Source organism: Hymenobacter piscis (assembly GCF_018760735.1).
Classification (GTDB): domain Bacteria; phylum Bacteroidota; class Bacteroidia; order Cytophagales; family Hymenobacteraceae; genus Hymenobacter; species Hymenobacter piscis.
Genome location: NZ_JAHHZN010000013.1, coordinates 57,672 through 110,460 on the forward strand (window position 1 = coordinate 57,672; position 52,789 = coordinate 110,460).

A 52,789-nucleotide genomic window follows, 5' to 3' on the forward strand; every position below is an offset into this window, starting at 1 on the left:
CGCCCCGAAACCCCGGCTCTTGCCCCACCCCCCTACCAGGAAGTGCCGGCGGCGGGTTTTGCGCTCCCGTCCTGGTGGCCGGCGCTGGTGGTGGGGCTGGTGATAATCGGGCTGAGCTGGTGGGGCCTGGGGCGGAAGCCGGCACCTGAGGTGGCGGCCAAAAAGGAGCCGACGGGCCCCATTGTACTGGAAGCCGTGCGCACCCGGCAGCTGCCCAGTTTCGAGCAGGAAACCGCCGTGCAGGTAGCCCGCACCCGCCGCCTGCTGCCCGCCGCCGACCGGGCCGATACCACCGCCGCCGGCCGCTACGCCCGCATGGCCCGCCGCTACTGGCTGGCCGAAAATGCAGCTCAGTATCTCACCGCCCAGGCCCGGGGCGACTCGGCCAGCGGCGTGTTTGCGGAGCAGATTGACCTGACGCTGGAGCGCATCAGCTGGTTTATGAAGGCCCGGGCCTACAACCAGTCGTTGACGCCCGTGATGGAGGAGCGCCTCACCGAAATGCAGCAGGGCCTGCAGCGGCGCCGCAACTCTTTGCAGGTGCTGCGCTCGGCCTACGCCAATGGCGCGGAGCTGCCCGAGGCCAAGGCGGCGTACGCCGAGGCCGATGAAGCCGCCGATATCGGGCGGGTCCTGCGGGGGCTGCCGTCGCGTAAAGCCCCCATTGCCGGTAATCTGGCCAGCTTGGGCTCTCCCGAAACCCGCCCGGCTACTCCCGCCGGCTACACCATCGTGCGGACCTTGCCCCAGACGCGCCGCAACCTTAACCCGCTCTACGTGCTCGATGGGGAGTTGCTGCCCAGTGACCCGGATACCGGCGAGGCCCCGGCCCCCGTGCATGCCCTGCCGCCCGATTCCATTGCCCAGATTACCGTCATCAAGAAAAAGCAGGCCCTGGCAGCCTTCGGGCCGCGGGCTCACTCCGGAGCGGTGGTCGTGGTGACGAAGGCGGCCGCCCGGGCCGCCCGGCAGGGCGAAAGGTAACTCTGTCAGGTGTTGGGGGCTGGCAGGGTTTGTGAAGCGGCCCCCACACCCGCTGCCGCGGCCTGCCTAGGCCGCAACGGCTCTTTCCCACCGCCCATGGCTGCCCTCCCCGATTCTGACCCCGCGACTGCCCCCGCCGCCCTGTTCGCCGCCAAAACCGACGCCGAGCTGCTCTACCTGGCCCGCCACGCCGCCGAGTACCCGCCGGCCGTGGGCCAGGCCGCCGTGCGGGAGTTGCAGCGGCGGGGGCTGGTGCCCGAGCTGACGGAGCCGCCCGCTCCGCCGGTGCATCCCGTGGCGGCCGGACCAGCGGCCCCGGCGGGCGGGGGCCTGCAGCGGACCCTGGAGGGCGTGTTTGGGTTTCGGGCGGGGTACCGGGCCACGCCGGCGCTGCTGTGGCTGAACCTTGTGGGGTTCCTGGGGCTGGGGCTGGGCGGGGCCAACCTCTGGCAGCCAGCCGCCGCCGACCTCATCCGCTGGGGCTCCAACTTTTCGCCCCTCACCCTGCCGGGCCAGCCCTGGCGGCTGCTGACCAGCACGTTTCTGCACGGGGGCGTGGGCCATTTGCTGCTGAACATGGCCTCCCTCGTGTTTCTGGGTCTGCTCACGGAGCGCCTGACCGGTTCGCGGCGGCTGCTGGGAGTGTACTTAATGTGCGGGGTGACGGGTAGCCTGGCCAGTCTGTGGTGGCATAGCCAGGGCGTGAATTCGGTGGGGGCCTCAGGGGCTATTTTCGGGCTGTACGGGCTGCTGCTGGCCTCCCTGGTGCGACGGCCGGGCGCGTTTTCGCGCTCGGAGCGCTACACGGTGCTGCTGTTCGTGCTCTACCTGATGGTGGGCAGCCTGGTGGGCGGCCTTCAGGCCCACACAACGGACAACGCCGCCCACGTAGGCGGGCTGCTCACCGGGGCAGCCCTCGGGGCGGTGCTGCCTCCCCCGGCCGGCTCTTCTCCGTCACCCGCCGGCTAGGAGCGGGCTTTGAGCCGGCCCATTTCTTTGCGGGCCGTTGAAGCCGTATCTTTTGCCCATCTGCCCACTGCCGGCCGCCGCCGGTTTCTTGCCGCTTCTCCGTGACCGAGCCCCAAGACCCCGCCCTCGATTCATCCGCCCCCGATCCGGCGGCGCCCTCCCGCTGGCAGCGCTTCGGGCGGGCCGTGGGCCGGGTGGCCCGCGCCCCCTTCGACGGGGCCGGCCTGCTTTACCGCGTGGGGCAGGATAACCTGCATTTCACGCTGCCGGTGCTCAACGGGGCCTTCGGCGACCAGCTGGCCGCCCGCCACGACCGGCGGGCCATTCAGTTCAGCTTCCGCCGCCACGGGGCCGATGTGCCGGTGGCCGACCTGCGACTGACCGCGGACCCCAGCGGCCGGCCGCGCAAAACGGTGGTGTTTCTGCACGGGCTCATGGGCGACGAAATCATCTGGCAGACTGGTTCCGGCGCCGACGACCTACGCTTCGGCCCCCTGCTGCAGCGCGATGCCGACGCATGCTGCCTCTACGTGCGCTATAACACCGGCCTGCACATCTCCGAAAACGGCCGCCAGCTCCACCAGCTTCTCACGCAGCTCGTCAACACCTTCCCCGAGGCCGTGGGCGAGCTGGTACTCGTGGGCCACAGCATGGGCGGGCTGGTTATCCGCTCGGCGGGCTATTATGGAGGTGATGGGGTGACAGGTGAGGAGGTGACAGGTGATGGGGTGACAAGTGATGGGGTGACAGGTGAGGAGGTGGCTACTAACCCAACACCCGCAACCAACAACCACCAACCAACAACCACCAACCAACAACCGACAACCGACAACCGACAACCGACAACCACCAACCAACAACCAAAAACCAACAACCAACAACCAAACTGGCTCAGCCGGCTGCGGGACGTCTTTCTGCTGGGCGTGCCCAACGACGGGTCGTTTCTGGAGCAGAACAGCCACCTGACCAGCCTCGTACTGCGCAAAATCAACCTTTGGCCCACCCGCGCCATCAGCGGCCTGCTTGACCAGCGCAGCAACGGCATCAAGGACCTGCGCCACGCCCGCCTGGTGGACGCCGACTGGCAGAGTGAGCACGCCGACGACCTGTTTCCGCCCCGTACCGTGGTGCCGCCCCTGCCCGGGGTCCGCTACCATATCCTGGTGGGCTCCCTGCTCAAATCCGCCACCTCAGCCCTGCACGACTACTTCGGCGACGGGCTGGTGGGCGCGGGCAGCGCCGCCGGCCGCATCTTCCAGGACCCGGCCGCCCCCCCGGATCTGCTCGTCAGCACCCACGTCTACCCCAAGCTCCACCACGGCACCCTGCTCAGCAACCCCGAGGTGTACCAGTACCTGCGCGACCGGGTGCGGGAGTGAGAAGTGAGAAGTGAGAAGTGAGAAAAGAAGCGGAGGCGGCGCGGCACCACTGGTGACCGGGCCGCATTTTTTTAGCGGCCTGCTGCCCCCCGACGCCGTTGTGCGTGTGTTTTGGAGACGAGCGTCAGGGCACTGACGGGTTTCTGGAAAAGGAGAAAGCCAAAATTATGTATTGAATTCAGCGGGGAGACAGTTGACATAAGGGTGGAAATCCGGTTTAATATTTAATATTTCCGATATTAAGCTATACTTATCCCTGAGCAGCTGCCACTTACCCTGGCCTGGCTGGGTGTTGCGGGAGTGGATTGTTGTTGTTTTGCGGGTCTGTTTCCCGTTTGCACGTCGGCGCAGACAGGTGTTCCGCTCCTTTCTTCTGCTCTGTTTTATGCAACCAAAACCCTGGCTCCTGGCGCTGCTCAGCGGCGCCTGCTCGCTCCTGCTTCCCCTGGTTCCGGCCCGGGCCCAGCCTACGCCGGCCCTTTGGCAACCCGCGCCCGCGCCAGCCCAGCGGGGCCCCGCCGCAGGGCCGCCCGCCCGCTGGTTCCGCCTCGATACCGTGCAGCTGGCCGCCCGTTTGGCCCGGGTGCCGGCCCAGAGCCCGCCGGCCGCCGTCCCGGTGCTGGAACTACCCCACCCCGATGGCACCCTGCACCGCTATGCCCTCACGCCGGTGTCGGTGATGGCCCCGGCCCTGGCCGCCCGCTACCCCCGCATTCACACGTTTGCGGGCCGCGCCCTCGATGACCCGGCCGCCACCGTGCGCCTGGAATGGACGCCCACCGGCCTGCACGCCCAGCTGCTCACGGCGGCCGGCGCCGTCATCAACATCGACCGGGCCGAAACTGCTGCTACTGAAACGCTCTACCGGGTCAGCCCGGAAGCAACAGCCCCGTTCGACTGCCAGGCCCTGCTGCCCCCGGGTACTGCCCCGGAACGCCCGGCGGGCGGCACGCCCCCGTTCCCCCCCGCCCCCTACGGCAGCCAGCTGCGCACCCTGCGCGTAGCCATTGCCACCACCGGCGAATACACCCAGCAGCTCGGGGGCGGTACCGTGGCGGGCACTATGGACAAACTGAATAGCCTCGTGAACTCCCTGAACGGGGTGTACGAGCGGGAATTCGCGCTCCGGCTGCAACTGGTGGGTAACAACGATAAGCTCATCTTTCTGGACGCCGCCACCGACCCCTACAATAACGCCTCGCCCTCGGCCCTGCTGGACGCCAACGCGGCCGTTCTCAACAATGCTATTGGGCTGGCCAACTACGATCTGGGCCACGTGCTGGGCCGTTCCGGCGGCGGTTACTCGGGCGTGGCCTACGTGGGGGTGGTCTGCTCAGCCTCCACCCAGAAGTGGGGCAAGGGCGGCGGGGCCTCCACGGCCAGCTCCGACGGGCTGATGAATACCGTAGTTCGCCACGAAATCGGCCACCAGCTGGGCTCCGGCCACACCTTCAACGGCGACCAGGGCAACTGCAGCGGAGGCAACCGCAGCGACTTGCTGGCTTACGAGCCGGGGGCCGGCAACACCGTCATGTCGTATGACCAGCGCTGCGCGCCCGACAACGTGGGCGACGGTATCATCTTTTTCCACGCTGGCAGTCTGAGCGCCATTATGCCGAAGCTTACCTGCGGCACGCTCACCAGCACCGGCAACCAGCCGCCCACCCTGAGCGTGCCGCCCCGCACCTATACCATTCCGCTGGGCACCCCTTTCAGCCTCTCCGGCAGCGGCTCCGACCCCAACGGCGACGCCCTGACTTACAGCTGGGAGCAGCTGGACCTGGGCAACCCCAGCGGTCTGGCGGGCGCGGCCACCGACCCCACCGGCCCGCCGCTGTTCCGCAGCTTTGCGCCCGTGGCCAGTGCCTCCCGCACGTTTCCGCAGCTGAGCGCCATCCTGAGCAATACCAGCTCCCTGGGAGAAATGCTGCCCCTGGTGCCCCGCGCGCTCAACTTCCGCCTTACCGCCCGCGACAACCGGGGCGGCGTAGCCGGGGCCAACGTGGCCCTGACCGTGGCCAACGCCGGCCCGTTTCGGGTAACGGCGCCGGCCACGGCCGCTACAGTCCGGCCCGGCAGCCTCTACAATGTCACCTGGGACGTGCTCGGTACCGACCAGGCCCCGGTGAGCTGCGCCAACGTGCAGATCCTGTTTTCCAGCGACGGGGGCCAGACTTTCCCGACCACCCTGCTGGCCAGCACGCCCAACGACGGCGCGGCCGAAATTCGCCTGCCCGCCACCACCACCACCCAGGGCCGCCTCAAGGTGCAGGCCGTGGATAACGTCTTCTTCGCCATCAGTCCGGCGGCCCTTACCTTGTCTGGTCAGCCGCTGCCGGTTACCCTGGTGAGCTTCAGGGCCGAAGTCCGGGGCACCAGCGCCCGCCTGAACTGGCGCACGGCCACTGAGCTGCGCAACGCCGGTTTCGTGGTGGAAGTCTCCACCGACGGGGCCGCGTTCCGGCAGCTGGCCTGGGTGCCCGGCCAGGGACAAGCGGCTACCTACGAGTTTACCGACTCCCGACTCCTGACCCACGGCGGCCCGCTGGCTTACTACCGCCTCCGCCAGCGCGACGACGACGGCACTGAATCCTTCTCCCAGGTGCAAACCGTGGCCGTACCCGCCCCGCGCACCGAATTCCAACTCTGGCCCAACCCCACCCACGCACAGGTCATGGTAGCCGGCCTGCCCGCCGGCCACCTCGTCCAGCTGCTGGACCTGACCGGCCGCGTACTGCTAACGGCCACCATGCCGCCCGCCGGCCCGCTCAGTCTGGCGCTGCCGGCGGGCCTCGGCCCCGGCGTGTACCTGGTCCGCGGCGGTGCCCGCACGCTCCGGTTGGTGGTGGAGTGAGTGTTGGTTTTTGGTTTTTGGTTTTTAGCGCAGGCAACGTCTGGTTTGAATCAGGGGTTGGAAAAGAAGCGCGGCCATCCTGCCTCAGGATGGCCGCGCTTCTTTTCCATAAACCAAAAACCACCCACCAAAAACCAACGAATCAGCTACCCAATTACCAGCTCGGTGAAGGCGGAGCCGACCAGGACGGCGGGGCAGGTGAGGCCGGTTTCGGTGGTGACTTCCAGGCCCTGGGCCGGCTGGCCGTCGGTGCTGAAGGCGGTGGCCTGGAAGGGCAGGCCGTGCAGCACTACGCGGTAGGTAGGCCAGGTGGGCTGGTAGTCGCCCTCGGTTTGCTGCTGGAGCAGCAGGCCCTGGGCTGAGCCCGTGACGCGGAAGCGGCGGGTGGTGCTCTGGCCCTGCTCGTAGCCGTAGCCTTCGCCCCCGTCGTCGTAGAGCACGCTGGATTCCTCGCCTTCCTTGTAGTACACGTGCAGGGTCAGCTCTTCCACCACCTGCTCGCCCACGTACTGCAGGAGCGGGTACATGGGCACCACGGCACCGGCCTTGATGAAGAGCGGAATCCGGCTCAGGTCGGCGGCGGCCCACACTTCGGCCCCGCCGCTGCGGGCTTCGTCGGTCCAGTAGTAGAACCAGTCGCCGCGGGGCAGGTACATCCAGCGGCCCTCGGCCCCGGGCGTGGTGATGGGGCACACCAGCAGGTGGTCGCCGAGGCTGAACTCGGCCATGCGCAGGTAGGTATCGGTATCGGTCTGGTCGAGGAAGGCCAGGGGGCGCAGCATGGGCGTGGCCTGCTGCACGTGCTGCCAGAACGTGGTGTACATGTAGGGCAGCAGGCGGTAGCGCAGCTCGATGAAGCTGCGGGCCAAGTCGGTGTATTGCTCGCCGAAGCTCCAGGGCTCCTGGTCGCCGTGGTCGCCGGAGCTGTGGGTGCGGAAGAAGGGGTGGAAGGCCCCCAGCGCCACCCAGCGCACGTACAGCTCGCCGTCGGGCGTATCAATAAAGCCGCCAATATCGGAGCCGATGAAGCTGAAGCCCGAGATGCTCAGGCGCTGGCACTGGATGTTGGCCAGCCACAAATGCTCCCAGCTGGCCACGTTGTCGCCGGTCCAGCCGGAGGAGTAGCGCTGCCCGCCCGAATACGTGCTGCGCGTGATGGTGAAGGGCCGGTTGGGGTAGGCAAAGCGCTTGACGCCCTCGTTGGTGGCGCGGGCCATCTGCATGCCGTAGATGTTGTGGGCCTTTTTGTGGGAGGCCGGGTGGCCGTCGTAGCCGAAGCGCACGTCGTCGGGGAAGGTGCCCTTCTCGAACACGGCCGGCTCGTTCATGTCGTTCCAGACGCCCTTCACGCCGGTTTCCTCAATCAGGCCCTTGAACAAACCGGCCCACCACGCGCGCACGTCGGGGCGGGTGTAGTCGGGGAAGTGGCAGAGGCCGGGCCACACCGAGCCCTTCATCAGCGGGCCGTCGGCGCGGCGGCAGAAATAGTCGTTGCGCAGGCCCTCGCGGTGCACCCAGTAGTCGGGGTCAATCTTGATGCCGGGGTCGATGATGACGATGGTCTTGAACCCGTCCTGGGCCAGCTCGCGCACCAGGCGGGCGGGCTCGGGGAAGTGGGTGGGGCTCCAGGTAAAGCACCGGTAGCCGTCCATGTAGTCGATGTCGAGGTAGAGCGCGTCGCAGGGGATTTTCCGGTCGCGGAAGCCCTGGGCAATACTTTTCACCTGGCTCTCGGGGAAGTAGCTCCACTTGCACTGGTGGTAGCCCAGGGCCCAGAGCGGGGGCAGCTCGGGCGGGCCGGTGAGGCGGGTGTACTCCTGGCTGACTTCGAGCAGCGTAGGGCCGTAGAGGAAGTAGTAGTTCATCTCCCCGCCCTGGGCCCAGAACGAGGCCACGTCGGCCCGCTCGGCCGCAAAATCGAAGCTGGCCTTGAAGGAGTTATCGAAGAAAATGCCGTGGGCCAGCTGCTGGTGCAGGGCCAGGAAAAACGGAATGTTCTTGTAGAGCGGGTCGGAGCCCTTCTGGTAGCCGTAGGTGTCGGTGCCCCAGTTGGTAAACTGCTTGCCCCGCAGGTTCATGTTGTCGGGCTTGTCGCCGAGGCCGTAGTAGTGGGCCCCGCTCTGCACCCGCTTGCTCATCTTCACAATGTCGTTGCCCGACTCGTAATCGTACTCCCAGTGGAAGCCCTTCTCGTCCTCGCTCAGCACCAGGCCCGAGCGGTTGAGCACCCGGGTTTTGAGGTCGGCCTTGGCCACGGTGCAGATGAGCCGGTCGGTGGTGATGCGGTAGTGGTCGGGCTTTTCCTTGAACTCCAGGAACTCCAGGTCCTGGCGGCGGGGCGTGCCCTCGGGGAAGGCGTAGCTGAAATCGGGCGGGAAGATGCCCTCGGTGATGTAGCGGAAGCGCAGGATTTTATCGGTAATTACCTGCAGGCTGAGCCGCACGCCGTTTTCGCAGCTGAAAATGAAGTCGGTGCCCTGCCGCTCGCCCGCCACGACCCGCCCGGGGTACTGTTCCTGCTTGGCGGTGGCGGCCAGGTCATTGACCATGTAATTGTTTTCCTGGATACTATCGGCCATGCAAAAGGAACGTCGGAATGGAAGGTGAAGAAAGCCGGAAACGAGAGGACCAGCCGGGCCGGTTCGGCCCGTAGGGCCCACTAAAGCGCCAAAGATAACCAAGCCGGCGGCTCGGGCGGAGCGCACCGCCGGAGTTTTCGACGGACGGCCCCTGTGGCGCTGCGGGTACCTTTTTTCTCTACCTTGCCGTATCCTTTGGTATGCCTCCCGCCTGTTCTGCTATCCGCTTATGACCCCTGCTGCCTTCCGTGTTCTGTTGCTTGGCTGGAATGAAGTCCCTCGGGCCGGGGAGCCCGATGTGCCGTCCATTCGCCCGCTGGTGCAGGAGCTGGCCCCGCTGGCACCCCTCTCGGTGATGCTGCCCCACCTGCCGGATTCGCCCCTTACCAACTCGGCCGGTGCCCGCGTGACGGGCCTGGCGGATCTGGCGCTGACCGACGCGCTGGCTTCCCGCCCCCGTCCGGACCAGCGCCCCGGCGCCTGGCGCCCCCCGGCCGCCCCCTACGTCGGAGCCGCGGAAGCCGACCGGCCCGGCGGCTCCGCCGGTACCTGGAACGCGCCCGCCGCCCCCTACCTGGGTGCCACACCCGGCGCCGCACCCGCCGCTACGCTGGCCCTTACGCTCAGCCCCGCGGGCACCAGCCAGGCCGCCGCCCCCGCGCCCACTGAGCAGGTTGCCCCGGCGGAAGCGGCGGCCCCGAACCCCGACCACGACCAGCTGCTCAACCTCGACGAGTTTGCCCGCGACGGGGCCGAGCCCGAGGCCGGCGAGGCCAATGCCCTGGACCAGCCCGCCAACGACCTTGCCCCCGATGAGTTGTCCGCCGACGAGCTGGCACCGCCCCCACCGCCCCGGGTGCAGGCCACCCTCTCGGAGGCCCTGGCCGCCCTCGGCGTGGATTTGCCCGCCACCGCCGACCTCAATTTTCAGGTGATTCAGTACGCCCGTTTTGCTACCCGGCGCGCCTTACTGGAAGAATTTGCCGTGATTTACGCCGTGGACTGGCCCACGTGGCTGGCAGCCATGGAAATTCGCCAGCAAACGGGCCGCCCCCTGGTACTGCACGTGCACGATCTGGCCCTGGAGCGGGCCGGCCCCGAGGAACGGGGCTGGGTGCTGGCCCTGGAACGCCTGGCTCTGCGCCGCGCCGACCTCGTGCTGGCCGCCTCCGACGAGGTAGCCCACCGCCTGCACGAACGGTACCAGCTGCCCCCCGAACGCCTGCGCACGATTGCGCCCTCCGATACGGAGGCCGTTAATACCATTCTTCACCAGCTCGAACACAGCTTACCGGGCCGCCCCGTCGTGGCTCCGCTTTTTCCGCCAACTGCATGACTTCCCCCGACTCCTCGCCCCGCCGCCACGAATTTGAAGCCCCCCTGGAAATGGACGGAGGCGATAATGGCGTGTTTGTGGTCGTGCCCTTCAGCGTAGCCGACGAATACGGCACCAAGGGCCCGCTGCCCGTGCAGGGCACCGTTGATGGCTTCCCCATCCGCCTGAACCTGGTGCCCCTGGAGGGCGGCGACCAGCAGCTCCGCCACATGTTCAGCGTGCGCAAGGAAGTGCGCAACGCCATCGGCAAAACCTGGTCCGACACGGTGCGCGTGGTGCTCCAGCACGATACCGACCCCACCGGCCTCGACCTGCCCGAGGACCTGGCCCGTGCCCTGGAGCGCGCCGCCCTGCGCCCTAAGTTTGATGCCCTGCCCTTCACCCAGCGCAAGCAGCTGGCCCAGTGGATTGAGCGCGCCAAAAAGCCCGAAGCCCGCGCCCAGCGCATCACCGACGCCCTGGAGCAGGCCGAATCCGGCCGCAAAACGCGGCATTAAAACTTCTTTTGAGCTGATGGCTGCTGCTGATAGCTTTTGATTGGGAGGAAGCCAGCAGCCAACACCCACCAGCCTAAAAAAAACTACTGCCGCTCCAGCACCAGCGCGGTGCGGTTGGTGACGTAGAGGCTGAGCTTGTTGACGCCGTCCTCCTCGAACGTTTCGTACACATACTCGTCGTCCACGCGGTTAAAGCCGCCGAACTGGGCATCGTCGGAGTTGAGCACGATGCGGTAGCGGCCGACGGCGGGCACGAAGAAGCGGTAATCGGGCACGCTGCGGTCTACGTGGAAGCTGAAGACGAACAGGCGGCGGCCGCGCTCGAACACCAGGACCTGGTTCTCAGAGTCGAGGTGGAGCTGGCGGGTGGGGCCGGCAGCCAGCAGGCGGGCGGATTTGGCCATCGTCAGCATGGCCGCGTCGAACTGCTGGAGGAACCGGAATTTGAGGTCGGGGTTGTCGGCCAGGTTCCACTGGCGGCGGGCGAAGTGGTGGCTCCAGCCGTTGCCTTCCCGCGGGAAATCGACCCATTCGGGGTGGCCGAACTCGTTGCCGATGAAGTTCAGGTAGGCCTCCCCGCCCAGGCTGAGCGTGGCCAGGCGGATGAGCTTGTGCAGGGCCACGCCCCGGGCCGCCACGGGATCGGGGTCGTCCTGGTGCATGTGCTCGTAAATGGCCTGATCAAAAAGCCAGTGGGCCAGAGTTTTGTCGCCTACCAGGGCCTGGTCGTGGCTTTCGGCGTAGGCTACGGTTTTCTCGCCGGCGCGGCGGTTGGTGAGCACGTGCCAGAGGTCGTGGAGGTTCCAGTTTTCGTCGCGGGTGTGCTTGAGCAGCTTGATCCAGTAATCCGGGATGCCCATGGCCAGGCGGTAATCGAAGCCGATGCCGCCTTCCTCAAGGGGCCGGCACAGGCCGGGCATGCCGCTCATGTCCTCGGCAATGAGCAGGGCGCTGCGCTTGATTTCGCGGGTGAGCGTGGCTGCCAGCTGCAGGTACAGAATAGCATCCTCGTCTACCTCGGGGCCGAAGTAGGCCTCGTAGCCCCCGAAGCTCACGCCCTCGCCGTGGTGGTGGTAGAGCATGCTGGTGATGCCATCGAAGCGGAAGCCGTCGAAGTGGAATTCCTCCAGCCAGTAGCGCACGTTGCTGAGCAGAAACTGCTGCACCTCGGGTTTGGCGTAGTCGAAGAGCTTGGAATCCCAGCCCGGATGGTTGCCGCGGGCGCCCGCGTGGAAGTACTGGTGGCCCGAGCCGTCGAAGTTGGCCAAGCCCTCGGCCTCGTTTTTCACGGCGTGGGAATGCACCACGTCGAGCAGCACGGCGATACCCCGGCGGTGGGCTTCATTGATGAGGTGCTTGAGCTCCTCGGGCGTGCCGAAGCGCGAGGAAACGGCGAAGAAATTGGCCACGTGGTAGCCGAAGGACCCGTAATACGGGTGCTCCATGATGGCCATCAGCTGGAGGCAGTTATAGCCCGCGGCCTGAATGCGGGGCAGAATCTGGTCGGCGAATTCGAGGTAGGAACCCACCTTGCCTTCTTCCAAAGCCATGCCCACGTGGGCCTCGTAAATGAAGGGCTCCCGCACCGCGTTGGGCACCCGGAACTTCTGGTCGGTCCAGACGAAGGGCTGCGCCGGCTTCCAGACCTGGCCGGCGAAGTCCTTGGTGTCGGGGTGCTGCACGGCCCGGCGCAGGGTGGCCGGCAGACGGTCCTGCGCCCCGCGCCCCGACACCACGTGCACCTTGTAGAGGGAGTAGTGGGTGAGGCGGTCCTGGTACTCCTTATCGGGCAGAAAAACTTCCCACACGCCGTCGGCGGTGCGGGTGAGCGGGGTGGCCTGCCGGTCCCAGCCGTTGAAGTCGCCGATGAGCGACACGGCCTGGGCGGCGGGGGCCCACTCCCGGAACCAGTAGCCCCGGCGGCGCCCGTCGTAGTTGAGGCCCAGGCGCTGGTGAGCGGAGGCAAACTTGCTTAGGGAGCCGTATTCGGCCCGAATGTCGGCCAGCCGCTGCTCCAGCCGCGCCTGGCGCCGGAGCAACACCGGCTCGTAGGGGGCCAGCCAGGGGTCGTGCTGCACGAGGGGCAGGCGGGCCGGGGATTCTTCGGAGGCAACGGGGGCTAACGGTTCGGAAGTCATAGCACGGGCATGGTCAGATTCAGGCCAAAGCTACGCGGATTACCGGGTCGGGGTTGATTGCCGGTTAGCCGGTACTGGTTGCCCGTTGGCTTCTTCGCCCCGCTTCCGGCCTGGTTTGCCGGCCGGAACCGGGGTGGCCGGCACGGTTACGGGCTCCGGTCCGGCGGGGGCCGCCCGCCCGGCGGGGGCCCGTATCTTTACTCCCGATGAACCGCTCCGCCTTCCTGCTGCTGCTGGCCGCCCTGGCTGCCTGCACCACTTCGCCCCCTGCGTCCTCCTCCCGCCCAACCGGCACCGCCGCGGCTACGCTGGCTGCCCCCGTTCCGGCGGCCACGCCCGTCGTGGCCGAGCACGCGCTGGTGGTATCGGCCCACCCCGAAGCCACGCGCATCGGGGTGGAGATGCTGCAGCGGGGCGGCAATGCCTACGACGCGGCCGTGGCCGTGCAGTTTGCCCTGGCCGTGGCCCTGCCGGCGGCCGGCAACCTCGGGGGCGGGGGCTTTCTGCTCTACCGCGGGGCCGATGGGCAGGAAGGGGCCCTGGATTTCCGCGAAACCGCCCCCGCCGCCGCTTCCCGGGATATGTACCTCGACAAGGCCGGCAACGTCATTCCCGACCTGAGCACCCTGGGCCACCGCGCCGCCGGCGTGCCGGGCACCGTGGCCGGCATGTGGGAGCTGCACCAGAAGCGGGGCCAACTGCCCTGGCGCGACGTGGTGGAACCGGCCGTGCAGCTGGCCATGCAGGGCCTGAAGCTGACGGAAAAGGAAGCGGCCGGCCTCAACCGCACCCGCGCCGACTTCGCCCGCTTCACTCCCGCCAGCGCCTACCTGAAAGCCAGCTCCTGGCAGGCGGGGGAAACCATTTACCACCCTGACCTGGCCCGCACCCTGGCATACATCCGCGACCAGGGCCGCAACGGCTTCTACACCGGCCCCGTGGCCCGGCTCATCGTGGCCGAGATGCAGCGCGGCCAGGGGCTGATAACGGCGGCGGATCTGGCGGGCTACCGGCCCCAGTGGCGCACGCCCCTGCACGGCCGCTACCGGGGCTACGAGGTGCTCACGTTTCCGCCGCCCAGCTCCGGGGGCGTGGCCCTGCTGCAACTGCTGCAAATGCTGGAGCCTTATAACCTGCGCGCCGCCGGCTGGCACTCGCCCCAGGCCACGCACTGGCTAACCGAGGCCCAGCGCCGCGTGTACGCCGACCGCGCCACCTACCTCGGCGACCCCGATTTCGGGCGGGTGCCGGTGGCTCAACTGCTCGAACCTGCCTACAACCAGCGGCGCATGGCCTCCACCCTGCCCTACCGGGCCACGCCCAGCGCCCAGGTAGCAGCCGGCCCCGGCCTGCCCGCCTACGAATCGGACCAGACGACCCACTACAACATCGTGGATGCCCGGGGCAATGCCGTGAGCTGCACTACCACCCTCAACGGGGCCTACGGCAGCAAAGTGGTGGTGGCCGGGGCGGGCTTCCTCCTGAATAACGAGATGGACGATTTCAGCAGCAAGCCCGGCACGCCCAACGCCTACGGGCTGGTGGGCGGCACGGCCAACGCCATTGCTCCCGGCAAGCGGATGCTCTCCTCGATGACGCCCGCCATCCTGACCCGGGATAAGAAGCTGGCCCTGGTGGTGGGCACGCCCGGCGGCAGCACCATCATCACCAGCGTCCTGCAGGCCATCCTGAACGTGGTGGATTACGGCCAGAACGCCCAGCAGGCTGTGTCCGCGCCCCGCCTGCACCACCAGTGGCTCCCCGATCAGCTCGACGTGGAAGCCGGCGCCCTGCTGCCCGCCGCCCAGGACACCCTCCGCGCCCGCGGCTACCAGCTCAACTCGCGCAATGCCTGGGGCCGGGTAGAAGTAATCCAGGTGCTGCCCAATGGCCAGTTGGAAGGCGGTGCCGACCCCCGCGGCGACGATACCGCAGCGGGGTATTGAGGAGTGAGGAGTGAAAGAACGTCATTCCGAGCGGAGCCGAGGAATCTCGCGTGCTGACGGTTGCAGTAGTAACTCAACGTCAGCACGCGAGATTCCTCGGCTCCGCTCGGAATGACGTTCTGGTTAAAATAACGTTCTGGCTAAGACGACGGGCTATTTAGACTGACGTTCTGCTTCACTCGCTCCTACTGACAACTCAACGAAACCGGTAAAATCAACCGCGCCGCTACTTCCCGAAGAAAGTAGCGGCGCGGTTCATCGCAGTGAATTAGACTCGGCCGGTTGGCTTACGACATTTTCAGGTTGCCGGCGGCCGTTACCAGGGTCTGGCCGAGGTGGCGGAGCTGGTCGCCGGTGCCGTCGGTGAAGCTGTGCAGGTCGTGGGCGATGCGGGCAGTTTCCTGGCCCAGCAGCTGGAGGCTGGCGGCCATGGCGGGGCGGTCGTCGCGCTCCACGTGGGCGCGCAGGTTGCGCAGCTCGGTTTGCAGACCGGTGAGGGCCGAGCCGCCGAGGCCGTCGAGGGCCTGAATCCAGCCATCGATATAGCCCAGACCGGCATCGACGGGATGCTGACGGGGGTTGTCAAACGTGTCGTAGATACCCTGAATAGTTTGTTCGATGCGGGCGGCGTTATCCATGAGCTGGCAGGTTAAGGAGAGGAATCGGTTACCTGCCACCATACGCCGCCCGGGCCACCGGTGTTGCCTGGCACTGACGGCGCGCCACAGGGAACGGGCTCTTCTGCTCCTCCGTGCCGCCGACTTCGGCGGGTTGCCTATTTTTACCTGCCCCGGCAGCCGACATCACACCCGGGCGTTGCCACCGCCAGCCTTTTGCCCATGCCCCTGCCCGTTCTCACGCTCGAATCGTTTCCGCAGGGGCCCGCCCGGCGCGCCTGGTACCTGGAGCGGCTTAGCAGGCACGTGGCCAACTTCCCCGGCATCAGTCGCCCCCACGCCCACGACTTTTACCTGCTGCTCTACGTCACGGCCGGCCAGGGAAGCCACACCATCGACCTGGTGACCTACGAGCTGGGGCCGGGCAGCGTGTTTTTCATGACGCCCGGCCAGGTCCACCACTGGCAGCTTTCGGCCGATGCCCAGGGCTACGTGGTGCTCTTCGAGGCCGACTTCTACCTCTTCCGCTACCCCGGTTCGCGCCTCTTCAACTACCCCTTTTTCGACCACCGCCACGCCCCGGTGTTGCAGCTCGGGGCCACCGAAGCGGCGCTCCGCCCCCTGCTGGAGCGCATGTGGGCCGAGCAAACCCGGCCCGCGCCCCAGCAGGATGAGGTGGTGCGCTCCTACCTGCACATCTGCCTGGAGCTGGCCGCCCGCCACTACCCGGCCACCGCCCCGGCCCCGAGTCCCGGCGAGCCCCGCCACGCCCAGCAGCAGCTGCGCGAGTTCGGCAACCTGCTCAACCAGCACTTCCGCCGCCAGCGCGCCGTGCAGCACTACGCCGATTTACTTCACCTCTCGCCCAACCACCTCAACGCCCTCTGCCGCCGCCACCTGGGCAAAACGGCCAGCGCCCTGGTGCAGGAGCGGGTGCTGCTGGAGGCCCGCCGCCTGCTGCGCCACTCGGCCGCCACCGTGGCCCAGGTAGCCGACGCGCTGGGCTTCGAGGATGCGTCCTACTTCGGGCGCTACTTCCGCAAGCACACCGGCCAGTCGCCGGAAGCCTTCCGGCAGGCCGGCTGAGCCCTCGGGCGGTGCGTTGATTTGTCCCGGATTCGCCCGCACCTGCCCCTTTCGGGAGGGCCGGCGCGGCCCTAGCTTTGTGCACCGCTTTTCGCTTCCTGCTTCCTGCTTATGCCCGCCGCTCCAGATTCCACCATCCTGGCCATTATGCAGCAACGCTGCCCGCGCTGCCACCAGGGCCCGCTTTTCAGTGCCTCCGCCCTGAATGTTACCCGTTTCGCGGATATGCCCGCCCATTGCCCCGTCTGCGGGCAGGCCTACGAGCCCGAGCCGGGCTTCTACTGGGGCGCCATGTACATCAGCTTTGTGTTTTCCACCGCCATCATGCTGGTCGTGGGCATGGCCGTGTATTTTCTCCTCCACGACCCCGATACGTGGGTGTACGTGGCGGCCGTGGCCCTAGCGGCTACCCTGCTCACGCCCCTGAGCCTGCGCTACTCCCGTACCCTGATGCTCTACCTGTTCGGCGGCATCCGCTACGCCCCCGAACGGGCCCGCCCCGGCCGTTCCGACGAGTAGGCAGTCTGTGCCGGCTGGCTGGCCTCACCCAATTCAACTGCCTGCATACCATAACTTTGCCTTCCACCAGTTGCCAGGCAGCACTACCAGCGGCTGCGCCGAAAAGGTGGAAGAATGGTGTGTCAATCAGCCTGTTGTCCCGGCGCGGAGGACCCGGAATTTTAAACCGGAAGGCTGAATCAGAAGTTACTGTCCCTGACCTGTTATCCATCTTCCTTCGTATGTCAGGCATTCGCTCTATTGCTCCTTCCGTCCCCACCGCTGCTCCTATGCCCCACCCCGACGCCCACCGGTTTCAGGTCGTCCATCCCGAATGGGCCGCCCAGGCGACCATCTACGAAGTCAACATCCGCCAGTACACGCCCGAGGGCACGTTTCGGGCGTTTGAGGCCCACCTGCCCCGCCTGGCCGCCATGGGCGTGAGCATTATCTGGCTGATGCCCGTGCACCCCATCGGGGAAGTGGCCCGCAAGGGCCGCCTGGGCAGCCAGTACGCCGTGCGCGACTATTTCGGCGTGAACCCCGAATTCGGAACCCTGGCCGATCTGCGCCACCTCGTGGAAACGGCCCACGCCCTGGGGTTGCGCGTATTGCTCGACTGGGTGGCCAACCACACCAGCTGGGACAACCCGCTGGTTACGGAACACCCCGACTGGTACCAGCACGACGCCCAGGGCCGGCTGATGTCGCCCGTGGCCGACTGGCACGATGTGGTGACGCTCAACTACCAGAGCCCCGACCTGCGCCGCTACATGACCGAGGCCCTGGCCTACTGGCTGCGCGAGGCCGACATCGACGGCTACCGCTGCGACGTGGCAGCCCTGGTGCCCACCGATTTCTGGGACGAGGCCCGGCCGGTGCTCGAAGCCATCAAGCCGGTATTCATGCTGGCCGAGTGGGATGAGCTCTACCCTTCCGGCGGCCTGACGTGGGAGGAATTCAACTCCGATACCCACCTGCTGGAGCGGGCTTTCGACATGACGTTCGGGCTGCGCCTGCACTACCTGCTCGATACCATTGCCGAGGGCAAGGCCCCGCTCAGCGCCATCGATGAGTACCTGGCCGCCGAGCGGGCCAAATACCCGCCCTCGGTGTACCTGATGCACTTTACCAGCAACCACGACGTGAACACCTGGGACGGCACCGAGTACGAGCGTCTGGGGCCCAACGCCCTGCCCTTCGCCGTGCTTACGGCCCTGCTGCCGGGCATGCCGCTGGTGTACTCGGGCCAGGAAAGTGCCCTCCGTAAGCGGCTGGCCTTCTTCGACAAGGATACCATCGACTGGCAGGACTTCCCGCTCCAGGATTTCTACACCCGCCTGCTCCGGCTCCGGCGCCGCCATCCGGCCCTGCTCAACGGCGACGCGGCCAGCCACCTGCACCGCCTGCCCGGGCCGGAGCCGGTGTACGCCTTCGTGCGCGCCACAGGAGCGGCCGCCGTGCTGTGCGTCATCAACATCGGCCCTGCAACGCAGCATCTGCCCCTGCCCGCCGCCACGGCCGGCACCTGGCAGGACGTGTTCAGCCAGGACCAGCTCCTGTTCCGCGAAGCCGACACCCTGCCCGTGCCGGCCCACGGCTGGCGGGTGCTGGAACGGGTATAACGGCGCCGGGCCGGTGACAATGTGGCAATTGTCACCCGCGCCCTCGGCTTATTCCAGCCATCCTAGCTCCCTGAGAAGGGCCTCGGTAATCAGGCGGCGGCTGCCACTGAACCGGTCGTCGGCGGGCTGGTCCCCCGTAGGCTTCACGTGAAGGGCGAAAAAGGCCCTGCGGCCGGCGGGGCGTTCAATCCAGCCTACCAGCCAGCCACTGTCGGCGTTGCGGGCGGAGCGGAAACGCCAGCCGCTTTTGCCGTAGAGCGTGTACCGAGGCGTTTTTTTCAGGATCAGCAGCTGCTTTACGGCCCGCTGGTGCGCCTTCGCAACGGGCAGCTCTTCGGCCTGAAGACGGCGCAGGAAATCGATTTGCTCAAACTGCGTGATGCGCGACCGGCCATCGAGCCAGAACGTGTCGAGGGTGCTTGCCGTGACCACCATGCCGGGGTAGTTCAGCCGGCGCAGCCACCTGTGGTAGGCAGGCACCCCAATGCGCCGGGCCAGCTGCTGGTAGCAGGGCACCGCCGACACGCGCAGGGCCCGGGCAAACGGCATATCCTGGTTCCACTGCGGGAAGTCGCGGGCTATGCCGTCCCAGCGGCAGATTTCGGCCGTATCCCGCAGCGCCCCGGTAGCGAGGCCGATGAGCGTGTTGGGAATTTTGAAGGTGGAAGCGGGCAGAAATCCTTCGCGGCAACGGTCGGGCCGGTAGGCTACGAATTGCCGGGCCGGGGCATCGTAGAGTAGAAAAGATCCTTCCACGCCCTGGCGCCGAAAAAAGGGTTCAAAATCACGTTGAGTCAGGGTGGGAGCCTGCTGCCGGACGCTGCTGGCGGGCAGCCAGGGCAGCAGGAGCAGGCCCGGAATCAGCAGGAAAGACCTTCTGGGCATCGCGGACAAGAATTGGTGGCCGACCAAATTAACAGGTTTCGGTAACCCAATGGTCGGGCCCGGAGTTTACTCCGCGTTCTGCCACCCCGTTTTACCCTTCTCCATGCAACACCGTGAACTGGGCCGCTCCGGCCTGCAAACTGCGCCCCTGGTGCTGGGCGGCAACGTCTTCGGCTGGACGGCCGACCAGCCCGCGTCCTTCCGCGTGCTCGATGCCTTTGTAGATGGCGGCGGCAATGCCATCGATACGGCCAACGTGTACTCGGCCTGGGCCCCGGGCCACCAGGGCGGCGAGTCGGAAACCGTGATTGGCAAGTGGCTGCGGCAGCGCGGCCGCCGCGACGACGTGCTGATTTTCTCGAAAGTGGGCATGAAAATGGGCGACGGCCGCCAGGGGCTGGGCAAGGCCTACCTCAAAACGGCCGTCGAAGAGTCGCTCCGGCGCCTGCAAACCGATTACCTCGACCTCTACCAAAGCCACCAGGACGGCGAGGAGCGCCCCGTGACCGAGCCGCTGGAAGCCTACGCCGAGCTGATTCAGGAAGGCAAGGTGCGCGCCATCGGGGCCAGCAACTTTTCGGCCGCCCGCCTGCGCGCCGCCCTGGAGGCCAGCGCCGCCCAGGGCCTGCCCCGCTACGAAACCCTCCAGCCCGAGTACAACCTCTACAACCGCCAAAGCCTCGAGCAAGACCTGCTGCCGCTCTGCCAGGAGTACGGTCTGGGCGTCATTCCCTACTTCGGCCTGGCCTCGGGCTTTCTTACGGGCAAGTACCGCACCGAGGCCGACCTGAGCCAGAGCGTGCGCGGCAGCAGCATCGGCCCCAAATACCTCAACGACCGGGGCCGCGCCATCCTAGCCGCCCTCGATGCCGTGGTGGAGCGCCACGCCGGCTCCTCCCCCGCCCAGGTGGCCCTGGCCTGGATTATGGCCCGCCCCGGCCTCACGGCCCCCATCGCCTCGGCCACCAGTCCGGCCCAGGTTGCGGACCTGCTCCAGGCCATGCAGCTCCCCCTCAGCGAGGCCGATAGGCACCAGCTTAACCAGGCCAGCGCCTAGCTTAGGGGTTTGGTTTCCGACGCCGGATGCCCAACTTGCCGCCTCGCCGCTTTCCCCACCCTGCCCCATGCACATCCGCCCGGCCACCCGTTCCGACCTGCACGCCGTGTACCTGCTCTGGGCCGAACTCATGGACGCGCACGCGCACTACCATTCCGTTTTTGGTTACCACCGCCGGGCCCAGGTAGAACTCAAGCAAATGCTGCTACACCGCCTGCGGGAGCCATACACGCGCTTTTTCGTGGCCGAAACCCCCGACGGCCTGGCCGGAATGCTCATTGCCATGTACCAGATCGGCCACCACGGCCTGCACTACAAGCGGCGCGGCTACCTGGCCGAAACCCTGGTGCGCCCGGCCTTCCGGCGCCTTGGCATCGGGCGGGCCCTGTTCGGCACGGCTAAAACCTGGCTGCTGGCCGAAGGCGCCGACCACCTGGAGCTGCAGGTGGCCGTGGCCAACGAAGGGGCCCGGCAGTTCTGGGCGGCCATGGGCTTCGCGCCCACCACCTACCACCTGGTTCAGCCCCTGGTGCCGCCCCCCGCCCCCGACGCCTGGCCTTCCTGAGTCTGGTTTATGGTTTTTGGTGGGTGGTTTTTGGTCTGACTACTATATCCAATTATCCACGGCAGGCCACAAACCAAAAACCATAAACCAAAAACCAAAGCAATGCCCCAAGCTCCCGTTACGCCCTTCGACTGGGCCCGCATCTGGTGGGCTGATACCAGCTCCTGGTCGTTTCTGCTGGAAACCCTGTTCCGGTGCGGATTTACCTACCTGCTCATCCTGGGGGCGCTGCGTATTATGGGCCGGCGCGGGGTGCGGCAGCTGTCCATTTTCGAGCTCAGCATCATCCTGGGCCTGGGCTCGGCCGCCGGCGACGCCATGCTCTACGAAGACACGCCCCTGCTGCCGGCCGCCGTGGTGTTTATGGCTGTCACGGCCCTGTACGTGCTCTTCAACCGTCTCACCGAGCGATTCCCCGGCTTCTCCGACTGGCTGGAAGGCCGGCCCGTACTGCTGGTGGAAGACGGCGTGATTCATCAGCAAAACTTTCGTTCCCAGCAGCTCACGCTCAAGGAACTGTTCGGCGAGCTGCGCCAGCAGCACGTGGAACACCTGGGCCAGGTGCGGCGGGCCTACATTGAGGCCACCGGCGAGTTCAGCGTGTATTTTTTCGAGGACGAGGCCGTGCGGCCCGGCCTGCCCCTCTGGCCCGAGCGGCTCACCGAAGCCGGCCCCCGGGCCGCCACCGCCGGCCCCCACGCCTGCGCCCGCTGCGGCACGGTCCGGGAGCTGGCCGCCCGGGCCGAGGCTCGCTGCGCCAACTGCCACCACCACGCCTGGCTGCCCGCCGCCACCAGCCGGCGGGTCGATTAAGCGAGTTTTCCCGGCCCTTCTGCCCCCGCTGCCATGCTGCCCCTGCGCTACCTCCACCACATCGCCATCATCGGCTCCGACTACGCCCGCTCCAAACGGTTCTATACCGAGGTGCTGGGGTTGCGCGTGCTGCGGGAAGTGTACCGGGCCGAGCGCGACTCCTGGAAGCTGGACCTGGCCCTGGGCGAGCAGTACGTCATCGAGCTGTTCTCGTTTCCGGCGCCGCCGCCGCGCCCCACCCGCCCCGAGGCCACCGGCCTGCGCCACCTGGCCTTTGCCGTGACCGATATGGACGAAGCCGTGCGCCACCTCACGGCCCACGGCGTGGCCTCGGAGCCCGTCCGGACCGACAAGTTCACGGGCCGCCGCTTCACCTTCATCGAAGACCCCGACGGCTTGCCCCTGGAGTTCTACGAGGACTGAATCGAGCCATTGCGGGTTGGAAATCGTAGAACCCGGCACTGCGTGCTGGTGGAGCATTGGCCGCCGCGCCCTACCTTGCCCCCGCTATGCCCGACAACCCCGCACCACTCCCCTACCTCATCATCGATTTCGACAGCACCTTCACCCAGGTCGAAGGCCTCGATGAACTCGCCGACATTGCCCTCGAAGGCTCCCCCGACCGCGAAAAAATCGTGGGCCAGATCCGGGCCCTCACCGACCGGGGCATGAGCGGGGAGCTCAAGTTTTCGGAGTCGCTGCGGGAGCGGCTGGCGCTGCTGCCGGCCCGGCGGGCGCACATCGGGCAGCTGGTGGAGCGGCTCCGGGGCAAGGTGTCGGAGAGCATCCGGCGCAACCGGGGCTTCTTCGAGCAGTTTCCGGGCCGGGTGTACATCGTCAGCAGCGGCTTCCGCGAGTTCATTGAGCCCGTGGTGGGCGAGTTCGGCATCCGCCCCGAGTTCGTGCTGGCCAACACCTTTACCTTCGACGCCGAGGACCGCATCACGGGCTTCGACGCCGCCAACCCGCTCAGCCAGGACGGGGGCAAAATCCGCCAGCTGCAGCTGCTCGACCTGCACGGCCCCGTCTACGCCCTCGGCGACGGCTACACCGACTACCAGATCCGGGAGGCCGGCCTGGCGGACCGCTTCTACGCCTTCACCGAAAACGTGAGCCGCCCCGCCGTGGTGGCCCAGGCCGATGAAGTGCTGCCTTCCTTCGACGAATTTCTCTACCAGAACAAGCTCCCGATGACCCTCAGCTACCCCAAAAACCGCATCAAAGTCCTGCTGCTCGAAAACCCCGACCCCCGCGCCGCCGAGCTCTTCCGGGCCGAAGGCTACCAGGTGGACACCGTGCCCGGCGGCCTCGACGAGGACGAGCTGGTAGCGCGCATCGAGGGCGTGAGCATCCTGGGCATCCGCAGCAAAACCCAGGTCACGCAACGCGTGCTCGACGCGGCCAACCGCCTCATCGGCATCGGCGCGTTCTGCATCGGCACCAACCAGATTGATTTGCCGGCCTGCATGAAAAAGGGCGTGGCCGTGTTCAACGCCCCCTTCAGCAACACCCGCTCGGTGGTGGAGCTGGCCCTGGGCGAAATCATCATGCTGGCCCGCCGCATTCCCGAGAAAAACCCCAAAATGCACGCCGGCGAGTGGGATAAGTCGGCCCGGGGGGCCTTTGAAATCCGGGGCAAGAAGCTGGGCATCGTGGGCTACGGCAACATCGGGAGCCAGCTTTCGGTGGTGGCCGAGGCCGTAGGCATGCAGGTGCTGTATTACGACGTGGCCGAGAAGCTCCAGCTGGGCAATGCCACCAAGTGCCGCACCCTCGACGAGCTGCTGGAGCAGGCCGACGTAGTGACCCTGCACATCGACGGCCGCCCCGAGAACACCCACCTGTTCGGGGCCGCCCAGTTTGCCCGCATGAAGCCCGGGGCCCTGTTTCTCAACAACGCCCGCGGCCCGGTGGTGGAGGTGTCGGCTTTGGCCGATGCCCTGCGCTCGGGCCACCTCGGCGGGGCCGCCGTGGACGTGTTCCCCGAAGAGCCCAAAACCAACGACGAGGGTTTCGAGAGCGAGCTGCGGGGCCTGCCCAACGTGCTGCTCACGCCCCACATCGGGGGCAGCACGGCCGAGGCCCAGCGCAACATTGCCGAGTTCGTGCCCGAGCGCATGATGCAGTACGTGAACACCGGCAACACCCAGCAGAGCGTCAACTTCCCCAACATTCAGCTGCCCGACCAGCAGGCCCACCGCCTCATCCACATTCACCACAACGTGCCCGGCGTGCTGGCCCGCATCAACCATGTGCTGGCCGCCCACTCGGTCAACATCCTGGGCCAGTACCTGAAAACCAACGAGCACATCGGCTACGTGATTACCGACGTGGACCGGCAATACGGCCCCGAGCTCATCCAGGCCCTGCGCGAAGTGGAGCACACGATTAAATTCCGGGTGCTGTATTAGGGCTTAGGTGTTAGAGCTTAGAGCTTAGAGCTTAGAGCTTAGAGCTTAGAAAGGTGTTCGTATTTCTCGCTTTGGCAAAACGCCCCCGACCAAACCGGCCGGGGGCGTTCTGTTGATAGGCCGCGTGGGGGGCGCTTAGGCGGGCAGCGCGTCGTGGCGGGCCTGCACGGCCGCAATGGCGCCGGTGAGCAGGGCCACCTGGGCGTCAATCTGGTCGGCGTCTACGTCGGCGAGGAAGGCGGCGGCCCCGCCGCTGCCGGCGCTGCGGTTTTGCAGCTTGGCTTTCTGGTAATTGGCCGTCAGGAGCTGGTTCTGGTAGCGCTGGCGGTCCGTAGCCGAGAGGTCGGGGCGGGCCAGCTGGTCGGTAAGATAATTGACCTGGTTGGTGGCGGAGGCCAGGCGGGTGGCCACCGAAGCTTCGGTGCGGCCTTCGCGGCGTTCCTGGAAGGCCAGGTTCTGGTCGCGGTTCTGGTAGCCGTCGAGTTCGGCTTCCAGACTGGCCTTGGCCGTCAGGCACTGCGCCCGGTTTTGGAGGGTGTTCACATCGTACGCCATAAGTAACGGAAAACTGATAAAGGGTTAGAAAAACATGACACGCCAAAACTAGCAGTATAAGGCAGTTACGCAACTGGGGCCCCTGTTTTTTTCGGGCGGTGCCCCCGGCCCGGGCCCCTACCCGGCCAGCAGCCCGGCGAGGGCCGCCGCTTCGGCTTCGAGGGCTTCGGCGCGCAGGCGCAGCAGGTGGTAGCGGGCGCTCAGGTCGGGCGGGAGCCGGGTGGGGCGGGCCGCGAGCCAGCGGTGGCGGTGCCAGGTCAGCCACGCGGGCCAGTCGGTGGCCGGGTCGGGCTCGGTGGCGGGGTCGGGCGGCAGGGCGGCCCGCAGCCCCGGCAGGGCGGCCGCCCAGCGGGCGGCGGCGGTGGCCTGCTGTTGCAGGGGTGCCAGCTGGCGGCGCAGCTGGCGGGCCCGGTGCCGGCACTCGTCGAGGCGGGCTTCGAGCGGGGCGGCTTCGGGCGGGGCCAGGGCCGGCACTTCGGGCGGGGCAGAGGCCGGGCGCAGCAAACCGGGCGCCGGGGCGGCTTCAGATGCAGCGGGCAGCAGGGCTACCAGCGGGGCTAAAGCTTGTTCAACAGCCATGTTTGGCAGCCGTTCCCCCGAGGCCAGCCGACTTAGCTGGGTGGGGTCGATGTGCAGGTATTGAGCCAGCTGGTAGTTTTTCAGCCCCAGATAGGCACATAAGTCAGCCAACCAGGAGGCAGCAGGGGGACGTGCCATACTTTGTCAAGAACACAGCTTTAAAAGTATAAATTCTTGACAAAGAACGGCAAGAATTTTATATAAACAGTTTTTATTCTTGACAGAACTCTTGGCTATGGTTATCCGAGCATCAGTTTATTGTATCCAAGGCACTGGAGTATGGCTTTGGTGCAGTGCGAGTTGAAGAAAAAGAACGAGAACTGACTGATAAATATGTTAGCATAATCAGGCAGGGGGAAGAAGAGAAAGTACATAGGTGTATACCTTTGACTTAGACAAACATTGCCACACTCAATGAAAGCATTAGAATTGTTCGCCGGAGGTGGCGGTTTAGCCATGGCTCTCAGCCAGACTGGTTTTGAAACGGCGCATGTTGTAGAGTGGGACCGTTGGGCATGTGATACACTATCGCGCAATAAGGCCTTACTGAAATGCCGGCACCAAGGACCAATCCAACCAACCGACATTCGGTCAATAAATTTTCATGGGTTTGAGGGGAAGGTAGATATTGTAACGGGCGGTCCCCCTTGCCAACCGTTCTCTCTTGGCGGTAAACATCAGGCCTACGATGACCGTCGCGACATGTTTCCACAGGCCATACGCGCCCTGCGCGAGACCAAACCAAAAGCATTCATGTTTGAGAATGTTAAGGGTTTGACACGGGCATCCTTCCAATTCTACCTCGAGTATATCCAGCTACAGCTGGCGTACCCAGCTATTGAGAAGCGGGATAATGAAGATTGGACAGACCATCGCCGACGCTTAGAGCAGCATCACACTGCCAACCATGAAACGGATTTGGAGTATCGTGTTATTCCTCGATTAGTGAACGCCGCCGATTATGGTGTGCCTCAGCGACGGGAGCGTTTGATTATTGTAGGGATTCGGGCTGATTTAAATCTGGAGTGGCATTTTCCTGTGGCGACGCATAGTATAGAAGCCTTGGTGAATGACCAATGGAATGGCACCTATTGGGAACGTCATGGCATTAACCCACGCACTCAACTACTTGAGATGCCCTTCGTGCGTGCTGCGCTGAAACGACCTGAGCTTATCCCACTACAACCCTGGAAAACCACGCGCGATGCCATCTGCGATTTACAGCAAGTCGCATTTTCTACGCTGCCGAATCATGAGTACCGAGCAGGAGCAAAATCCTATCCCGGTCATACCGGCAGTGATTTGGATTTACCCTCTAAGACACTCAAAGCAGGGGTTCATGGGGTACCAGGCGGCGAAAATATGTTCGTCAAGGACGATGGAACCGTCCGTTACTTCACAGCACGTGAGGCGGCCCGCATTCAATCTTTCCCCGATAACTATGTATTTGAAGGCGCATGGTCAGAGGCTATGCGACAAATTGGTAATGCAGTTCCCGTAGATCTTGCTGCGGTCGTTACCCGACAGCTCTTCCATGATCTTTCATCCGTCACTGTTTAACCTGCTTTTCCCTGTGTATAACCCACTTGACATTAAAAATCTTGGCAAAAGTATTACGGAGGCTTTGTTAGAACAGCCTATCCATCGGTTGAGTGAGTTGAATTCATTCACCGGAGCTGGTGTGTATGTAATCTACTACAATGGTACACATCCGCTCTACACCCGCGAAGCAGCTGGTTTGCCAGAAGATGCGGCGAAAGTGCCGATTTATGTAGGCAAAGCGGTAGCCAAAGGAGCCCGTAAAGGGGTAATCAATGTTACTGGTACCGAAAGCCGGGCTCTTTATGACCGCTTAACAGAGCACCTGGAATCTATCGAAGCAGGCGGTGACCTTGACCCATCGGATTTCACCTGCCGTTATCTGGCCGTAGACGCTATCTGGATTCCATTGGGCGAGTCCTTACTGATCAATATGTTTCATCCTATTTGGAATGTCACGATTGATGGATTCGGCAACCACGACCCTGGTAGCGGGCGCTACAAATCCAAAAAATCGAAGTGGGACATTATTCACCCAGGGCGAGAGTGGGCCAAAAAACTAACCGGAGTTGTGCTGAGCCGGGAAGAAACCATCGCCCGGATATCAGAGGTGAAGCAGGCCAGCCCCCGCAGGAAAAAAAAGCCGAAGGGCGATAACTAACTGCGCTACACCGGCAGCCGCTCACAGCCGCTCCCGCACCAGCGTGAGCACGCGCTCCATTTCGCGGCGGATTTCGCCGGTGGGCACCACGTAGCCGTTGTTGAAGAAGCTGAAGGCCACCAGCCGGCCCGAGCGGGTGCGCAGGTAGCCGGCCAGGTTGTGGGTGTTGGTGAGGGTGCCGGTTTTGCCCCAGAGCCAGGGGCCGGATTTGCCGCCCGGATAGGCCCGGCGCAACGTGCCCTGTCCGCCCCCGGCCGCCAGCAGACTCAGCAGCCGGGCCTCCGGAATCTGCTGGTGCAGCAGCAGCAGCACGGCCGTGAGGCTGCGGGGTGTGAGCAGGTTGAGGCGCGAGAGGCCCGAGCCATCCACCCACTGCGGGGCATCGGGCAGGGTACGCAGGTGGCGGGCCTGCATCAGCCGGATGGCGCGGGCCGAACTCAGCGAGTCGGGGCCCAGAGCCGAGGAACACATAAGCAGCAACTGCTCGGCCAGGAAATTATCACTCACCCGAATCATGCGGCGGTAGAGCGAATCGACGGGCAGGCCGCGCAGGGTGCGCACCGAGTCCTGGGCCCGCAGGCGCAGCGGGGCGGGCAGCACCGGGCGGCGCAGCGTATCCTGGAGCAGCTGGAGCAGCAGGCCGGGGCTGGTCCGGAAGGGCACCTCATCCACCCAGCGGCGGGCGGCCGCAAACACCAGAAACCGGTTTTCCTCGGGCAGGCGGCGTACGTGGTCCTGGGCCGGGTTGGGCAGCGCGGGCGGGGCGGGGGCGGTCAGGGGCCGGAAGAAGGCCGGCAGCACCCGCGGGGCCTGCGGGGCGGGGCGGCCGTAGAAGCGCACCGTGTTGCCGTAGATGGGCAAGGGGCCGCGCTCGGGCTGGAAGTAGTAGCCGTAATCGTCCCAGCTCCAGCCGGGGCCGAAGGCGGGCGGGGCAGGCACGGCGGCGTAGAACAGCTGTTCGGGTCGGGCTTTCAGGAACTCGAAGGCCCGGCGCGAAGGCACGTCGCCGTGGAGCAGGGTCGGGTCGCCGGTGCCCCAGAACAGGAGCGTGTCGGGGCGCAGCACGTAGCGGAGGCTGGGCAGCGAATCGGGCAGCAGCTTCAGGCCGGCGTAGAGGCTCAGCAGCTTCAGGGTGCTGGCCGGCGTGAAGTAGCGTTCCTCGTTGAGCCCGAACAGCTGCTGGCCCGTGGCCACGTCCACCAGGCTCACGCCCACCTGGTGGTGGCGCAGCACCGCCGATTCGCGCAGCTGCTCCGTGAGCCAGGCGGGGTTGGGCGCCGGGCGCGGCGGCCCGGCAGCGGGGGAGGCCGGCTGGGCGGCCAGCGCCAGGGGGAGCAGGCACGGCAGCAGGCACGGCAGCAGCAGAACGAGGCGGCGAATCAGGTTAAGAAGCAACATACTGCCCGCAAGTTGGGCAATAGCAGGCGAAACCGGACATTTATTTCGGCGACGGACTGCCGGTGCCGGCGCCTGGCAACCGACCGGTACATCAGGCCAGTGGTATATAGCAGGGCGCTTTTTCACGTCGTTTTCCCGGTTTTTTTTCCTGGCCGGGTTAAACCCGACGGCGCAATGGGCTTCTATGCCTCCGGAAACCGGCCGGATGCGCCGCCTTATTCAGCCCCTTGTGATGAAAGCACTTCTTTTCTCGGCCCTGCTCGCGGGCGGCCTGCTCCTGTCGGACACCCCGGCCACCTTCGCCCAGACTGCCCCCGGCCCGGCAACGGCCGATGCCCGCCCGGCCCACCGCGAGGCCCGGGCCTACGTGCAACAGCACGTGCTGCCCGCCGTGCGGGAGCAGCGCCGCCAGCTTGAAAGCCGGCTCACCTCCGCCGACCGGGCCCAGCTGGCCATTTACCGCACCCAGCTGCGCGAAGTCCGGGAAAAAGCCCACGCCCTGCGTCAGGCGGGGCGGCCGGCGGCCAGCACTGCCGCCACGCCCGGTGCCCGCCCCGCCCTCTCCGAGGCCCAGCAGCAGCAGCTTCAGCAGCTGCGCACCGAAACCAAGAGCATCCTGGCCAACGTGCAGGCGCTGGCCCAGAAGTACACCCCCGACATCAACCGCCTGACCCAGGCCCTCAAGCCCCGGCAGGAGAAGTGGGCCACCGACCTGCGCGCCATTGGCGCCAAGGGCCAGGCGGAAACCGCCGCCCGCCCGGGCCGGCACCACCGGCGCGGCGGGCCCCTGGAGCGCCTGCTGCGCCCCGCGGCCTTCCTGCTCCTCGACCCCAATGCCCCGGCACCGGCCCCGAAAGCCCGGGCCGGCAGCCAGGTGTATCCCAACCCCGCCAGCGCCACCACCCAGCTCGCCTACGAGGTAACCAAGGCCGGGGCCGTAACGGTGGAACTGCTCGACGGCCGGGGCAACACCCTGCGCACCGTGGCCCGGGACGACCGGCAGGATAAGGGCCCGCACACCCTGGCCGTGGACGTGGCCGATTTGCCCGCGGGCATTTACTTTTTCAAAATCACGACCCGCGCCGGCGTTGAAACGCGCCGGTTTGTAAAAGAATAATCCCGGTCGGCCCACTAACGGGGCCGGTTCGGACGTTCCGGAAGCGGACCCGTTGGCGCGGGTCCGCTTTTTTGTGGGCGGCCCGCCCGCCCCCTGCTATCTTTACGCCCTATGCTGCGCACGTTTTCTACCTGGTTCTGCCTTCTTCTGACTTCGGCCCTGCTGGCGGCCTGCTGCGGCTCCACGGCCTGCGAGTGCAACGACACCTACGCCGACGCCATCGGATTCAACTTCAGCCCTGATACTACGGGCACGGCGCCGGCCGGCTTCCAAGTGGCCGAAATTGATACCGTCTTCCTGATCCGGGTGCCGCTCGATACGGCCCAGCGCCCCCGGGCCGACACCGTGCAGATTGTACGCGCCAAGGCCCGCGTGTTCACCCAGCCCGTTATCCTCAACAACACCACGCCCTTCACCCAGGCCGGCAACCGCAAGCTCGACCAGTACCGCTACCAGCTCTACCTGGCCAAAACCCGCACGGCCAAACAACATACCTTCGACTACTACCTTGATAAGGTGGAGCTGACCACCGTGTACCGGGCCGATGGCTGCTGCACCTGCTTCGACAACATCAACAAAGTGGTGTACGTGAACGGCAGCCTCGCCCCCACCAACCTCACCGACGTTGACCGGCGCAACCAGCTCGGCCTCCTGGACGTGCGGCGGCGGTAAGCACAACCGTAAACACGTCCGGCGGGGCCGCGGCGCCGTATAGCTTCCTACTTGCGCGGCCGGTTTCGGCCGGTACCGCGCCCAGATTGTTTGCCGCTATGTTGAAAGAAGCTACTCCCACCGTTTCGCCCACGTTTCCCTTCCGCACCACGCTCAGCCTGGAGCCCCTGATTGCGTACTGGAAAGCCGGCGAAGAATCCCAGAATCAGGGCATTGCCCTGCTCTCCCGCTCGGTGGGCGCCCAGGTGGCCGCTGCCGACTGGGCCCGCGGCCCCATCACCGACCTGCAGCTGCTCGAGTGCAACTGCGACCTGGTGGAAACGCTCATGCTGGCCGTATTCCCGCCCGCCTCCTTCCCCACCGATATTGTGGGGGCGGTGGCGCCGTTTCAGCGCCACAGCTTCTACCACACGCCGCGTTTTGCCGAGGTGCTGCTCAACAACGCCCACATCATCAAGCAGCCGCTCAACATCACGATGCCGCAGCTGGAGATGTACATGACCCGCATGGCCTACCAGCTGATTCTGGAAAAGGTGTACGGGGTGCAGCTCCCGCTGCAGGGCAGCATCATTTTCACCGTGCCCGATTACAGCATCGGCCTTTACCGCCATTACAGCGTCGATTTCAACTCCACGTTTCTGGAAGTGAAGGTGGTGGGCGAAAAGCCCGAGCTCAGCCCCGAGCAGCTCGACTTCCTGAGCCGCAACCCCCAGCGCACCGATTTGTGGCTGGCCCAGCTCCCGCCCGAGCACTTCGTGCTCGAGGGCTTCAACATCCTGCACCTGGTGGACGTGACGGAGCAGGAAATCCTGTCGGAGCTGAAATACGACCTGCTGGAGCGCGACGTGCTGCAGGCCTCCGACCGCCTGGAGCAGATTCAGGAAAAGCTGCGGGTGCTCTTCGGCAAGCCCTTTCTGCAGCTCGGCATTGCCGCCTACGACGAGAAGAAGCGCGCTTTCGTGGATTTCGGCCGCAAAATCAACCACAGCTTCCTCACCAAGCAGCTCCATAACCCCGACGCCAGCTCCGGCTTCCGCCAGATTTACGGCCGCCTCTGGGCCGACCGCCGCCCCCTGGTGCTCGAAGACGTGGAGCAGGCCGACATCCCGGAAGATCTGCGCGAGCAGATCCTGAGCCTGGGCATCCGCTCGGCCATCCTGGCCCTGCTGCCCTACGGCGACGACACGGTGGGTTTGCTGGAGCTGGGTTCGCCCAACGTGGGGGAGCTCAACGAGTTCAGCCTCGAGAACGTAAACCAGTTCCTGCCCCTGTTCGCGGTGGCCGTGAAACGCAACGCCGAGGACATCGAAACCCGGGTGCAGGCCATTGTGAAGGAGAAGTTCACGGCCATTCACCCCACCATGGAGTGGCGCTTCACCGATGCCGCCCAGAACCTGCTCCAGAAGCTGGAAGACGGCAACCGCCAGGCCGAAATGGAGGACATCGTCTTCCACGACGTGTACCCGCTGCACGGCTCGAGCGACATCCGGGGCAGTAGCACGGCCCGTAACGAGGCCATCCAGGGCGACCTGATTGAGCACCTCACCCTGGCTGGCAAGGTGCTCAAGAAGGCCTCCGAGTTTCAGCAGCTGCCCATCCTCGACGAGCTCAAGTTCTACGTGAGCAAGAACCTGCGCCGCCTGCGCCAGGGCATCGTGAGCGGCGACGAGGTGAACATCTTCGAGTCCTTGCGCACCGAGATGGAGCCGCTGTTTGAGTACCTGGGCCAGAATACGGAGGAGCTGCGGCCCGTCATTGCCCAGTACTGGTCCCAGATTGACTCCGAGCTGGGCATCCTCTACAAGCGCCGCCGGGCCTTCGAGGAAAGCACCACCCTGCTCAACGACGCCGTGGCCAACTACCTCGACGAGGAGGACGCCAAGGCCCAGGCCATGTTCCCGCACTACTTCCAGCGCTTCAAAACCGACGGCGTGGAGCACAACATCTACGTGGGCGCGGCCCTGGTCGAGGACAAGCCCTTCGACCTGGTGTTTCTCAAGAACCTGCGCCTCTGGCAGCTGCTCACGATGGTGGAAATCACGCGCCGCACGGCCGCCCTCAAGGCTACGCTGCCCGTGCCCCTGGAAACCACCCAGCTCATCCTTATCCACAGCCAGCCCCTGAGCATCCGCTTCCGGCAGGATGAGCGCCAGTTCGACGTGGACGGGGCCTACAACATCCGCTACGAAATCATCAAGAAGCGCATCGACAAGGCCACCATCCTGGGCACCGGCGAGCGGCTCACCCAGCCCGGCTACCTGGCCCTGGTGTACTCCCAGCAGCGCGAGGCCGACGAGTACCTCGAATACCTCGACTACCTCCAGGACCGCGGCCTGCTCGAACCCGAAATCGAGGAACTCGAGCTCGAAGAGCTCCAGGGCGCCAAAGGCCTCCTGGCCCTGCGGGTGAAGGTGAAGCTGGAGGTGATGAAGTGATGGGGTGAGGAAGTGATGAGGTGATAAAAGAACTGTCATCCTGAGCGGAGCGAAGGACCTTATCCCGTCGGAACAGCCGTGTCAACGACTCGTTGTAACGTGATAAGATTCTTCGCTCCGCTCAGGATGACAGTTCTTTTATCCCCTCACCTCATCACTTCCTCACCCCATCACCCCTAAAGCCCAGCTGAAACACTCCCCGCAGCAGAATCAGCCAGAACAGCGCCCCGGCGAAACCGGCTACCACGTCGGTGGCGTAGTGCACGTGCAGATAGACGCGGGAGAGGCCAATGAGCAGGGCGAACAGCAGCAGCAGCGCCGCCCAGACAGGATGACGGCGGTGGCGCCACAGAATCCAGGCCAGGCAGCCGTAGAGGGCCAGCCCGATCATGGCGTGGCCGCTGGGGAAGCTCAGGCCGGGCTGGAAAAACAGAGCCGAATCGGGCCGCAGGCGGTGGAAGTGGGTTTTGAGCAACTGGTTGAGCAGGGCCGCGCCCGCCACGGCCCCAAACACCTCCAGGGCCTCGTGGCGGTGCCCCCGGCGGCGCAGCAGCACCGGAATACCAACACCAGCCGCCACCAGCCATGGCAGGGAGGCAAAAAACGTGAGCCCCCGCACCACCGGCGTCAGCTGGGGCCAGGCGGCCCGCAGCCTGTCCAGCTGCCCGAATGCCCAGGTATCAAACTGCACCGAATGGGCCACGAACACCACCCGCGTGAGGTAGAAGAACAGGGCCGCCGAAGCCAGGAACACGCCGCCCACCACCGCTGCTTCCAGCGTCAGCCAGCTCAGCGCTGCCACTACCCGGGCCGTTACTCGTTTGATCACAGATTTTTGCGGATTATTGCGCTGCTTACGCAGATGCCGTTCCGCCAGTTCAATCCGCAGCAGCCCCCGGTACCACAAGGGCGTTACAGCCCGTCCGGTTTCATGTTCCGAATGCGCAGAACCACATCTGCCAGCAAGCAGTGAAAATCCGTTTTGAGCACAGAACAGTAGGCCCCACGTCTGCGCAATCCGCGCAACAATCTGTAAACGAAAAAAGCCGACCCATTTCTGGGTCGGCTTTCGGTGCGCTCGGGGAGACTCGAACTCCCACACCTTGCGGAACTGCCGCCTGAAGACAGCGCGTCTACCAATTTCGCCACAAGCGCAGCACTTTTTTTACCGGCCGGCCTCCGGGGGAGTGCCTTTCGATGCTGCAAAGATAGGGGGCTTTTTTGCAGTGCCGCAAATTTCCACGCAAAAAAATCAGGAAATTTTTGCCTGAAAAATTCGTTTCCGAGCTATATAGACTGTTTTTCAGTTGTTTGCAGTTGCTTTTTAAACCGTTTTTTTGCCGCAATTTCCAGGCGTTGCAGCAGCGGAATGGCTACCACCAGCCAGGCCAGCCCCGCCGTGAAGCCGGCCAGCACGTCGGTGGCGTAATGCACCCGCAGGTACACCCGGGTAAGGCCGATGAGCAGAATCAACCCTGCCAGGGCGGCCACCAGGAGGTAGCGCAGGGCCGGGCGGCGCACGTTGGTCCAGGCCAGGTAGATGAGCAGCCCGTAGAACGAAGCCGAAATCATGGCGTGGCCGCTGGGAAAGCTCAGGCCCGAGGCCGAGGTGAGCGGCAGCAGCGGCCGGGGGCGGTGGTAAATCTGCTTGAGCACGAGGTTGAGCGTGATGCTGCCCAATGCCACCACCGGCACCAGCAGCGAATACCAGCGGTGCCGCCGCACCAGCAGCAGCCAGCCCGCCAGCCCCACCCCGGCCGCCGTGATGAAGTTGCGCGAGGCCAGGAACGTGACGGCCTCCACCCACTGCTGCCGGGCCGGGCCCAGCAGGTGGCGCACCCAGCGGAAGGCTTCGGCGTCGAAGGTGGCCGCGTCCTGGTCGAACACCTCCCGGCTCAGGGCCAGGAACACTACCACGCCCGCCGTGCCCAGGGCCAGCGTAATGGCAAATTCCGTCAGAAAAAGGGTAAAGCCGGCCAGCAGCCGGCGCAGAGGATTAGTCATACAGGCTACTCATACGGCTCCGTCTGAAAAAGCGTCGGGCGCGCCGTAGCTTGCGCCCCCGCCCCCCCTTCCCTTTCGTCCGTTCTATGCCTGCCCTCCCCGATTTCGGCTTCGACTACGTGGCAGCCTTCTACGACCCGCTGGCCCGGCTGGTGTACGGGCCGGCGCTGCGGCGGGCCCAGCAGGCGGCCCTGGAGGCCGGGCTGCCGAGGCTGCCGGATGGCGCGCCCCGGCTGCTGGTGGTGGGCGGCGGCACGGGCTGGGTGCTGGGCGAAATCCTGCGCCGCCGCCCCGCCGCCCGCCTCGTGTACCTGGAAGCCTCACCCCGGATGCTGGCCCGCAGCCGCGCCTGGCTCACCCGGCACTGGCCCCAGGCGGCCGGGCAGGTGGAATTTCGATTAGGCACCGAGGAAAGCCTGCTTCCCGACGAGCAATTTGCGGGCCTGCTCACCTTCTTCTTCCTCGACCTGTTCGAGCCCGGCCGGCTGCGGCGGATTATCACGCGACTGAGCGCGGCGCGGGCCCCGGGCGGGGCCTGGCTGCTGGCCGATTTCGGACCGCCCCGGCGCTGGTGGCACCGGTTGCTGCTGGCCCTCATGTACGGTTTTTTCGGGCTGACGACCGGCATCCGGGCCCGCTACCGCCCGCCCATCGAGGCCGAGCTGACGCGGCTGGGACTCCACCCCACGCCGGCCGGGCAGTTTTTCGGGGGCATGGTGGAAGCCAGCGTGTGGCGGGCCGCCCCGGAGCGATAGCCCCTAGTTTGGCCGGCGGGTGTTAGGTTAGCGGTCCGAACCCCTTCTTCCCTCCTACTCCCCTTCTTATGCTGATGCGCAAAACCGCCGCCGCCCTGCTCCTGAGTTTGCCGCTGGCTTTGGCCACGCCCGCCCGGGCCCAGGCCCCGGTGCAGTACGAGCTGAGCTTTGCCAACGCCGTGCACCACGAAGCCCGCGTGACCGTGACGTTCCGCGACGTGCCCGCCGGCCCCCTGCAGGTGCGCATGGCCCGCTCCTCGCCCGGCCGCTACGCCCTCCACGAATTCGCCAAGAACGTGTACGACGTGACGGCCACCGACTCGCGGGGCCGCACCCTGAGCGTGGTCAAACCCGACCCCTACGGCTGGACCGTGGCCGGTCACGACGGCACCGTGACCTTTACCTACACCCTGTTCGGCGACCGGACCGACGGCACCTATGCCGGCATCGACGGCCGCCATGCCCACCTGAACATGCCCGCCACCCTGGCCTACGCCCCTGAGCTGGCCGCCCGCCCGGCCCAGGTGAAATTCGGGCTGCTGCCGGACTGGACGGTGGCCAGCCAGCTGCAGCCCGACGCGGCCGGCGCCACCTGGCTGGCCCCCAACCTGCAGTACCTCATGGATTCGCCTACTTCTCTGGGCCAGCAGCAGGTGCGCACCTGGCAGGAGGGCGGCCGCACCATCGAGTTGAAGGTGCTGCACGAGGGCACGCCCGCCGAGCTGGATGCCTACGCCGAGCAGACGAAGAAGATTGTAAAGGAAGCCGCCGCCATTTTCGGGGGGCTGCCGACCTACGATTTCGGCCGCTACACCTTCGTGGCCAACTACCTGCCCCAGACCAGCTCCGATGGCATGGAGCACCGCAACTCCACCAGCCTCACCAGCCGCCGCCCCCTGCGCGGCCCCGGCGCCCTCGACAACCTGGGCACGGTATCCCACGAGTTCTTCCACAGCTGGAACGTGGAGCGCCTGCGCCCCCAGGATTTGGAGCCGTTTGATTTTCAGCGGGCCAACATGAGCAGCAACCTCTGGTTTGCCGAGGGCTTTACCCAGTACTTCGGGGAACTGCTGCTGCGCCGGGCCGGGGTGTACACGGATGCCGAGTACTGTAAGGAAGCCCTGAGCGGCCTGGTGGGCGCTATGCTGCTGTCCCCCGGGGCGGCCCGCTACTCGCCCGTGTACATGAGTCAGCAGGCGCCCTTCGTGGATGCCGCCGCCGCCATCGACCCCAACAACCGCGCGAATACCTATCTGAGCTACTACTACATCGGGGGCGCCAACGCCCTGGCCCTCGACCTGGAGCTGCGCGCCCGGTTTAAAACCGACCTCGATACCTACATGCGCACGCTCTGGCAGCAGTTCGGTCAGCAGCAGAACTATGCCCCCGCCCGCCCCTACACCCTGCCCGATTTGCAGCGGGTGCTGGGCGAAGTAGCCCGCGACACGGCCTTTGCCGGCCAGTTCTTCCGTCAGCACATCACGGGCCATCAGCGGCCCGATTACGGTAAGCTGCTGGCCCCGGCCGGGCTGCTGGTGCGCCCCGCCCACGCCGGGCGGGCCAGCCTGGGCAGCCGCCTGAGCTTCAACCCCGCCGACAGCACCGCCACCCTGGGCACCACCACCGTGGGCTCGCCCCTCTATCTGGCCGGCCTCGACCGCGAAGACGTGCTGCTCAGACTCGATGGCCAGCGCCCCGTCAGCAACGCCGACCTGCAGGAGCGCCTCAGCGCCCACCAGCCCGGTGATGTGGTGGCGCTGGAAATGCGTACCCGCACCGGCGTGCGCACCATCCCCGTCACGCTGGTAGAGGACCCCGCCCTGGAAGTAGTGACCTACGAAGACGCCCAACGCCCCGTCAGCAAAGCCCAGCAGAAATTCCGCGCCGCCTGGCTGGGCAGCAAAGCCCGGTAGCCGGCTACCGGGCTTACTCCCCGGCGGGGTCGCCCAGCACTTTCACTTGCTCACCCCACCACCGATAGTTCTCCGCCAGCTGATAGCCGGCATCTACCACCACCCGACGCAGGTGCACGCCGGCGGCCACGTGCGTATGGCCCAGCAGAATGCACTCTTCCAGCTCGGCTCCGGCCTCTACGGTGACGCCCGGGCCCAGCACGCTGCGGCGGACGGTGCCCGCCACCCGGCAGCCGGGGGCCAGCAGGCTGTCGGATACCGCGCTGCCCGCCTCGAGCCGGGCCGGCAGCCGCGGCAAGGCCAGGGTATAAAGCGGCCAGTCGGGCGCGTCGAGGGTTACGCCGCCGCCGTCGAGCACGTCCATGTGGGCCTGCCAGTACGCCTGCGGAATGCCCACGTCGCGCCAGTAGCTTTCCAGCGGATAGGCGTTGGTGCGCCCCGCTTTCACCAGGGCGGGCAGCAGGTAGTCGCCGAAGTCCTTGAGGTTGGCGTGCTGAGCGGCCAGTTCCGTGAGCGTACGGTCGAGGGTGGCCATGTCGTAGAGGAAAATTTCGGTGGTGATGCTATCCGATAAGGGTCGCTCGGGCTTGTAAGCGAAGCGCTGCACCCGCCCGGCCCGGGTCAGGCGCACGTTGCCGAAACGCGAGGCCGTATCCGAGGGCGGCACCGGGGTGGTGACCATGGTCAGGTGGGCGCGGCGGCGCAGGTGCTCGGCCAGCACGGCCCCGAAATCGAGGGTGTACAGGTGGTCGGCGGAAAGTACCAGCAGCACATCCGGCGCAAACTCCCGGATCAGGGGCAGCTGCCGGTAGAGGGCATCGGCGTTGCCCCCGGCGAAGCCCCCGCCCTCGGGGCCGGTGGTGGGCGGCAGCACCCGCAACCCGCCGTAGGTGCGGTCCAGGTCCCAGGGCCGGCCGCCCCCGAGGTGGTCGTTGAGCGTATGCAGCTCGTAGGATTCCAACACCCACACATCGGTCAGGCCCGAATTGACGCAGTTGGACAGGGCGAAATCGATCAGGCGGTAGGTGCCCGCGAAGGGCAACACCGGCTTGGCGCGGTGGCGGGTCAGGACTCCCATCCGGGAGCCGGCACCGCCGGCCAGCACCAGCACCAGCACTTTCTGACCGAGCAGACGCGTGCCGCGGGACTGGTTGAGAACGGGGGTCTGCATAAGGCGGTAGAGTAAAGCAGGCGAGTAAGGCAGGCAAAGGAGCCCGGCCCGTATACGCGCCTGTTCGGCTCCCGTTCGGCGGCCGGGCAACCCAACGGGCAGAATCCGGTTACGGTAGGTGGCGGCACTACCGGCGCTGCGCCGGCGTTTGTATCTTCGTTGCCCATCTTCCCTTTACTTACCCGCCCTATGCCCCTACGCCTCGCCCTGCTGCCCACCGCCAGTCTGCTGCTGCTGGCCCCCGCCCTGCGCGCCCAGCATGTGGAGCCGCTGGCGCCGCGCCCGGGCCTGCGGCCCTCCTACAGCCTCCAGGCCGGGGCCTCGTTTGCGGGCCGCTACGGTTCCAGCACCTACCTGAGCCCCACCGTTACGCTGCCCCTGACACAGCGTTTCTCCCTGTTCGGGGGCCTCACTTACCTGCGCACCACCCCGGGCGCGGCCTACGCGCCGCTTACTGAAAATAGCCGCTTCAACCAGCCGGGCACCCACCACTACCTGCTCCAGGGCGGCGGGCAGTACGCCCTCTCACCGCGGCTGCTGCTCACCGGCTCGGCCTGGAAGGATTTCACCCCGAAAGGGCTGCCCGGCGTGAATCCCTACGCCGGCTTCGGCGGCAACCTGGGCCAGGGCGTGAACCTGCGGGCCGATTACCACATCACGGAGAATTTTTCAGTTTCGGGCGGCGTGCGCGTCAGCAACGGGGCCACTCCCTACCCCGGCGGCTACTACGGCGGGCCGGGCCTGTGGAGCTACTAACCTCATTTGCCGGTCATCCCATTGTTTGCTCAGGATGACGGGGTTCTACCCGCTATTTTTTTGCGCCGCCGCGGCCTGATTCTGTGCAGTTGAAGCGGCGTTTCAACTTTTCGTATGCCCGCTCCCCACTACGTCCGCAATCCGCAACTGCCCACCATCAAGCCCGACTACCCCGGCAACAAAATGGTGGGCCGGCAATACTGCAACGGCGCAGACCTCTACGAGCCCCGGCTCGGCACCTTGCTCAAGTGGCAGCTGAGCACCAACCCCCAGAAGGAAGAGAAAAAGGCCGATACCTGGACGCCGGAAGTGGTGGACTGCACCGAATTCCTGCGGGGCCAGAACGACGGCCTCGTGTGGCTGGGCCACGCCACGTTTCTGCTACGCATTGAGGCAACCACGCTGCTCTTCGATCCGCTGCTGTTCTCCTCCCTGGGGCTGCGCCGCCGCCACGCCCTGCCCTGCCGCCCCGAAGACCTGACCAATATTGACTTTCTGCTGCTCAGCCACGGCCACCGCGACCACCTCGACGACGCCTCGATCCGGCAGCTGGCCCGCCAGAATCCGGGCCTGCGGGCCTGCGGGCCGTTGGGGCTGGCGGGCCTGCTCAAGGGGCTGGCGCCCCGGCTGCCGGTGCAGGAGGCCGGCTGGTGGCAGCAGTTTGAGCTGGGCGAAAACGCGCCGTTCGAGCTGTTTTTTCTGCCCGCCTCCCACTGGCACCGCCGCGGCCTGTTTGATCTGAACCGGGTGCTCTGGGGCTCCTTCCTGCTGCGCCTGTCCGATGGCCGCACCATCTACTTTGCCGGCGACACGAGCCTGGCGGGCCACTTCGAGGAAATTGAGCGCCAGTTCGGCCCCCTCGACACGGTGCTCATGCCCATCGGGGCCTACAAGCCGGCTTTCATGATGCAGATGAGCCACGTGAACCCCCACGAGGCGGCCAAGGCCGCCAACCAGCTCCGGGCCGGCCACTTCGTGCCCATGCACTACGGCACCTTCGATTTGAGCGATGAGCCCGCGGCCGAGCCCCTGCGCCTCATTGAGGAAATAGCGGCCGGCGGCATGCTCCGCCCCGACCTGCACGTGCCGGCCGTGGGCGAGGTGCTGCCCTGGCAGGAATGGGTTTAAGTGAGCTATTTGCTGACAGCTATTAGCTGTTAGCGTCGTTCGGGCTTCCGGGTTAGAGCGGATGCTCGTAGCTTGCGCCTTCATGTTGCTGTTAGTAAGTGGTCATCGGGTAAGCCCTGCTGGTCAAAACATCAGCTAACAGCTACCAGCTAACAGCTCAACCAAAATGTCCCCCACCCTTGTCCTGAGCCTGATTGCGGGCTACTTCGTGGTCCTGATGATCATTGCCTACCTCACGTCGCGGAAGGCCACGAGCGAGTCGTTCTTCATTGCCAACCGCAACGCGCCCTGGTACATGGTAGCCTTCGCCATGATTGGGACTTCCCTGTCGGGCGTCACGTTCATTTCCATTCCGGGCATGGTGGCCGGGCAGGGCTGGAGCTACATGGCCGTGGTGCTGGGCTATACGGTGGGCTACCTCGTGATTGGCACCGTGCTCATGCCCCTCTACTACCGCCTGCGGCTGGTGAGCATTTATACCTACCTGGAGCAGCGCTTCGGGTTCTGGAGCTACAAGACGGGGGCCTTCTTCTTCCTCATTTCCCGGGCCGTGGGGGCTGCCTTCCGGCTGTTTCTGGTGGCGGGCGTGCTCCAGTTTGCCGTTTTTGATGGGCTGGGCGTACCCTTTGCCGTCACGGTCACGGTCAGCATCTTCCTGATTTACCTCTACACCTTCCGCGGGGGCCTCAAAACCATCCTCTGGACCGATACTTTCCAGACCCTGGCCATGCTCGTGTGCGTGGCCGTGAGCATCTACCTCATGGCCCAGGAGCTGAACCTGGGATTCGCCGGGCTGGTGAAAACGGTGAAGGAAAGCTCCATGTCGCAGATCTACTTCACCGACCCCAAGGACGATAAGTTCTTCTGGAAGCAGTTCGCCTCCGGGGCCTTTATCACGATTGTGATGACCGGCCTCGACCAGGACCTGATGCAGAAGAACCTGAGCTGCCGCAACCTCCAGGACGCGCAGAAGAACATGTTCTGGTTTACCATCGCCATTGTGCTCGTGAACGTGTTCTTCCTTTCGCTGGGCGTGCTGCTCTACCAGTTTGCCGCCGCCAAGGGCATCAGCCTGCCCGTCAACCCCGAAACCGGGGCCGTTATCGGCGACAACGTGTTTCCGCTGCTGGCCACCCACCACTTCAGCCTGTTTGCGGGCATCGTATTCATCCTGGGCATCATCGCCGTCACCTACGCCTCCGCCGATTCGGCCCTGACGGCCCTGACCACCTCGTTTTGCGTGGACATGCTCGACATCAAGCAGTATGAGGAGCAGCGGCAGAAGCAGCTGCGCCAGGCCACGCACTTCGGCTTCAGCATCGTGCTTGTCCTGATCATCCTGGTTTTCCGGGCCATCAACGACCAAAGCGTGATTACTTCCGTCTTTAAGGCCGCCGGCTACACCTACGGCCCGCTGCTGGGACTGTACTCATTTGGCATTTTCACCAGCCGCGGCCTGCACGACAAGCTGGTGCTGCCCCTGTGCCTGCTCGCGCCCCTGCTCACCTGGTTTATCAACGCTAACTCCGAGGCCTGGTGGGGCTACAAGTTCGGGTTCGAGATTCTGATTCTCAACGGTCTGCTTACCTTCCTGGGCCTGCTGGCTATTTCGCGCCCCCGTAACCTGGAATTGAACCCCGTGGCGTAGGCGTTGTTCTTTGCTTGGAACTGAGAGGTGAGATAACGGAATGGTATCATCTTCGTCCATATTCCCCTCTCCCGAGCGTCAGCCAAGCCCCTAAGCGCCCAACCGTCCAAGACCTCCACGATGAAACATCTGTTCTTCCTGTTCCTGCTCGTAACTTTGGGGCTTGCGGAGGGCCGGGCCCAGCAGCCGACCCCGCCCAAAGCCCCGGTGGAGCTCCGGGCGGGCCGGATGCAGGCCCAGGCCCGCCCCGCCCCCAACCGCCCCGACGTGCCGCCCCAGTTTCCGGGCGGCGCCCAGGGTCTCAACCACTTTTTTCAGCAGAACCTCAAGTATCCGGAAGCGGCCAGCGTCAAGCAAATCAGCGGCCACGTGGTGATGACCTTCACGGTGGAAGCCGACGGCCACCTGACCAACCCCTCGGTGGTGCAGCCCCTGAGCCCCGAGTGCGACTCGGAGGCGCTGCGGGTGCTGGGCCAGATGCCGGCCTGGAAACCCGCCACCCGCAAGGGCCAGCCCGTGCCCATCCAGGTGCGGCTGCCCATCCCCTTCGGCAACTCCGAAGGGCTGCAGGTGGAGCAGGGCAACGTAAAATTTGAATAAAGGAGCCCGAAGCCAGGAGCCGCCAGGAGTCAGAAGGCAGGAAATTCCCGTGGAATTCTGCTTTCTGATTCCTCCCTTCTGGCTCCTGGCTCCTAGCTCCTAACCAACAAAATGGCAGCCAGAAGCGGAATGAATACCAGCGGCGCGACCCTTGACCCGGACGTGCCCAAGAAAAAATTAACCAAGGAAAGCTTCCGGCAGGGGCTGCGGATTTTCCGTTTCACGCTGCCCTACCGCGCCAAATTTACCGTGGGCACGGTGCTGCTCACGCTCTCCAGCGCCAGCACCATGGCCTTTCCGTGGCTGATTGGCAAGCTGGCCGACGCCGCCAGCGGCAACCCGGTGGTGCTGCCCAACGGCACGGCCGTTTCCATCAACCAGATTGCCCTGGGCTTTGGGGCGCTGATTCTGCTGCAGGGTCTGTTTTCGTTCGGGCGCATCTGGTTTTTCACGCAGGTAAGCGAGTTTACCGTGCGCGACATCCGGCAGGCGCTCTACCGCAAGTTCGTGACGCTGCCCATTCCCTACTTCGAGAAAAACCGGGTGGGTGCCATCACCTCGCGCATCACCTCCGACGTGGGCATCATCCAGGATTCGTTTTCCCTGACCCTGGCCGAGCTGTTCCGCCAGGTGACGACCCTGCTGGCGGGCATCGTGTTTATCATGATAGTGTCGGTGAAGCTGTCGTTGTTTATGCTGCTCACGTTCCCGCCGATTGTGGTGCTGGCCATGGTGTTCGGCAAGAAGATCCGGGCCCTGGCCAAAACCACCCAGGACGAGCTGGCCAAAACCAACGTCATCGTGGAGGAAACCCTGCAGGGCATCAACACGGTGAAGGCCTTCACCAACGAGCAGTTTGAAACCCAGCGCTACACCACTTCGCTCACCAACACCGTGCGGGCGGCCCTGAAAAGCAACCTCTACCGCGGCGGCTTCGTGTCGTTCGTCATTATCGGCCTGTTCGGGGGCATTGTGCTGGTGCTGTGGCGGGCCGCCACGCTGGTGCAGGCCGGCCAGATGACCATCGGCGACCTGACGCAGTTTGCCCTGTACACCATGTTCATCGGGGCCTCCGTAGCGGGCTTGGGCGAGCTGTACGGCAAGGTGCAAAGCACGCTGGGTGCCTCCGAGCGGATTCTGGAAATCCTGGACGAGCCCACCGAGCCCACCCACCAGCCGGGCGCGCAGCCGGTGCAGCTGCGGGGCAACATTGCCTATGAACACGTGGCCTTCCAGTACCCCACCCGCCCCGACCTGACGGTGCTCCAGGACATTACGTTCTCCATCCGGGCCGGCGAGAAAATTGCGCTGGTAGGCCCCTCGGGCGCCGGCAAAAGCACCATCGTGCAGCTGCTGATGCAGTTCTACGAGCTCGGCGGCGGCCAGATTACCATCGACGGCCGCCCCATCCAGTCGTACGACCTCACGGAGCTGCGCCGCCACATCGGCATCGTGCCCCAGGAAACCATCCTGTTCGGCGGCTCCATCCGGGAGAACATTGCCTACGGCAAAACCGACGCCACCGACGAGGAAATTAAGCAGGCGGCCCGCAAAGCCAACGCCTGGCAGTTTATCAGCTCCTTCCCCGAGGGGCTGGATACGCTGGTGGGCGAGCGGGGCATCAAGCTCTCGGGCGGGCAGCGCCAGCGCATTGCCATTGCCCGCGCCATCCTGAAAAACCCCGCCATCCTGCTCCTCGATGAAGCCACCTCGGCCCTCGATTCGGAAAGTGAGAAGCTGGTGCAGGGGGCCATGGACGAACTGATGCAGAACCGCACCAGCATCATCATCGCCCACCGCCTGAGCACCATCCGCAAAGTGGACAAGATTCTGGTCATCGACGGTGGCCGCATCGTCGAAGAAGGCTCCCACGACGAGCTGAGCGAGCGGGAAGGCGGCCTCTACGCCAACCTCCTGCGCCTGCAGTTTGAGCTGAGCTAGCCCGGTCGTTTTGATTGGAGAAGCAAGGGCGAGGCTATGGCTTCGCCCTTTTTTTGTAGTCATTATGCGTAATTTGAGACGGTATTGTAGCCAACTATCATGACCGTTTCGTCATCAGCTATTCTTATATCGGCCACCCCGCCCACGTTCCGGGAGTACCAGCTGATTCACCAGACCCAGGAGCGGCAGCGGTACCCGCAGCGCACGAATCCGCCGAAACCGGCTGCCTCCGACCCGTGGAAACGCAAGGCCCGACTGTGGCTGGCTTTGCCGGGGGTGGCTGTTGTTTACTGCATCTGGTTTAAACCGGCTGGTGGCATTGGTTATATGCTGATGACGACGGTATTCACGGCGCTAGGTCTGCTCTACCAAGGGCGAGAGTACCGGCGGGCCTTCCGGGAATATCAGCGGCAGCCGCAGCCGCTGGGGTTTCGGGTGTCGGCAGCGGGCCTGGCCGTGCAGTGGCCCCAGGGCTGGCAACGGCTGCCCTGGTCGGAGCTGACCAGTGTAGAACAAGTAAACGACTGGCTGCTGCTCTACCCCGGCCCCGATTTCTGCTACTACCTGGATCTGCGCCGGGTGCCGCCTCCGCATACTACCGCGGAGGTGCTGGCCCTGCTGGACAAATACGAAGTCAGCGGCCCGGCCCCTACCTTCGTTGCCTGATGAAGTCCCGCTCCTACCACCTGCCCGCCGTGCACATGTCGGCCGACGACTACGTGGCCGTGAACTTCCGGCTCTGGCAGGCCCGGCCCCGCACCCGCTTCAACCACTGGCTGCTGGCCGCCGCCGGGCTGCTGCTGGGCGTGAGCGTGGGCCTGGAAGTGTGGGAGTTCGGCCGCCCGCAGACCATTTCCACCCTGGTGTTTCTGGCCGTGGCCGTCCTCTACGGTCTGTTTCGCTTCGCCCTGGCCCGCTACCAGCTGCGCCGCGGCTACGCCCGCCAGACGGCCGTGCAGCAGCCCACTGATTTCACGCTCACTGCCACCGAAATCATCGGGCGGAACGCGCTGGGGCAGTTTTCGGGGCCGTGGAAACGCATCCGGCGGGCCGTGTGGGCGGGCCCCGACTGGCTCCTGCTCTACCCCTCCGAAACGGCCTGCTACTACCTCGACCTGCGCCGCCTCCGGCCCCCGGCCACGCCCGCCGACCTGGCCGCCCTGCTGGAGCACCACCGGATTCCGCAGCAACGGCAGTAAGGAGCCGGGCAGCCGACTGCGCCCCAACCCGCCCCCGTTTGCCGGCCTCGCAAACCTGCGCCGCCGCTGCCGGGTTGGGCCGGTGGCCACCGGAACCCACCGTTGGGTTTGGTTTGCCTATTTTTACCCCGCAACGCCTTTCCCGTTTCACTTACCCCACCTCTTCGATGACGCTTATTTCCACCTGCCTTACGGCTTCTTCCCGCGCCCTGGGCGCCACCCTGCTCGTGAGCGGCCTGCTGCTGAGCGCCGCGGCCCAGGCCCAGATCAGCACGCCCCAGCCCAGCCCCAAAGCCAGCGTGCAGCAGCGCGTGGGCCTCACCGACGTAACAGTAACCTACTCCCGCCCCAGCCTGCGCACCCGCCTCGGTTTCGGCGACGCGACCAGCAAAGCCGTCGTGCCCTTCGGCCAGCGCTGGCGCACGGGGGCCAACGGCTCCACCCTCATCAAATTCTCCGACGACGTGACCGTGGAAGGCCAGAAGGTGGCAGCCGGTGAGTATGCCATTTACACCGTGCCCGGCAAAACCGAGTGGGAGGTGGTACTGAGCAAAAACACCAAGCTCGGCGCCAACGTGGAAGGCTACCAGGCCGCCGATAACGTGGCCAGCTTCAAGGTGAAGCCCTACAAGCTGCCCGCCAAAGTCGAAACCTTCACCATCGACTTCACCGACCTCACCCCCGCCACCGCCCACGTGGATATGCAGTGGGACCAGACCGGCGCCAGGTTCAAGGTCCTGACCGACGTGGAAACCAAAGTAATGGCCCAGATTGACGAGAAAGTGGTGAAAAATGCCAGCCCCAGCAGCGGCGACCTAGCCGCCGCCGCCGTCTATTACCTCGACAACGACAAGGACCTCAAGCAGGCCCTGACCTGGATGGAGCAGGCCAACGCCCAGAATCCCAAGTTCTGGAACGTGCTCACGGAGGCCAAAATCCGCCTGAAAATGAAGGACTACAAAGGGGCCATCACGGCCGCCGAGCAGTCCAAAAAGCTCGCCACCGACGCCAAGAACATGGAATACGTGAAGATGAACGATGAGCTGATTGCCCAGGCCAAGAAAGCCAAGTAGTCTTTTAGCTGATGGCCATTCACCGTTAGCTTGACGTTCAAATCAACAAACCGCCCCGCCTGAATTATCAGGCGGGGCGGTTTGTTTATACCCCAGTTACGTTCCCAACGAATTCCTGCACGGCCGCAGGGCGGCCCACCATTTGTAGCGGCAGACAGCAAGCATAACGGGTACGAAACAACCCGACCTGATTCGTCAGGCAGGGTAGTCTGTTCGGTAAGCCAACAGCTAACAGCCAGCCCCTACGACCTAACCGCCTTCTCCGAAACGCTGCCCGCCACTACCACGGCGCAGCCGATGATGTTGAACCAGAGGTAGCCGATATCGGTAGCGAAGAACAGGGTCAGCACCACGATTTGCGCCGCCACGGCCGCCCAGAACACCGTGCGCCCCCCCACCGATTTGAGGAAGAAGGCCACCACGAAAATGCCCAGGATGGTGCCGTAGAACAGGGAACCCAGGATATTGACGGCCTGAATCAGGTTTTCGAGGCGGGCGGCGAAGGTGGCAAACCCAATGCCCAGCACGCCCCAGCCCACGGCCGCCCAGCGCGAGGCCGCCACGTAGTGCGTTTCGGAGCGGCCCGGCCGGCGCGGCTTGTACAGGTCTACAACGGTGGTGGAAGACAGGGCGTTGAGGCCGGCGGCGGCCGAGCCCATGGCCGCGCTCAGCACCACCGCAATCAGCAGGCCCACCAGGCCGTGGGGCAGGTAGTGGAGCACAAAGGTCAGGAAGATATAGTCGGTGTCCTTTGCTTCGGCGGCGGGCACGGCCTGTTTGAGCAGCGTCTGGGCTTGCTGGCGCAGGCCCAGGTTGGCGGCCTGGGTGGCCTGCAGGTGGGTTTTGGCGGTGGCAATGGCCTGCTCGTCGTCGGTTTTGAGGGCCGCCACCAGCTCGCCGGTGGCCCGGGCCCGGGCCTTGAACAGGGTGGCGTGGGTGCGCTCCAGGGCCCGCAGCTGGGGGCCGTACTGCTCGGAGTGGGCCACCTGCATGTACACCGGCCGGTTGAAGGTGAGCGGAGCCGGGTTGAACTGGTAGAACACGAACAGCAGCACGCCCAGCAGCAGAATCCCGAACTGCATCGGAATCTTGAGCAGCCCGTTCATGAGCAGCCCCAGCCGGCTCTCGGTGATGTCGCGGCCGGCCAGGTAGCGCTGCACCTGGCTCTGGTCGGTGCCGAAGTAGGACAGGGCCAGAAACAGCCCGCCCGTCAGGCCCGACCAGAAGTTATACCGGTCGGAAGGGTCGAAGTGGAAGTCGATGAGGTTGAGCTTGCCCTCGTGGCCGGCCACGCGCATGGCATCCGTAAAGCCCACTTCGGCCGGCAGGTAGTGCACCAGCAGGTAGCCGGCCACCACCATCCCCGTGAAGATGACGGCCACCTGCCCCTGCTGGGTCACGGCCACCGCCCGGGTGCCCCCGCTCACGGTGTAGGCAATCATCAGCCCGCCAATCAGCCAGACGGTGAGCTGAATATCCCAGCCCAGAATGGCCGATAGCACCAGCGCTGGGGCGTAGAGCGAGAGGCCGTTGCTGAGGCCCCGCTGCACCAGAAACAGCAGGGCCGCGAAGGTGCGGGTGCGCCGGTCAAATCGGCCTTCTAGGTACTCGTAGGCCGTAAAAACCTGGAGGCGGTGGTAGATGGGCACCGCAAACACGGCAATCAGCACCATGGCCACCGGCAGGCCCAGGTAGAACTGAATGAAGCGCATCCCATCGTCGTAGGCTTGGCCGGGGGTGCTCAGAAAGGTGATGGCCGAGGCCTGGGTGGCCATAATGCTCAGGCCCACCGCCCACCAAGAGGCCTGCCGCCCGCCCAGCAGGTAACCGTCGAGCGAGTCGCCGGCGCGGCGGGTGCGCCAAGTGCCGAAGCCCACGATAAACAGCAGCGTGCCGCCCAGAATCAGCCAGTCGAGCCCGCTCATGCAAACAGCCGGGTCAGGTACACAAACAACCCAATTTCGGCGCCCAGCGCCCCCAGCACCAGCCAGTACCAGGCCCGCCACGAAGGCAGCAGCGGCGGTTTGTCGGTTTCGGGAATGAGGTTATCAGGCAGCATATGTGAAAGGCAGAAAGCAATCAGAGCAAAAGTAGAACGTCATGCTGAGCTTGCCGAAGCATCTCGCGTGCTGACGTCAGAATAACAATACAACAGCAGCACGCGAGATGCTTCGGCAAGCTCAGCATAACGTTCTATCTAAAGGATGCAAGTTACTTCCCCAACGACACCATATTGGTCAAAATCCGGTAGGCACCCGGTACGCCGGCGGGCAGCTCGCGGAACAGCGAGAGGCCGGTGTAGATGTAGTGGCCCTTGCCGTAATCGGCGACCAGGATGGCGCCTTCGCGGGCGGGCTCGTCGGGGTCGTGGCTGCTGATGACGGTCTGGTAGCGGGGGTCCCACTTCTCGGGGTAGTAGAGGCCCTGCTCCTGCACCCAGCCGGTGAAATCCTGGGGCGTAATACGGTTGGGAGAGTTGAGCAGGGGCTGTTTGGGGTTGAGCAAGGTCACGGGCGCGTCTTCCACCGTCACCCGGTCGCGGCTGAGGGTGAGCGGGTAGGGACCGATTTCGGGCAGCACCGTGCCGCGGTTCACCACGTACTGCACCACCAGGTTGCCCCCGTTTTCGACGTACTTGAGCAGGGCCGGCTGGCGGGTTTTGAGCTGGTCGACGGTGTTGTAGGCCCGGATGCCGAGCACCACGGCGTCGAAGCGGCGCAGGCTGGTTTCGGTGAGGTCCTCGGGCTTGAGCAGCGTGACGGTGTAGCCGATCTGGCGCAGGGCCTCGGGCACCTCGTCGCCGGCCCCCATCAGGTAGCCGATTTGCTGGCCCTTGCGCTTGAGGTCGAGCTTCACGAGCGGGGCGGTGGCTTCGGGGAACAGCGTTTGGGTCGGGATGTGGTTGTAGGCAATGGTCTGGTAGCCGCGTGAGTACGCCTGACCGTCCACGGTGGCCACGGCCCGTAGCTCGGCTTTGCCCTCTTTAGCGCCCGCACCGGGCCGTACTTGGAACTGCACGGTCTGTTCGGCGTCTTTGGCGGCGAGGTCGAACGGTAGGCTGGCCGGCTCGGCAACCCAGCCGGCGGGCAGCGTGAGGGCCACGCTGCCCTTCACGCCCGCCTTGCCGGCCCGCAGCGTCACGGGCACCGTTTTGGGTTGGGTGTCGGCAAACACAAAAGCCTGCCCGCCGATGTTCACCATCACCGGCGGCACCACCGTCAGCGGCTCATAGATTTCGCCCTGTACGGGGTCGGTGTGCTTGTATTGCACAGGGACGCTCATAAGAATCCAGTGCTCCTTACCTAACGCCACCCTGAAATTCAATGTGGCCACCGGCTTATTCTCCGCATTGAGAATATCGTGTATCTCCTGCACTTTGTACATACCTGTCGTACCAGGTTCCCGAAGCCAGTATGGCTGTGAGATTGTAGCGTCCCTGAAAGCTCCTAGATTCAATGAGCCTTTTACCGATTTACCAGGTGCTAATTGAGTAGCTGTGGAGTCACGATAAGGCCGCTCTTTCACAAACAAGTTTTGGATAGGAGAAGGAACGTTTGCACTCCATTTATTCGCGAGCGGATCAACTGTTATATTCCAAGCCTTAAAAGGCAAACCAGAGCGATTCAATATTTCATAATTGATTTTCGTTACGATATCCTGCCCGCTGGCAATTGTAGCTTCCGTTGCTATTGCTTCTGCATAAATACCCGCACAGGCCAGTATTAGCTCATTAACCTCTGATACTTTCTGAGTTAAAACACCAACCATTGGGTTGTCCGGCTTAATTACTTCGACCATCTTTTCCCGCACCTTTAGCAGCCCCGCCACGCTCGCCGCTGGATTCGCCGCGTCGTAGTTCCGAATCACCTCATCCACTAGCTTGCCCACGGCCGCGCCGCCGGGTACGCGGTTCCAGGTCAGGTCCACGCCGTCGAACAGGTCGGTTTTGGCGGGCTCGCCTTTCAGGAGCTGGAAATACTCCGGGGCCTCGCCACGCTGGGCGCTGCTGCCGAAACCCTGGCTTTTGTGGCTGGAGCGGCTCTCGGCGGCAATTTCGCCGTAGCTGCGGCCCAGCAGGGCATTGTAGCCGCCCGCATCGAGCTGGAAGTACTGGCTCATGTCCTCGCCGGACTTCACGAAGAAGCTGCCGGTGTTCCAGAGCAGGCGCCTAGCCTGCCAAGGCTTTGTATAAGCACTTAGCTGCTCGGGGAATCGCTTGGGGTCGGCGGCGGCGGAAAAGGCCTCGATGGCCAGCATGGCCGAAGCCGTGTGGTGGCCGTGGCCGGCGCGGGCGTCGGGCGGGAAGCGGGTAATCAGCACGTCGGGCCGGCGCTGCCGGATCACCCAGACCATATCCGAGAGCACCTGCTCCTTGTCCCAGATGGTGAAGGTTTCGGCGGCCGTTTTCGAGAAGCCGAAGTCGTTGGCCCGGGTGAAGAACTGCCGGCCCCCGTCGATGCGGCGGGCCGCCAGCAGCTCCTGGGTCCGGATCACGCCCAGGCCCTCGCGCAGCTCGGGGCCAATGAGGTTCTGGCCCCCGTCGCCGCGGGTGCAGCTCAGGTAGCCGGTTTCCACGAGGCGGCCGTTGGCCAGGTAGGCAATCAGGCGGGTGTTCTCGTCGTCGGGGTGGGCCGCAATGTAGAGGGCCGAGCCCAGCACGTTGAGTTTCTTGAGCCCCAGCAGAATCTCCGAGGACGACCACGTTTTGGGCGCCTGGGCCTGGGCGGTGAATGTGTGAATGAGTGAATGCGTGAGTAGTATCAGCCAGACGGCGGCGGTGCGGAAGGGTTGGCGGAGAGTCATGCGGAAGCTTGGAAGAACGGCGGAGCGGGTAAAGATACGGGCCGGCGCCGGGGGTTGCAGCGCCGGGGCGCGGCATAGAGGCTGTTTAGAAAGTCGAAAAGTTTGTCATCCTGAGCGCAGCGAAGGACCTTACCACGTCTGAGCCGCCATTGTGCCGCCATGATAAGGTCCTTCGCTGCGCTCAGGATGACAGACTCTTAAAAAGGCCGACTTTGTAAACAGCTTCATAGGAAACAAGCAACATAGCCAAGGCTTTTTACCCAGTTAAGTAGCTTTTTTACCCATCTTAAGTCATTTTTTAGCCACATCTTGTTTATTTTTAGCCAGCTGATGAACCAATACAACCCCGTTTGATAGCTTTAAAACGATTTATAGGATGTTTTTGCCCTCAATCTGCTCCAGTTTAGCCCTTAGCTGATTGTACAGAGCCACTTACTTGTTGTTTTTGACTCTGTGCTGATGTTATTGCCCCGGCTTACTCTACCCTACTATTTTAGTTGGCTGATAGCGAGCGACTTTCCAGCTAATCCAGCGCATTAGGGCCTCCACCATGCGGGCCATGGGTTCGTGCGGGCTCGTGGCGGGGCGGGTGAGTTGGCGTAA

At 65.0% G+C, this 52,789-nt stretch carries 43 protein-coding genes and 1 tRNA gene (1 of these 44 running past the window's edge); 30 read left to right on the forward strand and 14 right to left on the reverse strand.

All coding sequences use genetic code 11. The annotated features are described in order from the left end of the window. The 4 genes from KLP40_RS14095 to KLP40_RS14110 form a co-directional block, all read left to right on the forward strand. On the forward strand, positions 1–984 hold the 3' portion of the coding sequence (locus KLP40_RS14095) for a hypothetical protein (RefSeq protein ID WP_215594471.1). It extends 144 nt beyond the left edge of the window; the window shows 984 of its 1,128 coding nt (coding positions 145–1,128); its start codon lies beyond the left edge, outside the window; it ends in the stop codon at positions 982–984. 96 nt (positions 985–1,080) lie between these two features. Then, positions 1,081–1,953, forward strand: a complete 873-nt coding sequence (locus KLP40_RS14100; RefSeq protein ID WP_215594472.1) for a rhomboid family intramembrane serine protease — start codon at positions 1,081–1,083, stop codon at positions 1,951–1,953. A 101-nt stretch (positions 1,954–2,054) separates the two neighbouring features. After that, on the forward strand, positions 2,055–3,332 hold the full coding sequence (locus KLP40_RS14105; RefSeq protein ID WP_215594473.1) for an esterase/lipase family protein: 1,278 nt from the start codon (positions 2,055–2,057) through the stop codon (positions 3,330–3,332). A 385-nt stretch (positions 3,333–3,717) separates the two neighbouring features. Further along, positions 3,718–6,186, forward strand: coding sequence for a reprolysin-like metallopeptidase (locus KLP40_RS14110; protein WP_215594474.1), 2,469 nt, complete (start codon positions 3,718–3,720; stop codon positions 6,184–6,186). Between the two features lie 146 nt (positions 6,187–6,332). Here KLP40_RS14110 and KLP40_RS14115 read toward each other — a convergent pair whose 3' ends face one another. Beyond that, on the reverse strand, positions 6,333–8,765 hold the full coding sequence (locus tag KLP40_RS14115) for a glycoside hydrolase family 31 protein (RefSeq protein ID WP_246558861.1): 2,433 nt from the start codon (positions 8,763–8,765) through the stop codon (positions 6,333–6,335). A 229-nt stretch (positions 8,766–8,994) separates the two neighbouring features. On the opposite strand from KLP40_RS14115, the gene KLP40_RS14120 reads away from it, so the two are divergent. Further along, positions 8,995–10,101 (forward strand): glycosyltransferase, encoded by a 1,107-nt coding sequence (locus KLP40_RS14120; RefSeq protein ID WP_215594475.1) that lies wholly within the window; start codon positions 8,995–8,997, stop codon positions 10,099–10,101. Then, positions 10,098–10,598, forward strand: a complete 501-nt coding sequence (locus tag KLP40_RS14125) for a YdeI/OmpD-associated family protein (RefSeq protein ID WP_215594476.1) — start codon at positions 10,098–10,100, stop codon at positions 10,596–10,598. The genes KLP40_RS14120 and KLP40_RS14125 overlap by 4 nt, the downstream gene beginning before the upstream one ends. An 83-nt stretch (positions 10,599–10,681) precedes the next feature. On the opposite strand, the gene KLP40_RS14130 is transcribed toward KLP40_RS14125, so the two are convergent. Next, positions 10,682–12,736 carry an alpha-amylase family glycosyl hydrolase gene (locus tag KLP40_RS14130; RefSeq protein ID WP_215594477.1) on the reverse strand — a complete coding sequence of 685 codons (2,055 nt, stop codon included), beginning with the start codon at positions 12,734–12,736 and terminating at the stop codon, positions 10,682–10,684. 206 nt (positions 12,737–12,942) lie between these two features. On the opposite strand from KLP40_RS14130, the gene ggt reads away from it, so the two are divergent. After that, the gene (gene ggt, locus KLP40_RS14135; RefSeq protein WP_215594479.1) at positions 12,943–14,682 is read left to right on the forward strand and encodes a gamma-glutamyltransferase; all 1,740 of its coding nucleotides are present in this window, start codon (positions 12,943–12,945) and stop codon (positions 14,680–14,682) included. A 287-nt stretch (positions 14,683–14,969) separates the two neighbouring features. Here ggt and KLP40_RS14140 read toward each other — a convergent pair whose 3' ends face one another. Further along, the gene (locus tag KLP40_RS14140) at positions 14,970–15,320 is read right to left on the reverse strand and encodes a hypothetical protein (protein WP_215594480.1); all 351 of its coding nucleotides are present in this window, start codon (positions 15,318–15,320) and stop codon (positions 14,970–14,972) included. Positions 15,321–15,521: 201 nt separating this feature from the next. Between KLP40_RS14140 and KLP40_RS14145 the strand changes: the two genes are divergently transcribed. From KLP40_RS14145 to KLP40_RS14155, 3 genes are all read left to right on the forward strand, one after another. Further along, a complete protein-coding gene (locus KLP40_RS14145) occupies positions 15,522–16,385 on the forward strand; it encodes an AraC family transcriptional regulator (protein ID WP_215594481.1) in 864 nt (287 codons plus the stop codon). A gap of 111 nt (positions 16,386–16,496) precedes the next feature. Next, positions 16,497–16,904 (forward strand): DUF983 domain-containing protein, encoded by a 408-nt coding sequence (locus KLP40_RS14150; protein WP_246558863.1) that lies wholly within the window; start codon positions 16,497–16,499, stop codon positions 16,902–16,904. Between the two features lie 269 nt (positions 16,905–17,173). Then, entirely contained in the window at positions 17,174–18,508 is a 1,335-nt protein-coding gene (locus tag KLP40_RS14155) for an alpha-amylase family glycosyl hydrolase (protein WP_215594482.1), read from the forward strand. Between the two features lie 48 nt (positions 18,509–18,556). On the opposite strand, the gene KLP40_RS14160 is transcribed toward KLP40_RS14155, so the two are convergent. After that, positions 18,557–19,393: a penicillin-binding transpeptidase domain-containing protein gene (locus tag KLP40_RS14160; RefSeq protein WP_215594483.1), complete on the reverse strand. Its 837-nt coding sequence runs from the start codon at positions 19,391–19,393 to the stop codon at positions 18,557–18,559. A gap of 103 nt (positions 19,394–19,496) precedes the next feature. Between KLP40_RS14160 and KLP40_RS14165 the strand changes: the two genes are divergently transcribed. The 5 genes from KLP40_RS14165 (at position 19,497) to serA (ending at position 24,239) form a co-directional block, all read left to right on the forward strand. Then, positions 19,497–20,450, forward strand: a complete 954-nt coding sequence (locus tag KLP40_RS14165) for an aldo/keto reductase (RefSeq protein WP_215594484.1) — start codon at positions 19,497–19,499, stop codon at positions 20,448–20,450. A gap of 67 nt (positions 20,451–20,517) precedes the next feature. After that, a complete protein-coding gene (locus KLP40_RS14170; protein WP_215594485.1) occupies positions 20,518–21,015 on the forward strand; it encodes a GNAT family N-acetyltransferase in 498 nt (165 codons plus the stop codon). Between the two features lie 102 nt (positions 21,016–21,117). Beyond that, positions 21,118–21,828, forward strand: coding sequence for a DUF421 domain-containing protein (locus KLP40_RS21655; protein ID WP_394370036.1), 711 nt, complete (start codon positions 21,118–21,120; stop codon positions 21,826–21,828). A 33-nt stretch (positions 21,829–21,861) separates the two neighbouring features. Then, positions 21,862–22,251: a VOC family protein gene (locus KLP40_RS14180; RefSeq protein WP_215594487.1), complete on the forward strand. Its 390-nt coding sequence runs from the start codon at positions 21,862–21,864 to the stop codon at positions 22,249–22,251. 86 nt (positions 22,252–22,337) lie between these two features. Further along, the gene (gene serA / locus KLP40_RS14185; RefSeq protein ID WP_215594488.1) at positions 22,338–24,239 is read left to right on the forward strand and encodes a phosphoglycerate dehydrogenase; all 1,902 of its coding nucleotides are present in this window, start codon (positions 22,338–22,340) and stop codon (positions 24,237–24,239) included. Positions 24,240–24,374: 135 nt separating this feature from the next. On the opposite strand, the gene KLP40_RS14190 is transcribed toward serA, so the two are convergent. Then, positions 24,375–24,782, reverse strand: coding sequence for a hypothetical protein (locus KLP40_RS14190; protein ID WP_215594489.1), 408 nt, complete (start codon positions 24,780–24,782; stop codon positions 24,375–24,377). Between the two features lie 129 nt (positions 24,783–24,911). Beyond that, positions 24,912–25,511, reverse strand: a complete 600-nt coding sequence (locus KLP40_RS14195) for a helix-turn-helix transcriptional regulator (protein WP_215594490.1) — start codon at positions 25,509–25,511, stop codon at positions 24,912–24,914. Between the two features lie 276 nt (positions 25,512–25,787). Between KLP40_RS14195 and KLP40_RS14200 the strand changes: the two genes are divergently transcribed. Next, positions 25,788–26,933 (forward strand): DNA cytosine methyltransferase, encoded by a 1,146-nt coding sequence (locus tag KLP40_RS14200; RefSeq protein ID WP_215594491.1) that lies wholly within the window; start codon positions 25,788–25,790, stop codon positions 26,931–26,933. 13 nt (positions 26,934–26,946) lie between these two features. Further along, positions 26,947–27,573, forward strand: a complete 627-nt coding sequence (locus KLP40_RS14205) for an Eco29kI family restriction endonuclease (RefSeq protein WP_215594492.1) — start codon at positions 26,947–26,949, stop codon at positions 27,571–27,573. Positions 27,574–27,594: 21 nt separating this feature from the next. On the opposite strand, the gene KLP40_RS14210 is transcribed toward KLP40_RS14205, so the two are convergent. Beyond that, complete coding sequence (locus KLP40_RS14210) at positions 27,595–28,971, reverse strand: D-alanyl-D-alanine carboxypeptidase/D-alanyl-D-alanine-endopeptidase (RefSeq protein ID WP_215594493.1); 1,377 nt, start codon at positions 28,969–28,971, stop codon at positions 27,595–27,597. A gap of 232 nt (positions 28,972–29,203) precedes the next feature. Here KLP40_RS14210 and KLP40_RS14215 point away from each other — a divergent pair, with 232 nt between their 5' ends. From KLP40_RS14215 to KLP40_RS14225, 3 genes are all read left to right on the forward strand, one after another. Next, the gene (locus KLP40_RS14215) at positions 29,204–30,088 is read left to right on the forward strand and encodes a T9SS type A sorting domain-containing protein (protein WP_215594494.1); all 885 of its coding nucleotides are present in this window, start codon (positions 29,204–29,206) and stop codon (positions 30,086–30,088) included. Between the two features lie 111 nt (positions 30,089–30,199). Beyond that, positions 30,200–30,760 (forward strand): hypothetical protein, encoded by a 561-nt coding sequence (locus KLP40_RS14220; RefSeq protein ID WP_215594495.1) that lies wholly within the window; start codon positions 30,200–30,202, stop codon positions 30,758–30,760. 98 nt (positions 30,761–30,858) lie between these two features. Continuing rightward, positions 30,859–33,195 (forward strand): GAF domain-containing protein, encoded by a 2,337-nt coding sequence (locus KLP40_RS14225; protein WP_215594496.1) that lies wholly within the window; start codon positions 30,859–30,861, stop codon positions 33,193–33,195. Between the two features lie 154 nt (positions 33,196–33,349). On the opposite strand, the gene KLP40_RS14230 is transcribed toward KLP40_RS14225, so the two are convergent. The 3 genes from KLP40_RS14230 to KLP40_RS14240 form a co-directional block, all read right to left on the reverse strand. Continuing rightward, positions 33,350–34,024: a phosphatase PAP2 family protein gene (locus KLP40_RS14230; RefSeq protein WP_215594497.1), complete on the reverse strand. Its 675-nt coding sequence runs from the start codon at positions 34,022–34,024 to the stop codon at positions 33,350–33,352. Positions 34,025–34,268: 244 nt separating this feature from the next. Continuing rightward, positions 34,269–34,350, reverse strand: a tRNA-Leu gene (locus KLP40_RS14235). Positions 34,351–34,482: 132 nt separating this feature from the next. Next, positions 34,483–35,199: a phosphatase PAP2 family protein gene (locus tag KLP40_RS14240; RefSeq protein ID WP_215594498.1), complete on the reverse strand. Its 717-nt coding sequence runs from the start codon at positions 35,197–35,199 to the stop codon at positions 34,483–34,485. An 86-nt stretch (positions 35,200–35,285) separates the two neighbouring features. Here KLP40_RS14240 and KLP40_RS14245 point away from each other — a divergent pair, with 86 nt between their 5' ends. Both KLP40_RS14245 and KLP40_RS14250 read left to right on the forward strand, forming a co-directional pair. After that, positions 35,286–35,954, forward strand: coding sequence for a class I SAM-dependent methyltransferase (locus tag KLP40_RS14245; protein ID WP_215594499.1), 669 nt, complete (start codon positions 35,286–35,288; stop codon positions 35,952–35,954). Positions 35,955–36,022: 68 nt separating this feature from the next. Then, entirely contained in the window at positions 36,023–37,867 is a 1,845-nt protein-coding gene (locus KLP40_RS14250; RefSeq protein WP_246558868.1) for a M61 family metallopeptidase, read from the forward strand. A 13-nt stretch (positions 37,868–37,880) separates the two neighbouring features. On the opposite strand, the gene KLP40_RS14255 is transcribed toward KLP40_RS14250, so the two are convergent. Then, a complete protein-coding gene (locus KLP40_RS14255) occupies positions 37,881–39,038 on the reverse strand; it encodes a glucose-1-phosphate adenylyltransferase family protein (protein WP_215594500.1) in 1,158 nt (385 codons plus the stop codon). Between the two features lie 189 nt (positions 39,039–39,227). Between KLP40_RS14255 and KLP40_RS14260 the strand changes: the two genes are divergently transcribed. The 8 genes from KLP40_RS14260 to KLP40_RS14295 all read left to right on the forward strand — a co-directional run bounded on the left by KLP40_RS14260 (position 39,228) and on the right by KLP40_RS14295 (position 47,383). Next, a complete protein-coding gene (locus tag KLP40_RS14260) occupies positions 39,228–39,794 on the forward strand; it encodes a hypothetical protein (protein WP_215594501.1) in 567 nt (188 codons plus the stop codon). A gap of 114 nt (positions 39,795–39,908) precedes the next feature. Then, a complete protein-coding gene (locus KLP40_RS14265; RefSeq protein ID WP_215594502.1) occupies positions 39,909–40,922 on the forward strand; it encodes an MBL fold metallo-hydrolase in 1,014 nt (337 codons plus the stop codon). Between the two features lie 166 nt (positions 40,923–41,088). Then, positions 41,089–42,570, forward strand: a complete 1,482-nt coding sequence (locus KLP40_RS14270) for a sodium:solute symporter (RefSeq protein ID WP_215594503.1) — start codon at positions 41,089–41,091, stop codon at positions 42,568–42,570. Between the two features lie 120 nt (positions 42,571–42,690). Next, the gene (locus KLP40_RS14275; protein WP_215594504.1) at positions 42,691–43,170 is read left to right on the forward strand and encodes an energy transducer TonB; all 480 of its coding nucleotides are present in this window, start codon (positions 42,691–42,693) and stop codon (positions 43,168–43,170) included. Positions 43,171–43,281: 111 nt separating this feature from the next. Next, positions 43,282–45,111, forward strand: coding sequence for an ABC transporter ATP-binding protein (locus KLP40_RS14280; protein ID WP_246558870.1), 1,830 nt, complete (start codon positions 43,282–43,284; stop codon positions 45,109–45,111). Positions 45,112–45,210: 99 nt separating this feature from the next. Then, positions 45,211–45,777: a hypothetical protein gene (locus KLP40_RS14285; RefSeq protein ID WP_215594505.1), complete on the forward strand. Its 567-nt coding sequence runs from the start codon at positions 45,211–45,213 to the stop codon at positions 45,775–45,777. After that, complete coding sequence (locus KLP40_RS14290; protein ID WP_215594506.1) at positions 45,777–46,310, forward strand: hypothetical protein; 534 nt, start codon at positions 45,777–45,779, stop codon at positions 46,308–46,310. Before KLP40_RS14285 ends, KLP40_RS14290 begins: the two co-directional genes overlap by 1 nt. A 167-nt stretch (positions 46,311–46,477) precedes the next feature. Next, positions 46,478–47,383 (forward strand): DUF2911 domain-containing protein, encoded by a 906-nt coding sequence (locus tag KLP40_RS14295; protein ID WP_215594507.1) that lies wholly within the window; start codon positions 46,478–46,480, stop codon positions 47,381–47,383. 242 nt (positions 47,384–47,625) lie between these two features. On the opposite strand, the gene KLP40_RS14300 is transcribed toward KLP40_RS14295, so the two are convergent. The 3 genes from KLP40_RS14300 to KLP40_RS14310 form a co-directional block, all read right to left on the reverse strand. Further along, the gene (locus KLP40_RS14300; protein ID WP_215594508.1) at positions 47,626–49,308 is read right to left on the reverse strand and encodes a sodium:solute symporter; all 1,683 of its coding nucleotides are present in this window, start codon (positions 49,306–49,308) and stop codon (positions 47,626–47,628) included. Next, on the reverse strand, positions 49,305–49,442 hold the full coding sequence (locus KLP40_RS14305; RefSeq protein WP_215594509.1) for a hypothetical protein: 138 nt from the start codon (positions 49,440–49,442) through the stop codon (positions 49,305–49,307). The genes KLP40_RS14300 and KLP40_RS14305 overlap by 4 nt, the downstream gene beginning before the upstream one ends. Positions 49,443–49,594: 152 nt before the next feature. Then, a complete protein-coding gene (locus KLP40_RS14310; RefSeq protein ID WP_215594510.1) occupies positions 49,595–52,186 on the reverse strand; it encodes a PIG-L family deacetylase in 2,592 nt (863 codons plus the stop codon). Between the last annotated feature and the right edge of the window lie 603 nt (positions 52,187–52,789).

Coding starts and splice junctions, on each gene's coding strand:
- KLP40_RS14100 (WP_215594472.1), top strand. CDS start 1,081: ATGGCTGCCCTCCCCGATTCTGACCCCGCGACTGCCCCCGCCGCCCTG.
- KLP40_RS14110 (WP_215594474.1), top strand. CDS start 3,718: ATGCAACCAAAACCCTGGCTCCTGGCGCTGCTCAGCGGCGCCTGCTCG.
- KLP40_RS14115 (WP_246558861.1), bottom strand. CDS start 8,765: ATGGCCGATAGTATCCAGGAAAACAATTACATGGTCAATGACCTGGCC.
- KLP40_RS14120 (WP_215594475.1), top strand. CDS start 8,995: ATGACCCCTGCTGCCTTCCGTGTTCTGTTGCTTGGCTGGAATGAAGTC.
- KLP40_RS14125 (WP_215594476.1), top strand. CDS start 10,098: ATGACTTCCCCCGACTCCTCGCCCCGCCGCCACGAATTTGAAGCCCCC.
- KLP40_RS14130 (WP_215594477.1), bottom strand. CDS start 12,736: ATGACTTCCGAACCGTTAGCCCCCGTTGCCTCCGAAGAATCCCCGGCC.
- ggt (WP_215594479.1), top strand. CDS start 12,943: ATGAACCGCTCCGCCTTCCTGCTGCTGCTGGCCGCCCTGGCTGCCTGC.
- KLP40_RS14140 (WP_215594480.1), bottom strand. CDS start 15,320: ATGGATAACGCCGCCCGCATCGAACAAACTATTCAGGGTATCTACGAC.
- KLP40_RS14145 (WP_215594481.1), top strand. CDS start 15,522: ATGCCCCTGCCCGTTCTCACGCTCGAATCGTTTCCGCAGGGGCCCGCC.
- KLP40_RS14150 (WP_246558863.1), top strand. CDS start 16,497: ATGCCCGCCGCTCCAGATTCCACCATCCTGGCCATTATGCAGCAACGC.
- KLP40_RS14155 (WP_215594482.1), top strand. CDS start 17,174: ATGCCCCACCCCGACGCCCACCGGTTTCAGGTCGTCCATCCCGAATGG.
- KLP40_RS14160 (WP_215594483.1), bottom strand. CDS start 19,393: ATGCCCAGAAGGTCTTTCCTGCTGATTCCGGGCCTGCTCCTGCTGCCC.
- KLP40_RS14165 (WP_215594484.1), top strand. CDS start 19,497: ATGCAACACCGTGAACTGGGCCGCTCCGGCCTGCAAACTGCGCCCCTG.
- KLP40_RS14170 (WP_215594485.1), top strand. CDS start 20,518: ATGCACATCCGCCCGGCCACCCGTTCCGACCTGCACGCCGTGTACCTG.
- KLP40_RS21655 (WP_394370036.1), top strand. CDS start 21,118: ATGCCCCAAGCTCCCGTTACGCCCTTCGACTGGGCCCGCATCTGGTGG.
- KLP40_RS14180 (WP_215594487.1), top strand. CDS start 21,862: ATGCTGCCCCTGCGCTACCTCCACCACATCGCCATCATCGGCTCCGAC.
- serA (WP_215594488.1), top strand. CDS start 22,338: ATGCCCGACAACCCCGCACCACTCCCCTACCTCATCATCGATTTCGAC.
- KLP40_RS14195 (WP_215594490.1), bottom strand. CDS start 25,511: ATGGCACGTCCCCCTGCTGCCTCCTGGTTGGCTGACTTATGTGCCTAT.
- KLP40_RS14200 (WP_215594491.1), top strand. CDS start 25,788: ATGAAAGCATTAGAATTGTTCGCCGGAGGTGGCGGTTTAGCCATGGCT.
- KLP40_RS14210 (WP_215594493.1), bottom strand. CDS start 28,971: ATGTTGCTTCTTAACCTGATTCGCCGCCTCGTTCTGCTGCTGCCGTGC.
- KLP40_RS14215 (WP_215594494.1), top strand. CDS start 29,204: ATGAAAGCACTTCTTTTCTCGGCCCTGCTCGCGGGCGGCCTGCTCCTG.
- KLP40_RS14220 (WP_215594495.1), top strand. CDS start 30,200: ATGCTGCGCACGTTTTCTACCTGGTTCTGCCTTCTTCTGACTTCGGCC.
- KLP40_RS14225 (WP_215594496.1), top strand. CDS start 30,859: ATGTTGAAAGAAGCTACTCCCACCGTTTCGCCCACGTTTCCCTTCCGC.
- KLP40_RS14240 (WP_215594498.1), bottom strand. CDS start 35,199: ATGACTAATCCTCTGCGCCGGCTGCTGGCCGGCTTTACCCTTTTTCTG.
- KLP40_RS14245 (WP_215594499.1), top strand. CDS start 35,286: ATGCCTGCCCTCCCCGATTTCGGCTTCGACTACGTGGCAGCCTTCTAC.
- KLP40_RS14250 (WP_246558868.1), top strand. CDS start 36,023: ATGCTGATGCGCAAAACCGCCGCCGCCCTGCTCCTGAGTTTGCCGCTG.
- KLP40_RS14255 (WP_215594500.1), bottom strand. CDS start 39,038: ATGCAGACCCCCGTTCTCAACCAGTCCCGCGGCACGCGTCTGCTCGGT.
- KLP40_RS14260 (WP_215594501.1), top strand. CDS start 39,228: ATGCCCCTACGCCTCGCCCTGCTGCCCACCGCCAGTCTGCTGCTGCTG.
- KLP40_RS14265 (WP_215594502.1), top strand. CDS start 39,909: ATGCCCGCTCCCCACTACGTCCGCAATCCGCAACTGCCCACCATCAAG.
- KLP40_RS14270 (WP_215594503.1), top strand. CDS start 41,089: ATGTCCCCCACCCTTGTCCTGAGCCTGATTGCGGGCTACTTCGTGGTC.
- KLP40_RS14275 (WP_215594504.1), top strand. CDS start 42,691: ATGAAACATCTGTTCTTCCTGTTCCTGCTCGTAACTTTGGGGCTTGCG.
- KLP40_RS14280 (WP_246558870.1), top strand. CDS start 43,282: ATGGCAGCCAGAAGCGGAATGAATACCAGCGGCGCGACCCTTGACCCG.
- KLP40_RS14285 (WP_215594505.1), top strand. CDS start 45,211: ATGACCGTTTCGTCATCAGCTATTCTTATATCGGCCACCCCGCCCACG.
- KLP40_RS14290 (WP_215594506.1), top strand. CDS start 45,777: ATGAAGTCCCGCTCCTACCACCTGCCCGCCGTGCACATGTCGGCCGAC.
- KLP40_RS14295 (WP_215594507.1), top strand. CDS start 46,478: ATGACGCTTATTTCCACCTGCCTTACGGCTTCTTCCCGCGCCCTGGGC.
- KLP40_RS14300 (WP_215594508.1), bottom strand. CDS start 49,308: ATGAGCGGGCTCGACTGGCTGATTCTGGGCGGCACGCTGCTGTTTATC.
- KLP40_RS14305 (WP_215594509.1), bottom strand. CDS start 49,442: ATGCTGCCTGATAACCTCATTCCCGAAACCGACAAACCGCCGCTGCTG.
- KLP40_RS14310 (WP_215594510.1), bottom strand. CDS start 52,186: ATGACTCTCCGCCAACCCTTCCGCACCGCCGCCGTCTGGCTGATACTA.